Annotated in this window: 30 protein-coding genes and 1 pseudogene; 15 read left to right on the top strand and 16 right to left on the bottom strand. The window is 41.5% G+C overall.

Annotated elements, in window-relative coordinates; translation table 11 throughout:
• Nucleotides 1-124: 124 nt before the first annotated feature.
• The 3 genes and pseudogenes from V7K76_RS17430 to V7K76_RS17420 form a co-directional block, all read right to left on the bottom strand.
• The gene (locus V7K76_RS17430) at nt 125-2,431 is read right to left on the bottom strand and encodes a COG1470 family protein (RefSeq protein ID WP_334775549.1); all 2,307 of its coding nucleotides are present in this window, start codon (nt 2,429-2,431) and stop codon (nt 125-127) included.
• A gap of 12 nt (nt 2,432-2,443) precedes the next feature.
• Complete coding sequence (locus tag V7K76_RS17425) at nt 2,444-4,678, bottom strand: hypothetical protein (RefSeq protein WP_334775548.1); 2,235 nt, start codon at nt 4,676-4,678, stop codon at nt 2,444-2,446.
• A gap of 342 nt (nt 4,679-5,020) precedes the next feature.
• Nucleotides 5,021-5,183, bottom strand: a pseudogene (locus V7K76_RS17420) (BamA/TamA family outer membrane protein); the annotation flags it as partial.
• 297 nt (nt 5,184-5,480) lie between these two features.
• On the opposite strand from V7K76_RS17420, the gene V7K76_RS17415 reads away from it, so the two are divergent.
• Nucleotides 5,481-6,830, top strand: a complete 1,350-nt coding sequence (locus tag V7K76_RS17415) for a lipid-A-disaccharide synthase-related protein (protein WP_334775547.1) — start codon at nt 5,481-5,483, stop codon at nt 6,828-6,830.
• A gap of 163 nt (nt 6,831-6,993) precedes the next feature.
• Here V7K76_RS17415 and V7K76_RS17410 read toward each other — a convergent pair whose 3' ends face one another.
• Nucleotides 6,994-7,716: a response regulator transcription factor gene (locus V7K76_RS17410; RefSeq protein ID WP_179064032.1), complete on the bottom strand. Its 723-nt coding sequence runs from the start codon at nt 7,714-7,716 to the stop codon at nt 6,994-6,996.
• A 1,069-nt stretch (nt 7,717-8,785) separates the two neighbouring features.
• Here V7K76_RS17410 and V7K76_RS17405 point away from each other — a divergent pair.
• Both V7K76_RS17405 and V7K76_RS17400 read left to right on the top strand, forming a co-directional pair.
• Nucleotides 8,786-10,120: an ATP-binding response regulator gene (locus tag V7K76_RS17405; RefSeq protein ID WP_334775546.1), complete on the top strand. Its 1,335-nt coding sequence runs from the start codon at nt 8,786-8,788 to the stop codon at nt 10,118-10,120.
• 25 nt (nt 10,121-10,145) lie between these two features.
• The gene (locus V7K76_RS17400; RefSeq protein WP_334775545.1) at nt 10,146-11,270 is read left to right on the top strand and encodes a hybrid sensor histidine kinase/response regulator; all 1,125 of its coding nucleotides are present in this window, start codon (nt 10,146-10,148) and stop codon (nt 11,268-11,270) included.
• Between the two features lie 839 nt (nt 11,271-12,109).
• Here V7K76_RS17400 and V7K76_RS17395 read toward each other — a convergent pair.
• Nucleotides 12,110-13,549 (bottom strand): RtcB family protein, encoded by a 1,440-nt coding sequence (locus V7K76_RS17395; RefSeq protein WP_334775544.1) that lies wholly within the window; start codon nt 13,547-13,549, stop codon nt 12,110-12,112.
• Nucleotides 13,550-13,968: 419 nt separating this feature from the next.
• Here V7K76_RS17395 and V7K76_RS17390 point away from each other — a divergent pair, with 419 nt between their 5' ends.
• The 3 genes from V7K76_RS17390 to V7K76_RS17380 all read left to right on the top strand — a co-directional run bounded on the left by V7K76_RS17390 (nt 13,969) and on the right by V7K76_RS17380 (nt 16,898).
• On the top strand, nt 13,969-14,163 hold the full coding sequence (locus V7K76_RS17390; protein WP_334775543.1) for a heavy-metal-associated domain-containing protein: 195 nt from the start codon (nt 13,969-13,971) through the stop codon (nt 14,161-14,163).
• 190 nt (nt 14,164-14,353) lie between these two features.
• Nucleotides 14,354-16,651 (top strand): heavy metal translocating P-type ATPase, encoded by a 2,298-nt coding sequence (locus V7K76_RS17385; protein ID WP_334952415.1) that lies wholly within the window; start codon nt 14,354-14,356, stop codon nt 16,649-16,651.
• 19 nt (nt 16,652-16,670) lie between these two features.
• Complete coding sequence (locus V7K76_RS17380; protein WP_334775541.1) at nt 16,671-16,898, top strand: hypothetical protein; 228 nt, start codon at nt 16,671-16,673, stop codon at nt 16,896-16,898.
• A 6-nt stretch (nt 16,899-16,904) separates the two neighbouring features.
• Here V7K76_RS17380 and V7K76_RS17375 read toward each other — a convergent pair whose 3' ends face one another.
• Nucleotides 16,905-17,330, bottom strand: coding sequence for a heavy metal-responsive transcriptional regulator (locus V7K76_RS17375; RefSeq protein ID WP_334775540.1), 426 nt, complete (start codon nt 17,328-17,330; stop codon nt 16,905-16,907).
• Between the two features lie 345 nt (nt 17,331-17,675).
• Here V7K76_RS17375 and V7K76_RS17370 point away from each other — a divergent pair, with 345 nt between their 5' ends.
• Nucleotides 17,676-18,764 carry an aromatic ring-hydroxylating dioxygenase subunit alpha gene (locus V7K76_RS17370; protein WP_334775539.1) on the top strand — a complete coding sequence of 363 codons (1,089 nt, stop codon included), beginning with the start codon at nt 17,676-17,678 and terminating at the stop codon, nt 18,762-18,764.
• A gap of 412 nt (nt 18,765-19,176) precedes the next feature.
• Here V7K76_RS17370 and V7K76_RS17365 read toward each other — a convergent pair whose 3' ends face one another.
• Both V7K76_RS17365 and V7K76_RS17360 read right to left on the bottom strand, forming a co-directional pair.
• Nucleotides 19,177-20,220 (bottom strand): caspase family protein, encoded by a 1,044-nt coding sequence (locus V7K76_RS17365; protein WP_334775538.1) that lies wholly within the window; start codon nt 20,218-20,220, stop codon nt 19,177-19,179.
• A gap of 11 nt (nt 20,221-20,231) precedes the next feature.
• Nucleotides 20,232-20,549, bottom strand: coding sequence for a hypothetical protein (locus V7K76_RS17360; RefSeq protein ID WP_335029901.1), 318 nt, complete (start codon nt 20,547-20,549; stop codon nt 20,232-20,234).
• A gap of 104 nt (nt 20,550-20,653) precedes the next feature.
• Between V7K76_RS17360 and V7K76_RS17355 the strand changes: the two genes are divergently transcribed.
• The gene (locus V7K76_RS17355) at nt 20,654-20,842 is read left to right on the top strand and encodes a hypothetical protein (protein WP_334775536.1); all 189 of its coding nucleotides are present in this window, start codon (nt 20,654-20,656) and stop codon (nt 20,840-20,842) included.
• Between the two features lie 54 nt (nt 20,843-20,896).
• Here V7K76_RS17355 and V7K76_RS17350 read toward each other — a convergent pair whose 3' ends face one another.
• The 6 genes from V7K76_RS17350 to V7K76_RS17325 all read right to left on the bottom strand — a co-directional run bounded on the left by V7K76_RS17350 (nt 20,897) and on the right by V7K76_RS17325 (nt 28,831).
• Nucleotides 20,897-22,429: a glycoside hydrolase family 25 protein gene (locus V7K76_RS17350; protein ID WP_334775535.1), complete on the bottom strand. Its 1,533-nt coding sequence runs from the start codon at nt 22,427-22,429 to the stop codon at nt 20,897-20,899.
• Entirely contained in the window at nt 22,426-23,829 is a 1,404-nt protein-coding gene (locus V7K76_RS17345) for a hypothetical protein (protein WP_334775534.1), read from the bottom strand. Before V7K76_RS17345 ends, V7K76_RS17350 begins: the two co-directional genes overlap by 4 nt.
• Before the next feature lie 4 nt (nt 23,830-23,833).
• Complete coding sequence (locus V7K76_RS17340; protein ID WP_334775533.1) at nt 23,834-24,751, bottom strand: AAA family ATPase; 918 nt, start codon at nt 24,749-24,751, stop codon at nt 23,834-23,836.
• Nucleotides 24,736-25,722, bottom strand: coding sequence for a hypothetical protein (locus V7K76_RS17335; protein ID WP_334775532.1), 987 nt, complete (start codon nt 25,720-25,722; stop codon nt 24,736-24,738). Before V7K76_RS17335 ends, V7K76_RS17340 begins: the two co-directional genes overlap by 16 nt.
• A gap of 229 nt (nt 25,723-25,951) precedes the next feature.
• Nucleotides 25,952-26,626: a hypothetical protein gene (locus V7K76_RS17330; protein ID WP_334775531.1), complete on the bottom strand. Its 675-nt coding sequence runs from the start codon at nt 26,624-26,626 to the stop codon at nt 25,952-25,954.
• 210 nt (nt 26,627-26,836) lie between these two features.
• A complete protein-coding gene (locus V7K76_RS17325) occupies nt 26,837-28,831 on the bottom strand; it encodes a heavy metal translocating P-type ATPase (protein WP_334775530.1) in 1,995 nt (664 codons plus the stop codon).
• A gap of 248 nt (nt 28,832-29,079) precedes the next feature.
• Here V7K76_RS17325 and V7K76_RS17320 point away from each other — a divergent pair, with 248 nt between their 5' ends.
• Nucleotides 29,080-30,417, top strand: a complete 1,338-nt coding sequence (locus tag V7K76_RS17320) for an Nramp family divalent metal transporter (protein WP_334775529.1) — start codon at nt 29,080-29,082, stop codon at nt 30,415-30,417.
• Nucleotides 30,418-30,477: 60 nt separating this feature from the next.
• A complete protein-coding gene (locus tag V7K76_RS17315) occupies nt 30,478-31,170 on the top strand; it encodes a Uma2 family endonuclease (RefSeq protein ID WP_334775528.1) in 693 nt (230 codons plus the stop codon).
• Between the two features lie 33 nt (nt 31,171-31,203).
• On the opposite strand, the gene V7K76_RS17310 is transcribed toward V7K76_RS17315, so the two are convergent.
• Both V7K76_RS17310 and V7K76_RS17305 read right to left on the bottom strand, forming a co-directional pair.
• Nucleotides 31,204-32,220, bottom strand: a complete 1,017-nt coding sequence (locus V7K76_RS17310) for a DUF6745 domain-containing protein (protein ID WP_442936681.1) — start codon at nt 32,218-32,220, stop codon at nt 31,204-31,206.
• Nucleotides 32,207-32,500 carry a hypothetical protein gene (locus tag V7K76_RS17305; RefSeq protein ID WP_334775526.1) on the bottom strand — a complete coding sequence of 98 codons (294 nt, stop codon included), beginning with the start codon at nt 32,498-32,500 and terminating at the stop codon, nt 32,207-32,209. The genes V7K76_RS17310 and V7K76_RS17305 overlap by 14 nt, the downstream gene beginning before the upstream one ends.
• Before the next feature lie 443 nt (nt 32,501-32,943).
• Here V7K76_RS17305 and topA point away from each other — a divergent pair, with 443 nt between their 5' ends.
• From topA to V7K76_RS17280, 5 genes are all read left to right on the top strand, one after another.
• Nucleotides 32,944-35,607 carry a type I DNA topoisomerase gene (topA, locus tag V7K76_RS17300; RefSeq protein WP_334775525.1) on the top strand — a complete coding sequence of 888 codons (2,664 nt, stop codon included), beginning with the start codon at nt 32,944-32,946 and terminating at the stop codon, nt 35,605-35,607.
• 253 nt (nt 35,608-35,860) lie between these two features.
• Nucleotides 35,861-36,001, top strand: a complete 141-nt coding sequence (locus V7K76_RS17295; RefSeq protein ID WP_012410890.1) for a hypothetical protein — start codon at nt 35,861-35,863, stop codon at nt 35,999-36,001.
• A gap of 7 nt (nt 36,002-36,008) precedes the next feature.
• Nucleotides 36,009-36,476 (top strand): type II 3-dehydroquinate dehydratase, encoded by a 468-nt coding sequence (gene aroQ, locus V7K76_RS17290; RefSeq protein WP_442936228.1) that lies wholly within the window; start codon nt 36,009-36,011, stop codon nt 36,474-36,476.
• Between the two features lie 64 nt (nt 36,477-36,540).
• Nucleotides 36,541-37,485 (top strand): ADP-ribosylglycohydrolase family protein, encoded by a 945-nt coding sequence (locus V7K76_RS17285; RefSeq protein WP_334775523.1) that lies wholly within the window; start codon nt 36,541-36,543, stop codon nt 37,483-37,485.
• Nucleotides 37,486-37,710: 225 nt separating this feature from the next.
• Nucleotides 37,711-40,425 carry an HD family phosphohydrolase gene (locus V7K76_RS17280; RefSeq protein ID WP_334952424.1) on the top strand — a complete coding sequence of 905 codons (2,715 nt, stop codon included), beginning with the start codon at nt 37,711-37,713 and terminating at the stop codon, nt 40,423-40,425.
• Nucleotides 40,426-40,746 lie beyond the last annotated feature (321 nt).

The raw sequence follows: 40,746 nt of genomic DNA, 5'->3' as shown, positions 1-40,746 counted from the left end.
CTTTTTACATGAGGGTAGAGAGTGTGAATTCTCTAGGAGAGTCGGCTCTCCGTCCTAAACGACCTTTCAAGTCGCGCTTATCCCGCGCACCTCTCTGTATTTTAAAAATAGCTTTCCATAAGCTTTATCTCAGAGGTAAGGGAGTCTTAAATGGGCTATTGTTGGATGGAAGACTAGGCGCAAGTGGGTTAACGCTAGGTATAGGAGTAGGCTCTACTTTTTTGAGAACTGTAATTGCAAATCCTCTTTGCTGGGGTTGTTGCTTACCAGATATATCATTGACTAGCAGTCCGATTTGAGGGGGGAAGGCTTGATTGACTGGAAGCTTCATGGAGCCAATGGCTGGAACATCATTGCCGTATGGTAGAAGTTTAACCTGAATATTTTCTCCCTCTACTCTCCAACTCAAGGTAGCAGATTCGCCTTCGTTGAGAACTAGATTTGGTTGTTCGCTACCGTTGATTCTAAAAGAGACAATTTTGAATGGTTTCGGTAATATTTCAATTTTTGATTCAGTCTTTTTAAAACTAGTTTTTTGACTTCCATTGTTAGGAAAAGCTTTGATTTCAAACGCATATTTCCCAGCTTTATATGCTAGTAGAGGAATATTTATACATCGCAGTTGTTGATTTTGTTGTGTACATAGCTTTTGGAGTTTCGGATCGGCAAGATTACCTTGATTAAATTTATAAGTAATTGGCTCACTATATAATGTACCATCATCTGCACTGCCAGCAATTTGAATTTGTCCTAATAATAATGGACGGGCAATTGTCCAACTTAAAAGAATATTTTGACCTTTTGTATACAGTGGTTTATCCGTTTGGAAACTAAGTACTTCAGCAATTTGTTTTTCAGCTATTTCTATTTGGGTTGTTTGGCTGGCTACTTGATTCTTGGGAGAAAATAATTGGATACCATTACGATAAAATGCTTGTAACTCAAAAGTGTAATTTCCTTTTGTTTTCACTCCAGTTTTAACGTTGCTACAAATTAGCTGTTGTTTATCTTGCACCTGACAAGGAGGTATTTCATTAGCATTTCCCTTACCCAGTGTTTCCGGAATGCCGTTGCTAAAGTCATAAGTAATAGGCTGAATCGGTTGCGAACCCTTGGCTGTGAGAACTAACTTTTGCAACTGTTGATAATTGTGAATATCCCACTTCAAAGCTACTTCATCGCCTTCAGTGATTTGAGAGTCATTTGCACTAAAATTTTCTAATCTTAAAGGATCGGGGTTTAAAATTCGCCAAATGATGAATCCTATCCCTCCTAGTAAGCCTAAAACTACCAAAATTAACAAAATAAATTGCCATAAAGGACGGGGTTTCCATACCAAAGTTCCTTGAGGCAATGTGTTAGGTAGGGGTAAACTTTGTTGGTCTTTGATGTCGAGTTGAAAGTTGACCACTAGCCCTGCACCAAACCACGGTCTTCGCCACCAAGGTCTGGGTTTGACCGTCAAATTAGCTACGGCACTTCTATTAGGTAATAATCTGACTTCAGTAGGTTCAAATTTATAAGTATATAGTTCTTCTTCGTCTCGACTTTTTAAGTTTAATATCAGTTCGCGGATAATATTGCCCCGATTGGCTAGTGATAATTCGTATTTGCCAAGACTACGGCTAACTTGTGCCAAGATGGTATGAAGTTCTATATCTAGGCGATAATTTGTCGGAATTTGGATATACACCAAATCCAGTAATACTAAGTCTGGAGAGTTTTCTGAATACAAGCGGATTGTCGGAGAATAACTTCCCGCCAGGGTATCCCCAGGTGGGTGAAATTTCAAGAATATTTGAGCTTGAGTACCAGGGTTTAGTTCTAGTGCAGTCACGTCAGATACTAATCCTGGCCCCTCAAATCCAGTTGCAGGATAATTAATTGTGAACCAGTCATCATCTAAATCTGGGCAACTCAAGCGGAACCTATCTACAAGATAAGAGCGATTATCAACTATTACTTCCACTTGCAGAGGTTCACTAGGATTGAAAATTAGTGGTTTGTTGGGGTTGGTGTTAGGTCTTAGGGAAAATGTCGGGTCATTTACGCGAATTGCTGTCTGTTCTTTTAGCAGAACCTTAATTTGGTTTGGGAAGGTTATGGGAGTATCTTGGGGATAATGTAGAGGTGAATCTACGACTAGTGTATAGTCATAGGTTCCGGGGAGAGCATTTGCAGCAATTTCAAACTCAAATTTTACTTCGTCGCTATTTTGCCCTGGAGCTAATGCTAAACTTTCTCTAGGAGAGGTAGACCAGCCAGTTAAATTTTGAAATACTTCGTCAAAAACAAAATATAAGTCAATAACCGCACTTTGATCTCCCTGATTGATTACAACAATATAGAGTTCAATAGTATCTCCTGGCATCCCAAATTGAATTCCAGGTGGGTTGATAATAACTTGTAGTGGATTGAATTTTGCTTGCATATATCGACTTCCTTATTTGATGCGATGTAGTTTGACCTGAAAATCTTCACCACCACTCACAATCATGGTTCCTTGATTAGTTTTCAAGTCGATACTATTGATTTTTTTAGAGCTTTGGTAAATTGTTTTGCCTTCTGCTGCTTTTGTTTTGTCGAGTTTATGTTCGGAGGTTAAGTACCAAACCACGACTCGTCCATCATCGCCACCACTTACTAAGAGACTACCATCGTCACTAAATGCGAGAGTCCGCACAGATGTTTTTGATGCTGACCAACGGTCTAGTGGTGAACAATTAAGTTCATTTATTTTTTCGGAGGGATTCGGATTTTTGATAGTTTGACACTGATTTAAATCCCAAATTGTAATGAAGCCCGCAGAATCAGATGTTGCGAGGATTTTTCTTGTTGAGTTAGGAACAAAAGCCAATCCCCAAATATAGTCTTCACGCCCAACTAATGGGTCTAGTTTTTCTAGATTTTGTACTAATAAACTGGGAGATTGTTTGTCAGATTGATTTGGATTCCACTGCCACAAGATGAAACGTTTGAAGTTTCCAGCAATTACGAGAGTTTTTGCATCTGGGCTGAGATTTAATGCCCGGACTTGGAAACCTGATAGTTTCAATGTACTTTGTACGTCAATAACTTGCGGTTCTGGCAGAAAATCACTGTTAGGCGCTGGTCTTGACCATAGTCTCACTTTACCACTGCCATAACCACTGAATAAGTTAAGTGAGTTTGAGGTGAAAGCTAAATCAAAAACGCGATCGCCTTTTGCTTTAGAATCTTTAAGGTCTTGAAGTTGGCTAATCTTGGCACCTGATGGGACATCTCTGAGTTCAATGACACCATTATCTAAACCAACAGCCGCACGATTATTTTGCAATGGCATGAAGCGTAAGACTTCTACCGCATCATCAGTAATCGCCATCAGACCTTTGGGTTGTTGCGCTTGATCGCAAGCAACGGGCTGCCCAGTGTATTTTACTGTATCATCAGGATCTAAGCTATCAGTACCGATTCTCCAAAGTCTTAAGGTGCAATCATCTGAGCCACTGACCACAGATAAACCAATGCCACTAAAACGCACTGAGTTTACAGAACGGGTATGCATTACATCTCTGGGTTGAAAGATTAATGCTAGGAGTGCGGCTAAAAGTGCGATCGCAACCAATTGTAGCCATAAAGGTATAATTGGCAAAGTCTCCACTTCTAATGTCTGCGTGGCTGGGTCTGTACTCCCTAAACGTTGGTCGGATAATTCCGATTTAGCCTCCAGTAACAAAGTTTTGCCGATTCCTACCCAAGGGCGTTTTGTTTTAACATCAAGAATGACTTTACTTGTCTCTCCTAGATGGAGATTGGCAATTTCGGGAAGCTTTTTGAAACTACATTTTCGCCAATCTCTACCCTGTACCTGGATATTAATTTGCTGATTGAGATTGCTAGCATTTTTAAATAATAATTCAAAGGAAGCTGTATGAGATTTCCAATCAGGCAACCATGCCGATTTACTGGGAATTTTCAGGTGTTTTTCTGTGGTGGTAAAGTCTATAAAACCCACAGGTAAAACTTCAACATTACCTTCAGCATTAGTTGGATAACCATTATTGCTAACAGCTTCAATCGTAAAATGGTAATTTTGACTGGGCGCTTGGACTACAGATGGAGGTTGGCATTGGAATGTAGCTTCTGCTAAACCACCTGGATCTAAGAATAATCGGCGTTCTGCACTGCCAGCTAGCCAAGATGAATCAATGCCTGTAAAACGTAATACGACATCAGTCGGTTGTTGCCCCAAGTTCCGCACCCGTACTGGTATATCTACAGAATTGCGAGGATAAACTTGGAACTCCCGCACAGGCAATTCTACACTTAAATGCGTTGGTCTGTTGTCTCGCTCAATTTTCAGGCGTAGCACAAGTCTGCACTGTTGTGCTAATTGCGGTGAAAAAATATTTACCATCAGGTTGACAGTACCGACAAATCCCGGAATGGGTGTATTGAATACAAAGACTTGGAAGATGGTACTACTACCGGGTGGCTTGGCTGCTGCTACCTCTGGTTCTAGTCGATACCAGCGATAGCCTGTATTCCGGGTTTCTCCGGCGGCGGTAATTTCGATTTGAAAATTGACAAAGCGATCGCTATCATTATTGACAGTTACCTCAAATGATACAGGGGTATCACCTGGACGAAAGGTTAAGTTTTGAGTAGAAAGGCTGGCATTTATAACACTTTTTTCCATACCATTACTTATAATATTTTTTGATATTTTGTGTGATTAGCACTATAAAAAATTAATGTCTACGAAAATGTGACAATAATTTTTACTTTGATTTAGGACTTACGCAAAGGTAAGGACAAACAAACCACAGAGGACGCAGAGTCCACGGAGGAATGAGAGTTTGAGAATGTATATATTATTAAATATTGTGTAATAAATTGGTCAATTTATAATATTCATTTTCAGAAGCGATCGCTAATGTAGAGACGTAGCACTGCTACGTCTCTACAAGGGTTATGGATAATGCATAAATTTTTGGATATAACCCCTGAGGAATACTTGAACTCAAATTAAAATCGCGCACTGGTAAATATTGGCTGTAATTGGCTTTGAGGCGATTGAGGGAAATATTAGCTTCGCCGATGGCTATAGATTGTTGTGTACTCAGACTCAGAACGGAACCTTGAGTTGGATTGAGGGGATTATCTCGTTTGTCTTTGGTGGCGGTGAAGGATACGGTTGTTAGGTGACATTGGCAGCAGCTAAAGTAGCTAAAGTAAAAATTGCAGTAGCAGAAACTCGCATAATATTTAACCTAATTAACTGGGAGTTATACTAATTTTGGATTTTAGATTTTAGATTTTTGATTAAAAGTATTGACCAAAAGGCTGTTCGAGGAATTTCAAACAATTACATTCCTATCCAAAATTGGTATTAGTTGTATGGAAGTAAAGAAATAGGGATAATACTAACTTCCAGCTGCTTCGTCGATTTCCCTATTTATACCTCCTAAACAGACAATTAATTTTGATATTTTGTTTCTATGAGTAATGTATCTCGGTCATCTCTTGCTTCTAACTCCCCTCCTTTGCAGTTACTTGTATTAAGTAATGGTCATGGGGAAGATGTAATTGCAGTTCGGATTTTGCAAGAACTCCAACGAGAATCAAACCCACCAGAAATCTTTGCTTTGCCTCTGGTGGGTGAAGGACATGCTTATCAACAGTTGGATATTCCCCTTATTGGTTCAGTCCGCACGATGCCTTCTGGTGGCTTTATCTATATGGATGGTCGTCAATTAGCGCGGGATGTACGCGGTGGTTTATTGCAACTTACCCTCAGCCAGATTAAAGCTGTCCGCCGTTGGGTAAGTTCCCAAAAAAAATTAGGTAATAAAAGAGCAATTTTAGCAGTGGGAGATATTGTACCGTTGTTGTTTGCAACTTTCAGTGGCGCTAATTATGCTTTTGTCGGTACGGCGAAATCTGAATATTACGTGCGGGATGAAGCTGGATTATTGCCACGGAAATCTAAAAATGCGCGTTGGGAAAACTTTTCCGGTTCAGTTTACCATCCTTGGGAACGTTGGTTAATGAGTCGTCGCCGTTGTAAGGCGGTTTTTCCTAGAGATGGGTTGACGACGGAAACATTAAAACAATGGCCAATTCCAGCTTTAAGTTTGGGTAATCCCATGATGGATGGTCTAGAACCAACGTTTTCACGCCAACAATTTTATAGTCAAGATATCCAACAGCGAGAGATAGTTAGACCTTTTGTAGTCACTCTTCTTCCTGGCTCTCGCCCGCCAGAGGCATATACCAACTGGGAAACAATTATGATTGCCGTATCTGCATTGATGGCAAGTTTCCAGCAGAGAGATTCGATCTTCTATACTTCTAAAACAGTAGTATTTTTAGGTGCGATCGCTCCTGGTTTAGACTCTAATATTTTATCCCAAAGTGTGCAATCTCAAGGCTGGCGCGCTGAATCAGCATCTCCTATCCAAATCTCCGATGCAAATGCCTTGACATTTAAACAAAGAAATGCTTATTTAGTTTTAACACAACAAGCCTATAATGATTGCTTACATTTGGGAGATATAGCGATCGCAATGGCAGGTACAGCCACAGAACAGTTTATCGGTTTAGGGAAACCTGCGATCGCAATTCCCGGTAATGGGCCGCAATATAACCCGGCTTTTGCTGAAGCTCAAAGTCGTCTTCTCGGATCATCCTTGATTTTAATTGATCAGCCAGCAGCAATTGCCAAGGTCGTACAATCCCTCTTCAAAGATCCTGATATTTTGCAAATTATTGCCGAAAATGGTGGGCGACGCATGGGTAAACCAGGAGCCGCACTACGCATTGCAGAATGTTTACAGGAACGATTTTGAATGGGAATTGGGCAATTCAATTTTGGATTTTGGATTGACGATAGCGCAGCGTTAGCGAGTCCGCGTTCGCGCAGCGTCTCGTAGAGAGCGTCTTTTGGATTAAATTTCAATCTAAAATCTAAAATTTAAAATCTAAAATTCTTACTTCCTCATCCCCAATCCCTCATGCTACCAACCCAGAACGCAAGGCCCTCACAGCAGCTTGTGTACGATCGTCAGCACACAGTTTATTTAGAATATTGCGAACATGGGTTTTTACAGTACCAACTGTAATGTAGAGTTTCTCAGCAATTTGCCCATTACTACACCCACCGACAATCAACTCTAGTATTTCCAATTCCCGTTGAGTTAGGGGGTATGTTTCTAAAACTTGCTCATATTCTGATGCAAGTGCCTCAATTTTGACAGTTTTCGGCTTGTCAGAACCTTGAATTTCTCCAGGAATACCTTGGCGCATCTTCCGCAATACCACGTTGGCAATTGCCGGATCAATCCAAGAGTTACCGCCGTGAGTTGCTTGGATCGCCTCAGTTAATTTACTGATGCTGGTTTCTTTCATATAATACGAATCAGCACCAGCTGCAAAGGCTGCTAGTACAGCATCCTCTGTATGATCCATTGTCAAGATGAGAATCTTCGTATTTGATTGCCCAGTTTCCGCCTGATAGCGTCTGAATTTACGAGTAAGTTCGATGCCATCCATATCAGGCAAGCCGATATCTACAACTGCTACGTCTGGCTTTGCCGTTTCTAAAAGTTTTAATCCTTGGGTTGCATTTGCTGCTTCGCCAATTACTTTCAATGCACTGTGAGACTGTAATGCCGCTCGTAGTCCCATTCGTGTTAAGTCATGATCTTCAATTAAAATAATACTAATTTCATTCATCGCTACACTCACTCTTGTGCTGTTTGCATCTTTCAAAGTATTACCTTTTGTCACTACTATCTCTGATTTTCCCAAACTAAAGATAGATGATATTTCAACCAGTCTGCATCCACCGATAGAAATAATAAATACTCGAAATTTTTATATTTAGATAGAGGACAAATCTAGCTGGAGATATATGGATACTTAGACAAAAAGTATGAAATATTGAAACGAATGCCAAATTGCTACTCCTGGCTGATAATCCAGCTTTGAGTTGCTATGTTCCATTTAGTATGATTTTGTGTACAACTTTAAAAAAAGCTTACGAAAATGAAAGAATTACAATGTGTCGAAGTTGTTTTCAGAGAAAGTAAACGATGGTTTCAAGCGGTTTTTAACCATACCTTTGGATTCATTCGATTAATGAAGCCTTTGTCAGGAAGCTTTCTTCGGGGCTAAATATTGGTAATTTTAAGAACAGTGTAATTAAAATATATCTGTAAAAATACTAGCAATTGGTCTAGCGATCGCTAAGAAAATTGTCGAAATTTCAGCAGGTAGAATGACTTCAGATTCACAAATAGGTATAGACAGTATTTTCTTATTTACCTAGTCTAATCAATCTAAAGGGTAAAACTGTTCAAGCTTATGGTACAGGATAATAGTATGCAACTCTCACCAATGACTGACGACGGTCACTTGCTCACTCAATTACAATTGGTCTTAGAGCTTGGTTAAAGTATTCTATTTTACTTTATATCAATTCTGTCTGCTGTCTTCAGATCGCTAGTTTTCAGTTTGTTAATTGCTAATTTTTTGAGAGCTATCGATCATTTACTAAGAGTTTTATTCCCAAACTCTGGTAAGTCAATCAAATTGAAGATACAACAGACTGAATTCAAGCCAAGGCAAAGTCCGAAACATTGAGATTAAGGCAACACTCAACGTTTCAGACATTATACAAAATGTCTTAGTCAATCAAGTTACAGATTTTAGATGTCCGAAAATATTATATTCTTTTAGTTGGATAATCTGAAAATAGAAATGTTATACATCAACCTATGTTTGGCGGCAAAAATAAAAACCGATGGAAGAGACGCTGAAAATTTTGGTTGTAGACGATGACAAAGTAGACCGGATAGCAATTCGTTCTGCCTTGACTAAAGCGGGTGTTCCAATAGAACTGGCTGAAGTAGGCGATGGAAATGAAGCATTTTCTGCCTTAAGCACTACTGTATATCATTGTGTTTTCCTTGACTATCGCTTACCAGACCAAGATGGACTAACCTTGATTCAACAGCTACGTTCTTCAGAAATTAAAGTTCCTTTAGTAGTCCTAACAGATCAAGGAGATGAACAAATTACTCTTCAGCTATTGAAAGCTGGTGCTACAGACTATCTCTCTAAGTCTAGAATATCCCCAGAAACTTTGTCGCAGGTTTTGCGGAGTGCGATTCGCATTTATCAGGCTGAAATGCAGGCAGATTTGGCAAGCCAGCAGCTTAGAGAAACTCATGAAGAACTTATTTCTAAGAACCAAGAACTGGAGAGACAACAGCAACAGATTCAAATGCAAAACTTCAAGTTATTGGAGGCATCACGTCTAAAATCACTCTTTTTAGCAACTATGTCTCACGAACTTAGAACGCCGATGAATGCGATTATTGGTTTTTCGCAAGTCCTATTGCGTCCTAAGTTCGGTCAACTAACGCACCAGCAAAGAGATATGGTTGAGCGGATCTTGAATAATGGAAAGCATTTGCTAATGTTACTCAATGAAGTTCTCGACTTTTCTAAGCTGGAAGGAGGAGGATTAGACTTAAAGGCAGAAATATTTAATATATCAAAGGTAATAAATCTCGCCGTTAGTGAAATACGCTCCCTAGCTGAGGCGAAAAATCTTTCGTTATTAGTAAAAACCGATTTACAAAATCCTTTGGTATTTAACGATCCAGTTCGGATCAAACAGATTTTAATTAACCTACTCTCCAACGCCATTAAATTCACCGAGTTTGGTGAAATTTGGGTTGAAGTTAAAGAATTACCTGCAAATCGAGTGGTAATTATTGTTCAGGATACAGGTGTTGGCATAGCACCGAAAGATTTTAAACATATTTTTGAAGCATTTCGGCAAGTCGATCAAACTATCACTCGCAAATATCCAGGTACAGGTCTGGGTTTGGCAATTATCGATTCACTGGTGCGAATGATGGGTGGCAAAATATTTCTTGAGAGCAAAGTAGGGGTTGGTTCAATGTTTAAAATTGAATTGCCACGTCAAATTACATTACCGACTGTAGAAGCTGATACTCCAACTTCACAGTTAGATGATGACGATTTTTTTTGCCCTGCTAAAAATCCTCCTCACTCATCTTTTCAAAGTAGGAAAACATCAATAGGGTATCCTAAATTTAAACTATAAATTACTTCCAAAAAACTGATAAATCATGTCTGTAGTTGAAAATAATAAAATTTATCGTATCCTCGCAGTTGACGACACTCGAGATAATCTCATTTTGGTTCAAGCAATTTTAGAAAGTGAGGGCTATGAAATTGATTTGGCTTCAGATGGAATAAAGGCTTTGCAGAAAATTGACCAATCTCCACCCGATCTGATTCTGTTAGATGTGATGATGCCGGGGATAGATGGTTATGAAGTCACACGTCGGATTCGGAAGAACCCTGCAATTTCTTATATTCCAATTTTGTTGATTACTGCCTTTCACCAATCCAGTGTTGTCGAAGGTTTAGATGCTGGTGCTGACGATTTTATTCGTAAACCATTTGATACTGATGAATTACTGGCAAGAGTGCGATCGCTATTGCGTCTCAAGCATAGTCTAGACGAACAGCAAAAAATGGCCCGCCAACGGGAAGACTTTGTTTCCCGCCTAACTCATGATTTGCGAACTCCCCTAGTAGCCGCCGATCGCATGTTGAATTTGTTTGAAATGGAAACATTCTGCAAAATTTCGCCGGAAATGAAACAGGCGATCGCAGTGATGATTCGCAGTAACCAAAATTTGATGGAAATGGTGAATACCCTGTTAGAAGTTTATCGCTTCGAGGCAGGTAAAAAAACGTTGAATTGGGAAGAGTGCGATTTACGTGAGATATCTCAAGAAGTAGTCAGTGAACTAAGTCCCTTAACAAATGAAAAAGGCTTGACTCTAGAAATAGATACCAGTAAATTAGATCCACTGAGTCCAAAAGCTGGTATTATTATGGGCGATCGCTTAGAACTACGACGGGTGATCAACAATCTGATCGCAAATGCCATCAAATTTACAGATACAGGAGGCATAACCATCCGCATTTTTGAAACACCACCTCAGCCAGAAAATCCAGATTTGGTAACAATTGAGATAGAAGATACAGGATATGGGATTGCGCCAGAAGATCAGGCAACCATTTTTGAACGATTTCGCCAAGGTAAAAATAAACGCTCAGGTAGTGGCTTAGGACTACATCTATCCCACCGGATTGTTGAAGGACACGCAGGAAGCATCCAGGTCGTTTCGGAAGTAGGCAAAGGTAGCTTATTTACTGTAAAACTACCTAAAAATACTTAAGTCTACTTATTAGCGATCGCGAGATTACCTTGAGGGTATTCTCTCAGAAATTACATTCAATTTGAGTTTATTTCTGACTCTAAAGAAAATATTAATATCAGATTATGGAATATTTTTCTTGACACTAAAGGAATAGAAGATATCATGAAAATCTACAAATTTAGTTTTATAGAACACTATCAAAAATTCACTAATACCATATATAGAGCAATATTTAGATCATTCTATGGATAGTAGAAATAACTATTTTACAAAGTTATTATTCAGCTTAATTAATGCCTTAAAATGTGTATGCGCCCTGGAATAATACCCAGGGTGTTTTTTTATAAAAACTAAATTAATCTGGGATATCTGCTTAAGCACTAAGTATATAGCAATACAGTTCAGTTAAGCTTCTCTTCCTTCTCTTCCTTTGCGTCCTACCCTGCGGGAAGCCACTTCGTGTCTATGCGTCCTTTGCGGTTCGTTAAAAAAAGGATTTTAGCCTTAATTGAGCCGTATTGAAGTATATAGAGGTTTAGCTGAGTGTTAAACCTTTTTTTTTGGATCAAGCAAGGTGTAGGGGCAATTCATGTAGACGCGGAGCGGCTTCCCGCAGAGTATTGCCCCTACGGGTGTATGAGACTAATGCACTATTTTAAGCTTGCCATGCCAGTAGACATCGCTCTCATTCATGAGACTGGGAAATTCCCACGCAACTAGTTAATTGCAAAATAGTCATCTATCTTATGTGTTTATTGCATTACTACGGATTTACTATAGCTTCACAAATGCGATTCTAGATGAGGGAATAAAGATGGATGCCCCTGGATGTGAACCAGGGGTTTTTTATTTAGTAGCTACGCCTTAAACGTCAGCACTGGACTTAATCGTGCTACAACATCCACCATTTCTGCCTCAACTTGCACATCAATCACAGACTGAATCGGTTTGTAGGCAGCAGGTGCTTCCTCAATTCGGCGTTCTTCACGCAGGGTAATGCAGTCTACGCCAGTTAATCCCAGTTCCGACTCACTTTGAGATGCACCTTTGCGACTGAGATCGAAGCGAGAACGAATTCTTCCCGCCCCATGTGATGCCGAATTACAAAATGTTGGATTGCCTCTACCCACCATCAGATAAGAATAAGCACCCATTGAACCAGGGATAATCACTGGTTGCTCTGCATAAGCGGGACAAGCGCCCTTGCGTGTTACCCATCCTTCACCTTCTAGCAAGGTGATGTTATGGGGTAAATCATAAACTAGAGGTGCTTCCACATCTTTGTATACTTCTCGCAAACGCAGACGTAGCAATTCTGCTAACAGCAGGCGATTGACAAAAGCATAGTTAGCAGCAGTGGACTCAGCTTGCAAATAACTGGCAACTAGTTCCGGGTGAGAATAAGTAGAGAGAGGAAAAATCTGAGAATCAGGATACTTTAGACCTTTTTGCCAAGTCGCCTTAGCTTGATCTCGCCACATTCCCCCGATATACTTACCCACATTTCGAGAACCAGAGTGAATCATAAAAGCTAGCTGTCCCTCGCGCACTCCCCAGGCGTGGGCAAGTGAGCGATTTTCGACCTTATCAACTCGCTGCACTTCCACAAAATGATTACCACCGCCAATGGTTGCCAGTCCGCCATCGCGTACTAGTCCACTATCGGGAACCAATTCTTCCGGCGCAAGTTTCCAGTCACCATCCATTGAACCACCTAAGAAAATGCGTTCGCTCTCTTGGGCAAGTTGCTGCAAATCAGATTTGACTACACTCCCCGTAGGCTGATCTAGCATGGCATCTAGCCAACCAGGAACACCGTACTGAAATAGCGATCGCATTGCTTGAGCAGTCATCGTCACATCACGCGTACCGAAGAAGTAATCCCCCTTCATCCGTTCTACGAATTGGTCGCGCTTTGCGAGGAATTCGTCGATTGTCAAATCAACAACATGCAGGCGCATCCCGCAATTGATGTCAGAACCGACAGCACCAGGGATGACCTGACCCACAGTTTCGATGACTGAACCGATGGCAACACCAGCATCACCTGGGTGAAAGTCAGGCGTAGCACAAGCACGACAAACACATCCACCTGATGGGTGGCGGACGCTTGCTAAATTCGCTAACTGCTTTAATGCCTTAGCTTCAACGGGGAAGTCTTCTGGTAGTAGCACTTCTGCTACAGGCGCATCAGGAGAATTAACTAAACGGACTGAATAAGTGCGATTGTTATAAGTTACATCTAAACCTTGCCGCTCTAAGGCACGCAGGAGACGTTTGAGATTTTTTGGCTGCATGAAAACTCCAAATAGAGTCTTAAAAAAGACCCTTGGTTGTGAAGAGATAGGGAGACTTGGGTTCAGCAGCCGCGTCTCAACTGGTGCGGAGTGTTGTTTTCCCAGAACTGTGGGGAAAACAACAGGTTAATTCTGACTAATGTGGTTATATAGCCTTAATAACACACACTTTCATCGGATGACAAGTGTTTTGTAGTACGTTGTATTTTTGATGGCAATGGTTACTCCGTTAAACCAAACTTGTAAAGAAATTTGAAGTTTAGCGAAAAACTTTTAAAAATCTCTAGACTCTCCAGCCGGCTAGAGAGTCTAGGATGAATTCAAGGCGACCCTCTTTCCAGTTATTTCTGATGTGTGAGGGATACGTCTCGGTCATCCAGCTTGGTCTGGCAAGGTTGTTCATTTTATCCCGTAAATCTATGACTCTCCAACTCACAGTTCCCAGCATGTCTTGTTCTGTTTGTGCAAGCAAGATCACCAAAGCACTTCAGGCAGTCGATGCCAATGCTAGCGTTCAGGCTGATCCAACAACCAAGCTGGTCAATGTAGAAACTCAAGCATCAGAAACAGTAATTAAGGAAGCGTTGGCTGCTGCTGGTTATCCAGTTGCTTAAGGGGACTGGGTACTGGGGACTGGGTACTGGGTACTGGGGACTGGGAGAATGACCAATTGCCAATCCCTAACCCCCAATCCCTAATCCCTAACCCCCAATCCCCAATTCCCAATTCCCAATCCCCAATCCCTAATCCCCAATCCCCAATCCCTAATCCCTAATCCCTAATCCCCAATCCCCAATCCCCAAAATGGATACTCTCACGCTCAAACTTCGAGGCATGAGTTGTGCCGCTTGCGCCAATAACATCGAAAAGGCGATTCGCTCTGTTTCTGGGGTAATTGACTGCAACGTTAACTTTGGAGCAGAGCAAGCCACTATCAAGTACGATCGCTCTTTAGCCAATTTAGAAAAAATCCAAGGTGCGATCGCATCTGCGGGATACTCTTCTGACTCACTCCAGAAAGAATTACTCTCCGAAGAAGATGATGCAGAGATTGCGAGTAGGCAAGCATTACAACGCCAACTCTTCCTCAAGGTAGTGGTGGGAGGTGTAATCAGCATTTTCCTACTTTTGGGATCATTGCCCATGATGACTGGGCTAAATTTACCTTTAATTCCAAGTTTCCTGCAAAATCCTTGGGTGCAGTTAGTGCTGACAACACCCGTCGTGTTGTGGTGTGGTGGATCTTTTTACCGCAATGGCTGGAAATCCCTCAAGCGCCATACGGCGACGATGGACACCCTGATTGCTTTGGGTACAAGTGCAGCATATCTATATTCTTTGTTTGTCACTGTTTTTCCAGAATTTTTTATTGCTCAAGGCTTGATTCCTCATATTTATTACGAAGTTGCCGCCTTTGTCATTACCTTAATTTTGCTGGGGCGGTTGTTGGAAAATCGCGCTAGGGGACAAACTTCTGAAGCTATCCGCAAACTCATTGGATTGCAAGCTAGAGATGCCAGAGTCATCCGTGATGGAATAGAAATTGATCTTCCCATCGCCGAAGTCAGGATCAATGATGTGATTTTAGTGCGTCCTGGTGAAAAGATTCCGGTAGATGGCGAAGTGATTACAGGCGCTTCGACGATAGATGAAGCGATGGTAACTGGTGAAAGTTTACCAGTCAAAAAGCAGCCAGGAGATGAGGTGATTGGGGCGACGATTAACGGTGCGGGTGCATTTCAGTTTCGGGTGACACGAGTCGGAAATGATACATTTTTGGCTCAAATTGTCAAACTAGTGCAGCAAGCGCAAGGTTCTAAAGCACCAATTCAGCGCTTGGCAGATCAAGTGACAGGATGGTTTGTACCAGCTGTGATTGCCGTTGCGATCGCCACTTTTGTCATTTGGTTTAATTTCACGGGCAACCTCACCCTAGCCACAATGACAACAGTGGGTGTACTAATTATCGCTTGTCCTTGTGCTTTGGGTTTAGCTACCCCCACATCTGTAATGGTGGGGACAGGCAAAGGTGCAGAAAATGGGATTTTGATTAAGGGTGCGGACAGCTTAGAACTAGCACACAAAATTAAAATCATCGTTCTAGATAAAACCGGCACTTTAACTCAAGGGAAACCAACGGTTACAGACTTTGTAACTGTCAACGGCACAGCTAATGGTAATGAACTCCAGCTTTTACGATTAGCAGCAACCGTGGAACGTAATTCAGAGCATCCTTTAGCGGAAGCGGTTGTAAAATATGCCCAGTCTCAAGAGGTGAGTTTAATAGATGCAAAGAACTTCGTAGCTAATGCAGGTAGTGGTGTGCAAGCAGTTGTTGCAAATCAGCTTGTGCAAATTGGTACACAACGCTGGTTAACAGAACTTGGAATTAATACCATAAATCTCCAGCAGTATAAAGATGCCTGGGAAGCCGCAGGTAAAACAGTCATTTTGATTGCTGTAGAAGGCGAATTACAAGGAATAATGGGTATTGCCGATGCCCTCAAACCTTCATCAACAGCAGTGGTAAAAGCTTTACAGAAGTTAGGTTTAGAAGTAGTAATGCTTACTGGAGACAATCGTAAAACTGCTGATGCGATCGCTCTACAAGTTGGCATCCAGCAAATCTTTGCTGAAGTGCGTCCAGATCAAAAGGTGGCGATTATCCAATCTTTGCAAGGCGAGATAGAGAGATTTACCAAATCCAAAATCCAAAATCCAAAATCTAAAATTGTCGCAATGGTAGGTGATGGCATCAATGATGCACCAGCCTTAGCACAGGCTGATGTGGGAATTGCCATTGGGACGGGAACAGATGTAGCGATCGCAGCTAGCGATATCACCTTAATTTCTGGAGATTTGCAAGGAATTGTCACAGCAATTCAACTCAGCCGCGCCACCATTAACAATATTAAGCAAAATCTCTTCTTTGCCTTTATTTACAACGTCATTGGTATTCCCATTGCGGCAGGAATTCTGTTTCCCATCTTTGGTTGGTTACTCAATCCAATTATTGCCGGTGCTGCAATGGCTCTTTCTTCGCTCTCTGTTGTTAGCAACGCGCTCAGATTGCGTAACTTTCAACCAAAAATTAGCTCATAATTGCAGGGTAATTTAGCAAATGTTCAGTCAAAAAACGCTTTGGGGAAGCCTTACAGCTTTAGTGCTTCTCACAGGCACATCAAGTGTAGCATTCGCAGAAATGCCAGCCCATTCATCAGAGCAAACCAGCCAATTTCAACGTATCGAGCAACCTTTGGGCTTGAAAGTTGGTGTTGCGATCGCAGGTTTAGGCTTAATTGGACTAGAGTTGTGGTGGTTTCTTCTCTATAAAAGTGCTGATTCCTGATTGGTGTCAGTCCTGAGAGGTGTTTTGAATAATCGGACAAATTGTATCCTCATGATGATCGCTGATATTCTTCCAGCCTGAAAGTAATCCCTTGATTTCAGAGCGTAAAGTTAATAACTGATCTATTTGGCCATCAATCTGCAAGACCTTCTCTTCAAGTTTTTCTTTGATTTCACCACAGGGAGTCTGCCCTTGATCGTAAACCTGAAGAATATTTCCAATCTCCTCTAGGCTAAGACCAAGATTTTGTGCCCTTTTAATGAATGCTAGACGAGTTAGTACATCCAATGAAAACTGGCGAAAGCCTCCCTCTGTTCGTCTCAATGAATTGATTAAGCCTAAACTCTCGTAATAACGAATTGTCCTGATGGGTATTCCAGTTAAATCTGTTACCTGACCAATTAAAAGCAGTTTTTTATCTTGAGTTAGCACGGTAGACTTCCCCAACTATTGTAATTATTATTACATATTTTCTAGACGTTAAGTTGTTTGAGAGTTAAGCAAAATATTATCATCAGTATTGCAACTTTTTATCTAATTAGAGATTTTACTAAGTTTTAAATGTTCAAATATTTAGTCTAAATGTATTTTTGGAATTTAGCTGATATTGAAATAGCATAATTTTGACATTTTTAATCATATTTTTTCAAGATTTTACCTGATGATTTTTATTCATTTCTTGGGTAGCTGTTGCTCATGGTACTGAAAGTAACTGTTTTTTTAAAGTCCCCATGTTACTTCTAGATCAACTGCTTCACTTCAAGTGAAACCATAAAAATGAATCTCAACTCGCAGACTTTTAGCTCAATCCGTAAACCTAAAATTTTCAATAATCCAGAGCGTTTTATTGAGGGATGGTATTGGGTAATACCCTCTCAAAATCTGCGGGTGGGTGAAGTAAAACCTGTCACGATTTTGGGTAAAGAATTAGTAATTTACCGTGGTAAAGACAAAAGGATAGTTACTTTTAATGCCTACTGTCCACACATGGGCGCTCACCTTGCTGAGGGTAAAGTTGAAGGTAATGCACTACGTTGTTTTTTCCACCACTGGAAGTTTGATGCTGAGGGGATGTGTATTAATATCCCATGTTTAGATACACCACCTTCTCTACAATTACAAACTTGGCCCACTGCTGAGAAGTACGGGATGATTTGGGTTTGGACTGGAGAAATACCACAACAACCCTTACCTTTTGTTCCAGAGTTGGAACAAAAAGAGTGTGATGTCGCCATCCATTCTCACTTTGTGATGAACTGTCACCCCAACGTGGTGATGATTAATGCTATTGATGCTCAACACCTCAATACAGTTCACAAACTGCCAGTAGAAATTATTTTTGAAAGACAGGAACTTAACGAAAATGCTATTATCTTCAGTAATACTACACCCATCAAAGACAATTCCTTTTTCATTAAGCTCATCCGTCTTTTCTACAAAAATGTCATAACTTACAGTATTTGCTATTGGTACGGTAGCATTGGCATTGTGACACTTGGCCCAGATTTCTTCCATGTCCACATGATGGTTGCAGTTCGCCTCCATCAAGGGGGAAAAACTGAAGGTCAAGTTCTGCTGATGACTAAAAAACGTAAAGGAATTTTTGGTTTGTTATGCAATCGAGTTGTGCTATGGCTGACTAAGATTGTAGCTAAGTACTTTCTCATGGGTGACATTAAGATTCTCCAAACAATTCAGTTTGATTTGAAAACTCCCATCAAAGCAGATCACTCAATTATGCAGTTTATTAACCATGTTGAAAAACAGCAATGCCTAATGTGGGGGACTTGGAAAGAAGCGCGATCGCACGATATTGAGAGCAAGCCCAAGCGTGAGAGATGGCAAGATACAATGAGTAATGACTAACATCATGTTTATATGACCAGAATTCCGTCTGGCTAATTAAACACACACGCTCTCATCCTATTGTCAACAATCTTTGCAACAATTAATCGTTGTAGGGGTGTACAGATGTATGCCCTTACCAATGGATATTTAGCAGGTATTTTGTAAAATAATATAACAATAAAGTTTAAAGGCTCAATAAAGTGGCTTTTAACTTTTAATTGATTTTTTACTGGGCTACCAAATAAATAAAAAGAAGTGGCAAAGCCACTTCCTAATTCCCAGGTAGAACCTAAGTTATGAGTATAACGACTACAAAAACTTTAAATAGTATAAACCAACACCAATTAACTGAATATCTCTATTTTTCTTGTTTTCTGGGTGGGGAAACCCTAATTTCCATGCGCCAAATAACTGTATATTTACATAAGTCTTATGATTGTAATACAGACTCAAGTTTATCCAGTTCATCGTTAAGATATGCCAATTTTGCCTCTTCATCAAGAAGTTGCTGTTCTAATTGAAACTTAACTGCCGTACCAGCCTCAATAGCTACAGCTTTCTTCATCTGCTTAAACTTCTCGCTGCGGATGTCAAATTCTGCCTGAAGTGCGTCTAGTTTTTGTTGCGATCGCCGTCGTTGTCCAGGAGTTAAGCTAGTAGAAACTGGACTAGTTTCCATAGTTGCTACTTCACCAGATAAAAATTTACTTCCGCCTGCGTAATAACAAAGGGGAAAATTATCGCCTAAATCTAGCACTTTATTTACAAATGGGTGTTGCGGCCCTGATGCTCTTTTGGGTACTTGGTCAAACAAATAAACTAAAATATCAAGAATACGTGCATAGCCATCTTTATTCACCGCCGCTTTACCTTGAAAAGCTTCCAACAAGCAATCTGTAAAAGCACTGTAGGGTTGACCCGTGTAAGAATATTCGTCTTCTCGCGAAGAAGCAACCACAACTCGACCGCTTCCTGTTCCCAGCACATTTAACAGCTGCGGCGGTAAGGGGGATTTTACAAATGTTTCCCCTGGTTCCTTCAAAGCTGGAACGCCACCAGCATGACAGCAATCTAATAAAACTACAAGTTTACGCGCTGTAATTGCTTCAATTTTTTGGGTAAATTCTACACCTGAGATGGCTGTGTTTGCGCGTTGACTGGGGTCATAGCCGAACGGTACAAGGAAGTATTCATTGGTGCGCTGGATGCGTCCACCGTGACCAGAGTAGTAAATGATCACAGTTGCATCAGGATTTTGATTGACTTGGGCGATGATTTGGTCAAAAGCTGCGAGGATATTTTGCCGAGTTGCAGAGGTTTCGGTAAGGAGTGTGACTTGTTCTGGTGGATAGGCGGCGCGATCGCTATCAATCAGTATATCTTGTAAAGCCGTTGCATCTTTGACTGTGACTGGTAAATCAGCACCTACGCCAATGAGTAATGCATAACCGTTGGTAAAAGTTTGGTTTGTCATGCTTTATGCCATCATTCGCGGTTTTCTTCTCTACCAAATAAATGTTCTAAGATGCGCTGACTTTCAGTTCTCAAACCTCTAATTTCAGACATAATTACTTCAAAATTGCGCTGAGATACTTCAAAGTTCTGCTGATGCACTTCAACTATTTGCACTAGTGAGTTGACTGTTGAGCTAAGTTCCCCAACACTTGAGCTAAGTTCCCCAACACTTGAGCTAAGTTCCCCAACACTTGAGCGCAGTGAAGCATTTTCAGCTGCATTAGCTTGTGCTAAGGCTGTGGTTTGAGCTAGAATTTCCTCAATTCTATCTAACCTATCTATAGTCATATTTAAGAGATTTTCTGGTTTATTTCTCAATTTTACCGTAGCAGCAGGAGCGATGCGTGTCGGGGTCTTGCATTTGATGAAGCTAAACTTCAAAGCTTCATGGGGTGATTTATATTTGGTGGATGGTGGGGCGATCGCTATCAATCAGTATATCTTGTATAGCCGTTGCATCTTTGACTGTGACTGTTAAATCAGCACCTATAACCGTTGGTAAAAGTTTGGTTTGTCATGCGGTGGGTGATAAATGCGTAGCTGCTAGCTTGTCGTTAGACATCGCCTTTTATACTGTATAACTTGTGACTGGTGTGTAAACCTGAAACAAAAATATTAGTATTGACTAGTTTTAGCTATTTTACTTGTGTGGAAGTTGGGCTAACAAAAGGTGTGGAAGTTGGACTAACAATAGGCTCTGTAGTTTTTGTAATTTTTTGTCCAGATATAAAATTACGTAATTGGGATGTCACTTGGAAGAGGGATGGCGACTTTGCAAAACATTTAAGGTCTTGTACTGAGCCGTTGAAGTAGTTCAAATCAGCTTTACCGCTAACGCCAGCTACACCAGATACATCACCTTCAAATTCATGGAATAGATATTTCCCCTGCCAAGGGCTAGGAATTGATGGTTGCTGAGTTCCGTAGTGGGCAATGAATAAAGGGTAACTAGCAAAATCAGATGGATTACCAAGCTCTGACCAGAAACCAGGGTAAGTATAAATAATTGGTTTGATTGTCCTTCCAGTCTGTTGTTTTAGCTCTTTTTCTATCTCTGCTAACCATTGCTTGGCTGCATTGATGACAGTTTGCTTATCTACGTTATCTGTTACTTCTATATCTAAAACTGGTGGTAAATCTCCAGGTTCAAATTTACCAACAGTTTTTAAGAATTCCTTCGCTTGCTCAACCGGGTCAGATGTATTTGGGTGAAAGAAATGATAAGCACCCCGAATCATACCATCAGCTTTCAGAGTTCGCCAGTGATTAGGAAAAGCAGAGTCTTTAATGGCAACACCTTCTGTAGCTTTTACAAAAGCGAAAGTCTTACCAGAGTTTTTCACAGCTGTCCAATCTACTCTACCGTCTTGATCAGCAACACCAATACCATGTGCTTTGTTATTGCTTTGTGGCTCAATTAAAGACTGCATACACATTGAAATTGCTTGTGCTGGCTCGTAAAGATACCAAAAACTGATATTAACCAGTGCTAAAGCCAATCCAGAAAAAATTAAAGACTTAGGAAATTTATTTTTTGCCAATGGAGGCTCTACAGCCTCTTGATTGCTAGAGGCAAAGCTCCTCATTTTACGAGCATCAATCAGTAGTGGCTCAAATTCTGCTAGTGGCTCTGCTAAAGTTTCTACCAATGATGCTAATCGAATTAAATCCGCTCTATCGGTGTGATAGGCTTTTTTGAGAGTAGCTGTTAGTTCACTAGCTGCCTGACTGGGTTTAGTATATGCGATCGCTGTCCAATATTGGGCTTGAGCAAAGTCGCGCAAATCGGGATCATCACTCTGAAGTTGCTGTTGTATATAATTAAGTAAAAAGTCCGACAGTTCATTAATTCGCTGTTGACCAAACTTTTCATCTTCCTGTAATCGCTTTAACAGCACATTTCGGATGGACAAATCCATTTCGTAGAGTTCATGTCCAACTTCATCACAAAGGCTAGAAAGCAACACATCCGCTACCGCTATCCAGGGGACATCTAGCACTTGGGCGTGAATATCTCGCTGGAAGTTAGCCCATATACGATATAAAAGATTTGGTGTGAGCGCTAAGGGAAAAGCAGCATGATATGCCAAATATAGGTGCGCTTTCCCAAATCGTTTATTAAAAGATTCTATACGTCGGTTAGCAACTTGAGGACTAATTTTGCTCATTTTCTCTGCCCCTCAGAATTCGTAGCCCTTCCGCGCAGCACATCTACAGCATCTTGTAAACCCCGACGATTGACTTCAAACATTGGGACAAGGCGGGCAATTTCTCCAGATGTTGTCCCAAGCCAGCGCTTTTTTGGCATCGGATTCAGCCAAGCAATGTAACGCACCTTTTGTTTCAACTGGGCAAGAAATTTTTTGGTTAATTCGTAACGTTCCTCGCTATAGCCACCACGGGCAGCCCCAGCATCACTATAAATTAATACAGCAGTGCGATTGGAGCAACTATGAGTGATGATATCACTGACTAACTCTGCTTCTTGATAATTGCGATCGCGGTAGAGATGTTCAATAGGGCAATTGTGAAAATAGTAAATCCCAGATTTGCCCAAACGACCGCCACGACAGGAAGTTGTTGCTAAACGATATGATATCTCGTGAAAAGGTACCATCGAGCCATCCTGGTCAATTAGTAACAGTAGTTCCGCTCGGTTCACTCGACGCGGTAGCAAAACAGGTTCGAGTAGTAAACCTTGATGTCCAATCTGCTTAACCGTTGTTTCTACATCCAACTCTGTGCGTGGCCCCTCACGTACCGGGCGGCGCAAGTAGCGCCAAATCTGCTTCATTTGCCGTTCGGTTACGGGAAGATACTCAGTGGTCAGGATGAAACGATTGTAGAGAATTTCTTCACTTCTACTGGTAGCTTGCAGGACAACTTGAGCTACTTGTACCTCATCTTCTATTGTTTGTGTCAATTTTGTAGGAACAGGGGAAGCAACCGAACTGGGAGTTGATTTGGGAAGTGAGGTACTTTGATCAATGCGTTGTTCAACCCTCCGCTTAAATATCCACTTGAAAAATATATATCCAGATCCAGCACTCAAGTTTATAGCTGATAGCAAACTCCAAAAAATTAAATCTGGCTGGTTCGTGTCTTTTGGTGTTGCGGTTGGTGTTGCGGTTGACTTTTCGGTTGGCTTTTCGGTTGGCTTTTCGGTTGGCTGTGCTGTTGATGTTGTGGTTGGCTGTGCTGTCTGAGTTCGCTGTTTTAAAGTTAATCCAACACCCAAGACAATTCCTACTCCGACAAACCCCAGAATCAAGTAGCGAGTAATTAGAGATAATTGATGCTGCCGAGAATGTCTAACAACTTTTTCTGACGTTGGCAATAAAACATTAATACTTATCAATTGTTCAAAGTGATATTCAAATAATCGCAACTCCTCAGCCGATTTAATCCACAAAGTCTGACACAGACGTTTTAAAGCAGCTTGGTCATTAATCCCAAACCCAGCTTGCATAGCTTGCAATACTAACTGATATTCCTCTATGCCGAGTGGTAAGCCAGCTTCACGCAGTTTAGTAAAAAGTTCCAGTAGAGGCAAATCATTCACTTCCACGGCTCTATCTCAAATAGCGTATATGGTCATCCCAACTTTTCAGCAACACCCCAGCATAAGGTATTTTGCCATCCAGTTTTGCCAGAGCCTCATCTTGAGGATAACGACGCAGGACGCGAAACCAGTCAATTAATTCGCTCGTGCTAATTTTCTTGCCAGCCTCCCCTTTATCTTTTCGCATTTCCTCCCGCAGCAGTAGGAAGCGAACTATGGCTTTATCCACCAAAGCTTGGGGTGAAGTGGGAAACAGAGCGTTAACAATTTGTATCAACCGCTCACGACTAGGAAATTCAACATAGTGAAACAAGCATCGACGCAAAAAAGCATCTGGCAAATCTTTCTCATCATTGCTGGTGATTAAAACAATTGGTGCTACCTTTGCTTCAATTTGCTGACCCGTTTCCTCAACAATAAACCGCCGCTCATCTAATTCCAGCAGCAGATCGTTGGGAAAGTCAATGTCAGCTTTATCAATTTCATCAATCAGTACGACAGTGCGGTTTTCTTGCTGAAATGCCCGTCCCAGAGTCCCCCAGCGTATATATGTAGTTGGGTCATCAATTCGCTGGATTTGTTCTGCTGTCAGGCGACTAGAAGCAGCTAGCTGGGCATCCCGCAACCGTCCTACAGCATCGTAGTTATACAACCCATCCCTTGCCCGACTAGTGGATTTGACATACCAAGCTTCCAAGTTCAAACCTAGCTCGTAGGCAACTGCACTTGCAAGTTGAGTCTTACCGCATCCCGGTTCACCTTTCAGCAGTAAAGGACGTTCCAAGTAAATTGCTAAGTTGACTGCTTCTATCAGTTCAGGATTAGGCAAATAGGGATATAACATCTGTCCGTTCGCCCCTCTTTCTCCTAACTTGGGCTGCACTTTACCTGTATATTCCAAGAGTTTTCCACCTACAGCCTTAACCATTTTTCCTCTTCGTCATACCAATTACAGCCAGACAGTTGACAAATTTCGCCCAATGCGAGTTCTGGAATGCCGTTATCACTATTTTTCAGTATTGTTTGTACTGTTTCATCTAGCTGATCTATCAGTTTAGTCGGCAATTCGTCCTCTGAATACTCTAGCCAGTTAGTCAGTTCATCGTCAGAAAATTGATTAATCTCAGGTAGTTTGACAGGGTTATCTGGCTTCCAAGTAGGGTCGAGCCGTTCTACAAAAGGAAGATTCCAACTACCTACGCAGCCATCATAATCTACTAGGAACATTAATAATTTGAATTGACTCGCTTGGGGGCTAGCCGTCTTAACTTTAGTCGCTAATAGTAACCAGAAATCTCGGATTAACTCGTGCAAAAGAGTTTCCGAAAGACAATCGACATCGTATAAAATTAACAGGACATTCTGAGTTAGCCACCATTGATAAACTCGTTCGGCAATTTCAGGAATTGAGCTTTGTCTACCCAGACCAACTCTACCACCAAGTTCACGCCACAATGCAGCACTGTCACTTCTCCGAGCAATGCGACTGAGTTCAATTCGCACAACCTTTCCCGTCATGATATTGGAGACATTTTGCCGCACTAACCTATTCAATAACCAGCGTTGACCATAGTAAAGTGAACCGTGGATTAGAAAGGCTGCTACTGAATGAGTCTCAATAAATCTCCGAAATGTTCGCGTCTGCTCTCGATAGCCCAATTTCAACAAAGCATGATACACTTTTTCACTAGATGAAGCTCGTTCCAGATCATCAAGCTGCTGATCCAATTTCCTTTTTTCAGCTTCAGTTTGTTCAATTTGCTTTTCTAATTGGAAGCGAATGAGAGTATCTGCTGCGATCGCATAATCACGACGCAACACTTTTAACTTATCAGCTAGTACTTCAGACTGTCCTTGTAATCCATCGATTTCATATTGTAGATGCTGCTGGGAAGACATGCAGGTACTTTTTGAGTTAATAATCTTTACTCAATACGATTAGCCAGATTATCGATTTAGCAATCTGGTTTACTGTGTTTGGTTTCAATAGCTGAAACATAATTGCGACACGAGATGTCACTTATGTAATTTATTATCTCAGTAATTTACAAGTTCCAGACTTAGTATAAGAACGTCGTCTCCATAGTCCCTCTACGCCCTAGCAAGCAAACTGATGTTTAGCATACCACTACTGACTCGGATTCAGTACAACAATTATTTCTGTAAGCCTAATTCCCAGAGGTTTCCAGTGGGGATTGGTGGAGGAAAAAGTACTATCTCCTGACACTGATTGGTAGTCATTGGGGAACTTTTCAGAAGCATTAGGAGCAGCATCTACTCGTAAAATGAGTTTGCCTTGATAACGGGATAATTTGCTACTATCCAGCAAAATAGTGCCGCCGTAATCCCAACCCAATCCATAGACTTTAAAGTTACCTAGTTTTTTGCGTAACTCACTTAACGGTGTTCCTACTCCAATACCTTCGCGGGTTTTCCAAGCTGAACCCAGGTTACGCACATCTAGAGGTTTGGTACGAGTATTATCACTCCAGACTATTAACAGAGATCGCCCCTGATTTAGGTTTACCTGAGTAGCTGCAAAACTACCTATTCCTTCAGCACCGGAAATGGTTTTATCAACGAGATGGGATGCACCAAATAGCTTTACTAAATCTTGCTTAGTGGTTGTGCGTGTTATCGGCCCCACTCGTTCGCCAGGAACAATCAAGATATCTTTTGACGCTTGCGTAGCAACAGTACTTGGATGATTGATTTTTTGGGGTAGTGCAAAGGCTGGGTTTGCTGAATAGTTAATCAGTAAAGCTAAAGTAGCTGTAGCAATGCCTTTGATTGATGAATTCATAGGTTCTATTTTGGGTAGCGGCTTATGAGTGAGAAGCATTCATAGTTTAATTACTACAATTTCTCAATTACATATTCCCGATTTCCCAAAAATTTTATAAGAAGAATTAAGAACTCAGGAGTCAGAATTCAGTATGAATTCTGTACGAGTGGATGATAGCGTTATGGTTAGAGTATTCTGAATTCTGTATTCTGTATTCTGACTCCTGTTTTATTTCATCGCTCTAGTTGCGTTTAAAATTGCCAGTAAAGCTACTCCAACGTCAGCAAAGACAGCTTCCCACATTGTCGCTATACCAAAAATACCCAATCCAATAAATACAGCTTTAACTGCTAAAGCAAAGCCAATATTTTGCCAAACAATTTGCCTTGTTTTTCTGGCAATTTTTATTGCTTCTACCACTTTTAACGGTGCATCTGTCATAATCACAATATCGGCAGTTTCGATCGCGGCATCTGAGCCTAACCCACCCATTGCCATACCAACATCCGCTCTAGCAATCACAGGTGCATCATTAATACCATCGCCAACAAAGGCAACTTTACCATGCTTGCCAGCAGTGCTGAGTAATTTCTCAATGGCATTAACTTTTTCTTCTGGTAATAACTCTGCTTGATATGTATCTATGCCAAGCTGTTCAGCAATCCGAGAAGCGATCGCTTGATTATCTCCTGTCAACATTACTGTTCTCTCTACACCCATCCGTTTGAGTGCTTGAATAGCAAGTCTAGCATCTTCTTTAAGTTCATCAGCAATGACAATATATCCAGCGTAAATATCATCCACTGCAAGATGAATAACTGTTCCCTCTAACTGGCAATTATCGTGAACAATATTCTCTCTGTGGAGTAGGCGATCGCTTCCCGCTATCACTACCCTATTTTCAATCTTGGCTCGAATTCCATAACCTGCAATCTCTTCATAATCTCTCACCTCAAATTCATCAATTTTTTCACCATAAGCTTTACGGATAGATTGAGCTATGGGATGATTTGAGTGCGATTCTACTTTGGCAGCTAATTGCAGTAATTCTTGTTCATTCCAGCCATTTAATGGTACTATTTTGGCTACTTTGAATACCCCTTTTGTTAACGTTCCCGTTTTATCAAAAACAACTGTATTAACTGCATTTAAAGTATCTAGAAAAGTAGAGCCTTTAACTAAAATACCACGTCTGGCTGCACCTCCCACACCTCCAAAGTAACCTAATGGAATACTGATAACGAGTCCACAAGGACAGGAAATAACTAGTAAAATTAGGGCACGATAAACCCATTCGGAATAAGTTGCACCCGAAATGAATAAAGGAGGTAATATTGCAACTGCTAGAGATGTAAAAACTACAATTGGTGTATAGTATCTAGCAAATTTAGTAATAAACTTTTCTGTTTCTGCTTTTTTACTTTTGGCATTTTGCACCAAGTCTAAAATCTTGGCAATGGAAGATTCATCAAAGAGTTTTGTAACTTTAATGCTGAGAACACCTATTTTATTGATCATTCCAGCCAAAACTGTTTCACCTAACCTCACCGTTCGTGGTACAGATTCTCCAGTTAATGCGGATGTATCAACTTGCGAATTACCATCGATAATTTCGCCATCTAAGGGAATCTTTTCTCCAGGTTTAACAACGATAATATCCCCAATATTTACTTTTTCTGGTGATACTTTCTTGAGTTCTCCCTCTATTTGGATATTGGCATAATCTGGGCGGACTTCCAATAATGCTTTGATCGAATTACGGGAACGACTGACAGCAATATCTTGGAACAATTCTCCAATTTTATAAAATAACATTACTCCGACAGCTTCGGGTAATTTATGAATTGCGATCGCACCTAGTGTCGCTACTGTCATCAAAAATGTTTCATCAAATACTCTGCCTCTGAGGATATTACGCCCAGCAGTTTTTAAAACACTCCATCCACTTAATAAATAGGCAGGGATAAAAAGCAGATATTCACCGATTGAATAAAGCGTATTGTGTAATTGAGTTTCAAAAATTACACCAGGCGCATATAAACTTAAAATCACAACTAAAGGCAATACCTCATTTTTTAGATTGAATTCTCCACCGTGGTCGTGATTATGGTCATGGTTATGATTCTCATCATGATTGTGATTATGAACATGGTTATGATTCTCGTGATGATCGTGTTCACCGTTGCAACAATCTGAAGATTCTGAATGTACTTTCTGCTTCATTTTTTCTATGGAGGCTAGTAACTTATTGGATATATTAGCCTTTATTCAAATTTAATTAAAAAAAGAAGTTTTTACAAGTTGATAATTTAAGAACGAGAATCTATATCAATATAATATTTAGGTTTCTTGTTAAATCTTTCTATTAATATTTAGTGGATATTAAAATTTATAGTCTTGCGACGGTAGTTATTCTTGTCAGTGTTTCCTATAATTATGAGAAAATTATGAAAATTTGAGAGTACAAACAAATGCCCTTCCCAGAAAAACCAGCCAGAAAGCCCAGCCTACCTGAAGTTCATCGCAGCATTAAAATTCCTAACACCAAAAGCTTCTGGCGCAAGATGTTGGCTTATGGAGGGCCAGGATATTTGGTATCTGTAGGGTATATTGACCCTGGTAACTGGGCAACTGACTTAGCAGGCGGGGCTAAATTTGGTTATGCGTTGCTAACGGTGATTATGCTTTCCAACTTGATGGCGATTTTAATGCAATCTCTGTGTGTGCGGTTGGGAGTAGCAACGGGGCGAGATTTAGCGCAGGCTTGTCGAGAAAACTTCGGTCCGCGTGTTAACTTCGGGCTATGGGTACTTTGTGAGATAGCGATCGCAGCCTGTGACTTAGCGGAAGTTTTGGGAAGTGCGATCGCGCTGCAACTACTTTTTGGCATTCCCCTGAGTTGGGGCGTGTGTATCACAGCACTAGATGTAATTGTATTATTACTGCTACAAAACAAAGGCTTTCGCTATACAGAAGCTTTGGTAATCTTGTTAGTAGCAACTGTAGGCATCTGTTTCACAGCAGAAATCATTTTTTCGCGTCCTGATTTGGGCGGAGTCTTATTAGGATATGTTCCCAAAATAGAAATTGTACAAAATCCAGAAATGCTCTACATTGCTATTGGCATTTTGGGGGCAACAGTAATGCCACACAACTTGTATCTACACTCATCAATCGTGCAGACGCGAGATTGGGAATCAACATCCGAAAAGAAATGGGAAGCGATTAAGTTTGGCACAATCGATTCTACAGTTGCTTTATGTTTCGCCTTATTTATCAACTCAGCAATTTTGATTATTGCGGCGGCAACTTTTCATTTTTCTGGTAATCAGGATGTTGCAGAAATTCAAGATGCTTATAAATTGCTCTCTCCCTTATTAGGTGTAAATGCCGCCAGCGCCATTTTTGGCTTGGCATTACTTGCTTCTGGACAAAGTTCAACCCTGACTGCCACCTTAGCAGGGCAAATCGTCATGGAAGGATTTTTAAATCTGCGTCTAAAACCTTGGCTACGTAGATTATTAACTAGATTAATTGCCATTATCCCAGCATTAATTTCAATTATACTTTTGGGAGAAAAGAGTACAGGTAGCTTACTAATTTTCAGTCAAGTGATTTTGAGTTTACAGCTATCGTTTGCGGTAGTGCCTTTGGTGATGTTTACGAGTAATCGTCACTTAATGGGCGAATTTGTCAACCCTTGGTGGCTAAAAACTTTATCATGGTTAGTAGCAATTGTGATTGGTAGCTTAAATGCTTGGCTATTATTGCAAACTATTTCAATCTGGCTATTTACAAGTACTAGCTAGAATATTTATAGCGGTTCGCAGCGCTAGGATGTACACAAGCTCATTTTCAGTACAACAATTATGGTGAAAACACCCTCCCAGCCTTTGACAATTCCTCTTTTGGAAAATGGCGACAAACTCACCCGCTACGAATTTGAGCGTCGCTATAATGCCACCCCTAACCTGAAAAAAGCTGAATTAATTGAAGGGATTGTCTATATTATGCCTGCTGCTCTGCGTTTCCAAAGTCACGGTCAACCGCATGGTTGGATTATTGGTTGGTTAGTTGCTTACGAAGCTGCAACTCCTGGTGTAGCTTTGGGAGTTGAACCTACCGTCCGCTTAGACTTAGATAACGAACCTCAACCCGATGTTGTTCTGTTGATTCTACCGGAAGCAGGGGGTCAAACGCGGCTGAGTGAAGATGATTATATTGAAGGTGCGCCAGAGTTAGTTGTGGAAATTGCTGCTAGTAGTGCGGCTATCGATCTTCATGGCAAAAAACAGGCTTATCGTCGTAACGGTGTCAAAGAATATATTGTTTGGCAAGTTTTAGACCAAAAATTGACTTGGTTTTCTCTGGAACAGGGTGAATATTTGGAATTAGTACCTGATAATGAAGGCGTTTTGCAAAGTCGGGTATTTCCAGGGTTGTGGTTAGCGGCGACAGAGTTATTAGCAGGTAATATGCAGGGTGTGTTGAAGGTTTTACAAGCAGGTTTGCAGTCTGCTGAACATGGGGATTTTATCAAGAAATTAGGTAGCGATCGTTGAACAATTTCTAAATGGGGAAAGTATCTTAAGCAATTATGTTTGCACACCAAATTCTTCTGAATCTACACCCCAATTTATCCAGCGAATTGCTTCACGCGCTGAGTTCATATTCGGCGAAACTCGCAAGGCATGAATAAAGCTTGTACTAGGACAAGTCATTTTTAATAAATAAATTGGTTCTTCATCAACATCAGCATCAATTTTTAATAACGTGTATTCTTGCCAAGTATCTAATTCAATAGCTTGTAGTTCTTGGCAGATTCTAGCGTAACCAATACCCTGAATTAATACTCTCCGTAATTCGGCATTTTCTTCTGTTAAAAGCCAAGTAGCTTGCCATTGCTGAGGGGGGATTTTAGCGTACTTTTCAGGTAAGATTACGCCGTGGTAGGAGTAGAGGCTATATCCATCAGTAAATTCAATGGCGGGTTCGCCTTCAGCGTGGAGGCGATTTTCATTGTCGAAGCGCAGGTGAAGGGGGCGATCGCATACTATACAAAATTTTTCAAATGGAGAAATCCAACCACAAAACCTTGATAAAGACTGTAAAGTTTCCCATCTTTTTTTGCTGTAAGAATAATTTAATACAGAAACGTAAAAATCCACATTACAACAACGATTAGCCAAATTTTGTAAATTTAACCAGAGACGATCTCCTAAATTTATATTGATTTTAGGCTGATTTTGGAATTTATCTTCTAATACATATTCTCGTGGATTAAAATTTGGTTTAACATCAACAATACTTAATTGTCTAAGAATCTCCGTATTTTTTTGATATGAAAATTCTCTATCTTTATTAGTTAAATCTGCAATAATATAGTCGCAAACATTATTATTGAGACTTAGAATATTTATATTATTAAAATTTAAATTAGGTAGCTTTTTAAAAATTATTTTTAAACCAGCATAAGGACTTTCACAAAAAATAATTTCTGGCTGTTGTTTACCGATAGCTGTATATGTAGCTTTAACAACTTCCACCGCTTTCTCTCGATAAACTGGAATCAAAGCCTCTTGCTCAGGCGTTAACTTTTCAATCAGCGACATAACGCCAACCTTCAGGCTCGTATTCTCGCTGAATTTTCACCATCCAGTCACCTTGGGGAATAGAAATAGCTTTATGCTCCTCATGAGCTAGCAATGCCGAATCTGAAAAAACACGTAAATAGAGTGTGCCATCTTTTTCAGATAATTCTGCCTTGCCCTCAGTAATCCGATGCTTATGACCCGTAACTTCGCCTTCTGCCAAAGTTAAATGAGGTATTTTTTGTCCTTCAACCTGCTGCACAGGTAGTAAGATCACATCACCCTGACGAATTGGTTGCATAGTTCTGCTTTCCTGACATGGGTACAAATCCCACTTCGCTTTTGCTCTCAAGTTTGATTTAATTTTGGCACAAGCTTTATTAAAGTGAGGCATTGGGCATTGCTTATTCTCCTTCATCTCCCCCATTCCCCACTCCCCACTCCCCAATCCCCAGTCCCCAATCCCCAGTCCCCAATCCCCAATCCCCAAATTTAAAAACTGTAGTCGCCAATTATGCGTTAGATAAGTTAAAGATTAAAATAGCTGGAAATTCAGACCCAGCGTACCCTCATGTATCCTCTGGGACAGACTGGGCATTAAGTTCAGCGAATTTTCTCCCAAACAGGCAGTTTATGTGAGGATTAAATCACCGCCCTAAGCGTGACCTTTGATCTTGACAATTTGCAAAAATTACCTCAACTTGACTGTTTAGCTTAGTAGCTCTTCTTTTTATTGAAATTTCCATGTCAACTCTCGTCATCGTCGAATCTCCAACCAAAGCTCGTACCATTCGCAACTACCTGCCAGCAGGCTATCGGGTGGAGGCGTCTATGGGTCATGTGCGTGACCTACCCCAGTCGGCTAGTGAAATTCCTGCTGCCGTCAAGGGGGAATCATGGGCGCAGCTAGGGGTAAATGTGGACGCCGACTTTGAACCGGTGTATGTTGTCCCGAAAGACAAAAAGAAAATTGTTACCCAGCTCAAAGATGCCCTCAAGGATGTAGATGAACTGATTCTGGCAACGGACGAAGACCGGGAAGGTGAAAGCATTAGTTGGCATTTATACCAACTGCTGAAGCCGAAAGTTCCCACTAAGCGGATGGTGTTTCACGAAATTACCCAAGAGGCGATCAAAAAAGCTCTGAAAAACTGCCGTAATATTGATGAGCAGTTGGTTCGCGCCCAAGAAACCCGGCGGATTTTAGATCGACTTGTCGGCTATACTCTGTCTCCCCTCTTATGGAAAAAAATCGCCTGGGGATTATCTGCTGGGCGAGTGCAATCTGTAGCTGTAAGACTTTTAGTTACTAGGGAACGCCAACGCCGCGCTTTCCATGAGGGTACATACTGGGATTTGAAAGCCAGTTTGTCAAAGGAAAAAACCCCCTTTGGTGCCCAGTTGGTAACGTTGGGAGGAACTAAAATCGCTAATGGTAGCGATTTTGACGCAACGACCGGAGAAATTACCGCAGGACGTAATGTCTTGTTGCTCAACGAAGAACAAGCGGTAGCCCTCAAGGAACGCCTAACTGGGAAAACCTGGAATGTTAACGACATTGAGGAACGCCCAGTGACGCGCAAACCGTCGCCACCGTTCACAACTTCGACGTTGCAACAAGAATCTAACCGAAAACTGCGCCTCTCAGCCCGTGACACCATGCGGGTTGCCCAGAATTTGTACGAGCAAGGGTATATTACCTATATGCGGACAGATTCGGTGCATTTGTCAGATCAAGCGATCGCAGCTGCTCGCAGTTGTGTAGAAAAGCTCTACGGTCAACAATACCTTAGTCCCCAACCCCGGCAATACACCACCAAATCCAAAGGCGCACAAGAAGCGCACGAAGCAATTCGTCCAGCAGGTAGCACCTTCCGTACCCCCCAAGAAACTGCTTTGGGTGGTCGGGAACTTGCCATTTACGATTTGATTTGGAAGCGGACTGTTGCCTGTCAAATGGCTGATTCTCGGCAAACTCAAATTACCGTACAATTGCAAGTCGAGGATGCTGGATTTCGTTCTTCTGGCAAACGGATTGAATTTCCAGGATACCTACGTGCCTACGTCGAAGGCTCGGACGACCCAGAAGCAGCACTGGAAGACCAGGAAGTAATTTTGCCGAATCTGAAAGTAGGGGATCATCCGAATTGTACAGAGCTAGAAGCCGTTGGGCACGAAACTCAACCGCCAGCTAGATACACCGAAGCTTCTTTGGTGAAAACATTAGAAAGCGAAGGTATCGGTCGTCCCAGTACTTACGCCAGCATCATTGGCACAATCATCGATAAGGGTTATGCCCATTTGGTGACTAACGCCCTCATTCCCACCTTTACCGCTTTCGCCGTCACTGACTTGCTGGAAAAACATTTTCCAGACATCGTTGATCCCAGTTTTACCTCAAAGATGGAGCAAACCCTTGATGACATTGCCACAGGTGAAGCGAAATGGCTGCCCTACTTGCAGCAATTCTATCTAGGAGAGAAAGGGCTAGAAACCCTAGTTAGAGAACGGGAAAGTCAAATTGATGCCACCAAAGCTAGGACTGTAGAACTAGAGAATCTAGATGCCAAAGTCCGCATTGGAAAATATGGCCCCTACATCGAAGTCGTCAATGGTGAGGGGGTGATTACCGCCTCAATTCCCAAAGACTTGACACCAGCTGACCTCGACCCCAAACAGGTAGAAGTACTGCTGCGGCAAAAAATCACTGGCCCTGACCAGGTAGGTCGGCATCCCGAAACTGGCGAACCGATTTATGTGAAAATTGGTGCTTACGGGCCCTACGTCCAATTGGGTGATAAAACCGACGAAAACCCCAAACCGAAACAAGCCTCCTTACTTAAAGGTGTCACCCCAGAAACCGTTACCCTGGAAATGGCTGTTGGTCTGTTGGCACTACCCCGAACACTAGGAGTTCATCCCGTCACTGGCGGCAAAATCCAAGCAAGTTTGGGACGCTTTGGCCCTTATGTGGTTCATGACCAAGGTAAAGAAGGGAAAGATTACCGCTCCCTAAAAGCTGCTGATAATGTATTGGCAATTAGCCTAGAACGTGCATTGGAATTGTTATCCGAACCCAAAAAGGGACGCAGTTCCACCAACAGCAAGTCCAAGGCAGCCTTACGCGAATTGGGTACGCATCCAGAAGATGGGGAAACAATCAATATCTACGATGGACCTTATGGCCCTTACATCAAGCATGGCAAAACTAATGTAAGTATCCCAGAAGGTCAAACGGTAGAAGATATAACTTTGGCTGAGGCACTGAACTTGTTGTCAGCTAAGGCATCGACAGCGAAATCGACTCGCAAAACGACTAAATCAACGAGTTCCAAATCTAAGTCAACTACTAAGTCAACTGCTAAGTCATCAACGACGGCTGCGAAAAAAAAGAGCGCAGAAAGTTAATTGCAAGTCAAGAGTCTCAAGTCCAATCCTGAACTCTTGACCCTTGATATCCATCCTTGATAGGATACAGTTCGATAGGTTGCAAGTGTGATAGTCTAAAAGGTAAGGGAAAACACAACGCCAAATTTTAGAAGTGGCTTATGTCCCAAATGCGGGATTGTGTATCAGCCCGATTGGAAGCCAGAGGTGCGAAAATATGCTATTTTCACCTGTTAATCAAAAATTGAGGTAGTATCTCAGGAGCGGTCTGTTCATGGACTATATAGAAAAGGTGCTGGAAAAGCTTAAGGAATTAGCTCGTAGGCTAATTGAGAGCCTGTTAGGGCCAGAGGCTGAACCGGAACCGGAACTGATTCCGATTCCTGTGAACGATCGCTCACGGCGTCGCCACTAATCCCAAAGTGCTGAACTCGACTTTGCAATCCTTAAGCATTCTAGTACTGCATGGGCCAAACTTAAATTTGCTAGGACAGCGAGAGCCAGGAATTTATGGTTCTTTAACGCTAGCTGAAATTAACCGCCTGTTAGAAGAAGAAGCATTCAAGTTACAGGCGAAAGTTTTTTTTGTGCAGTCAAATCATGAAGGAATTCTGGTAGATGCAATTCATGGCGCATTAGGAGAGCATCAGGGAATTCTGATTAATGCAGGCGCATATACCCACACAAGTGTCGCCTTGCGAGATGCGATCGCTGCTGTTAACTTACCCACAGTAGAAGTGCATCTGAGTAACATTTACCGCCGGGAAGATTTTCGCCATCATTCGTACATCGCCCCAGTTGCGATCGGACAAATAAGTGGTTTTGGCGTTCAAAGTTACCTGTTGGGCTTACAAGCTTTGGTAAATCATTTGAGAAAGGATGAAAGATGAATCAGTTATAGACTTTAGACTTTAGATGAAGTTCTAAAATCTAAAATCTAAAATCCAAAATTGTATGCGTTACTCTCCTATTAGTCGGTTTAAAGGTACTTTACTCGGAGCGTTTCTAGGGGAAAGTTTAACTTGTGGTGGTGGAATCCAATTTCAGAGTTGCCTAGATTTGGGCAAAATGGCGGTTATTGGTACTCAGAGTTTAATTACATTGGGTAGATTAGATTTAGATGATTGGATAAGGCGTCAGCAAGAAGAATCGCTTCATTTAGCTGCAACTGATGAGATATCGGTAAAAATAATTATTGCCACACTACCAGTAGCACTCTTTTTTCACGAAAATCCAATTAAACTGCGTCAAAACTTGCTACGTGTACTAAACATCTGGGAAGATGACCCAGTAGTAAGAGATGGAACACTCGCAGTTGCTTATGCGATCGCTCTTGCCCTAACGGAAAAACTCGACCCCCTAACCCTTATTCCACAAATAATTGCTTTTATCGGAGAAACACCGACATCAATACCAAAAAAATTATTAAGAGTCCAGAATTTATTAGAACAAGGGGTGGGATTGTCAAGGGTACAAGCTGAGTTTGCGAGGGAAGAAAAACTCAGTAATACTATTGCAATGGCATTTTACTGCTTTTTGAGTACCTTGGAAGACTTTCGCCTTGCAGTTTTGCAGGCAACTTACAATGATAATTCTCAAGTGCAAGATGCTACGCTTATAAGCTCAAAGGCTACAGGTGCAATTACTGGTGCTTTATCAGGAGCATATAATGGTATCGGTGGAATTCCTGTAAATTGGCAAGTCTTGCTCTTGCAGAGTAACTCTCCAGTATGGGGACTAACTAGTTTTTCCCAAATGTTAAAATTGACTGATGCATTTGTGGCGGTGTGGTCGGGAGTGTATGATCTTACCTTAAATCCAAGGGAGTTAGCAGAGGAGGGATGTGAGGCGGCTCTGCTTTCTGTTTACGCAGCTCCTCGCGTTATTCGGTTGCGTTAATCTCAATTAAATCCCTTTTTAAAAGTAGGCAAACTGATGCCACAGTGTATTAGTCTCATATACTAGGATTTTTCCGCAAACCTCGGACTGATTCTGTAGCTAGCTATTGTGGCAAATCGGCAGTAAAAAAGCCCCGCCACCGTAGTTACAGTAGCCGCAGAGTAAACTTTCCTGATGATTGTCTTTTTTTGAGCCATCAAAGTCGGCAATTGCAGGCAGAGATTAATGAAAATGCAGCAATTTTTGCAGTTCTTGAACCAGCAATTGATTCACTGGCGGCGACAGTATACAGCACTACGCCGTAAGGGAAAGTTAATGAGAAGTCCCAAAGCTAAAACCCATAGAAGGGAACTTCTCAGGACTATGCTCAAGAATATACTCCTGTTTTTATCAAAAACCAATCACAAAAGCGTAGGCGTAGCCCGCCGTAGGCATCGCAGAAAACAAGAACGATCGCTAAAACCAAAGGCAAAATCGGTCAAAACTCAGAGCAGTATTTATGCAGTCGGTTTAGATTGGGCATATCAACAGCGTTACTCGGTAATTTTGGCGATCGCGATCGTATCTCTAACAGGCGTTATTGGAAATAAATTATACAATCAGACGCAACTCCAAGTTGGAAATCCCGCGCCCCAGACAATTACAGCCCCTTACACAGCTAATATCGAAAATCAGAAAAAAACAGAAGCCAAGCGCAAAGCCGTTAGTGAAAGCTCCTTACAGATGTTGATGCTTGATGCGCGAGTGAATGAAGAAATTAATAAAAATTTGCAACAACTCCTAGATGATGGCAACGAAATTCGCGCCGTTGCTGGAGCTTTTCCTTTTCTTAATTCCGTAATTTTATCCATTTCTACCCAGCGTTATCTCCGCTCTTGTCCTGAATCGGAATGGCAAGCACTATTATTGACTGTAGAAAATAGTAAAAATCCGCAGAAGAAACCAAAAGGACAAACTACCGCCTCATCTAATCAGGAACGCCAGCCGCGCACAACACCCAAATCTGATTCACAGAGTCCAAAAAAGACAGAACCAACTGATTTTTCTCAAAATACTGACTTTACTCAAGCCGTAGCAGAACTAGAATCTTACCGTCTCATAACTTCTGAGAAAAACTTATCCTTACTAATTGCCTTAATTTCCCAAGCACGCCAAAGATACACCCAAGCCACTGCCAAACTTTTACAGTTAGAGAGTGTTAAGCCAGAAGCAGTATACGAAGAATCCCTGCTTTTAGATTTGTTAGATGTGGAGTGGAAAAAAACCCAAACGGGAATTCATCAAATTACAGAGCGGATTCTTGCCCAAGGCATCCCACAAGGACTACCAAAAAATATCTTACAAGATGCGGTGAGTTTACAATTGCAGACCTTTGTACCAGAAGACGCCGAAACTTTGGCAAAGAACGTGTTGTTAGCTGTACTCAAGCCGAATCTACAAAATGATGAAGAACAAACAAGAGAAAACGCTCAAAAGGCTGCTGCTGGTGTGCCCCCGGTGATGGAGAAGGTACACTCTGGTGAGGTAATTGTCAAAAAAGGAGCGCAGATTACTGCATGGAACTTTGAGGTGCTGGAGCATTATCACCTGATTCGTCGGGAGATAAAATGGCAAGAATTGCTGAAGTTAGGAAGCGTGATTGCGATCGCCATTAGCATTTTTGTCTGGGTAGAACGGCATATCGATTACGAATTGCGACAACGCGATCGCTTGTTAGTGTTACTGCTAACTCTGAGTGTACCAGGAGCGATCGCGATCGGATTGCCCTATACTACCTGGAGTGCCCTTGGTTTGTTGTTGGGAAGCTTCTACGGCTCTACTTTGGCGCTGACAGTTGTCGGACTGTTGTTGCCGATCTTAGGCATGAGCTTGGAGATGAGCAAGGCTGCCCTTTTAGCTGGTGTTGGGGGAGGAATATTAGGTAGTTACATCGCTCAACGATTGCGATCGCGTGAAGAATTGGCCTTATTAGGTGTGGCGATCGCTTTAACTCAAGGCGGTATTTATCTGGTTGTTAAAATCTTAATTGGTCAAGCATTTGGTTCAACCTGGTATATCGTCCTCCAAGAAGCCGGATTGTTTGCTTTATCCGGTTTAGGCTGGAGTATTGTCGCCTTGGGCTTGAGTCCTTATCTAGAAAAAGTTTTTGATTTAGTTACCCCAATCCGCCTAGCAGAGTTGGCGAATCCTAACCGCCCTTTATTAAAACGACTTGCTACCGAAACTCCGGGAACTTTTCAACATACCCTGCTTGTGGCTACCCTTGCGGAAGCTGCTGCCAAAGAACTAGGATGCAATGTTGAATTGGTCAGGGCCGGAACATTATATCACGATATTGGTAAAATGCACGACCCCCTTGGCTTTATTGAAAATCAAATGGGCGGGCCGAATAAACATGATACTGAGATTAAAGACCCTTGGAAGAGTGCAGAAATTATTAAAAAGCACGTAACCGAAGGGTTGGTGATGGCACGTAAACACCTTTTACCGACAGCGATTCAAGCTTTTATTCCAGAGCATCAGGGAACGATGCTGATTGCCTATTTTCATCACCAAGCCCAGCAAATGGCTCAGGAAAATCCGAGTTTAATAGTAGACGACGCAGATTTTCGCTATGATGGGCCGATTCCGCAATCACGGGAAACAGGAATTGTTATGTTAGCAGATTCTTGTGAAGCCGCGCTGCGATCGCTGCAAGTATCGGCTAAATCTCCGGGAAAGAAGCCATTGCTTAAAGATGTCTCTACCGAACAAGCTTTAACAATGTTAAATAACATCTTGCGTGCCAAATGGCAAGACAATCAACTCGTAGATTCGGGACTAACACGGGAAGAAATGTCACAAATTGCTGAAATATTTGTGGAAGTTTGGCAGCAATTTCATCACAAACGCATTGCTTATCCCAAGTTTAAGGCTAGTGGTGCTGCGCTTAATTCTTAATGCGGATAAGTAGATAAACAAAATTAATTACACAATGGCATTGTGTAATTAATTCTGCACACTTACTTAACGTGAGTTCGACGAACCTCTCCCTGCCTTGAACTGAAGTTCAAGTCTGTCCCTCTCCGACTCGGAGAGGGACGGTTTTGCGTAGTAAACCTTCTTAGAGGTTTTTTGATTGAGCAAATTGGGTAGATATTATATGAGCAATCGAATTCACGTTTACTTAGGGGCAATACGCTTGGGTTAAGGCTAGCACTCTTTGTCAATTTTAACGAACCACAGAGGCGCAGAGGACACAGAGAGAGGAAAGAGAAGGAA

Origin of the sequence: Nostoc sp. (assembly GCF_036917975.1) — a bacterium.
In the GTDB taxonomy this organism is placed as follows: Bacteria; Cyanobacteriota; Cyanobacteriia; order Cyanobacteriales; family Nostocaceae; genus Nostoc.
This window is presented reverse-complemented; position numbering and strand designations above follow the sequence as displayed.

Bases quoted from the DNA above. Each gene is read 5' to 3' on its own strand.
- V7K76_RS17310 (WP_442936681.1), bottom strand. From the start codon at position 32,220: ATGTCGCTGATTGAAAAGTTAACGCCTGAGCAAGAGGCTTTGATTCCA.
- V7K76_RS17390 (WP_334775543.1), top strand. From the start codon at position 13,969: ATGACTCTCCAACTCACAGTTCCCAGCATGTCTTGTTCTGTTTGTGCA.
- topA (WP_334775525.1), top strand. From the start codon at position 32,944: ATGTCAACTCTCGTCATCGTCGAATCTCCAACCAAAGCTCGTACCATT.
- V7K76_RS17280 (WP_334952424.1), top strand. From the start codon at position 37,711: ATGAAAATGCAGCAATTTTTGCAGTTCTTGAACCAGCAATTGATTCAC.
- V7K76_RS17415 (WP_334775547.1), top strand. From the start codon at position 5,481: ATGAGTAATGTATCTCGGTCATCTCTTGCTTCTAACTCCCCTCCTTTG.
- V7K76_RS17320 (WP_334775529.1), top strand. From the start codon at position 29,080: ATGCCCTTCCCAGAAAAACCAGCCAGAAAGCCCAGCCTACCTGAAGTT.
- V7K76_RS17380 (WP_334775541.1), top strand. From the start codon at position 16,671: ATGTTCAGTCAAAAAACGCTTTGGGGAAGCCTTACAGCTTTAGTGCTT.
- V7K76_RS17400 (WP_334775545.1), top strand. From the start codon at position 10,146: ATGTCTGTAGTTGAAAATAATAAAATTTATCGTATCCTCGCAGTTGAC.
- V7K76_RS17335 (WP_334775532.1), bottom strand. From the start codon at position 25,722: ATGTCTTCCCAGCAGCATCTACAATATGAAATCGATGGATTACAAGGA.
- V7K76_RS17365 (WP_334775538.1), bottom strand. From the start codon at position 20,220: ATGACAAACCAAACTTTTACCAACGGTTATGCATTACTCATTGGCGTA.
- V7K76_RS17430 (WP_334775549.1), bottom strand. From the start codon at position 2,431: ATGCAAGCAAAATTCAATCCACTACAAGTTATTATCAACCCACCTGGA.
- V7K76_RS17410 (WP_179064032.1), bottom strand. From the start codon at position 7,716: ATGAATGAAATTAGTATTATTTTAATTGAAGATCATGACTTAACACGA.
- V7K76_RS17370 (WP_334775539.1), top strand. From the start codon at position 17,676: ATGAATCTCAACTCGCAGACTTTTAGCTCAATCCGTAAACCTAAAATT.
- V7K76_RS17295 (WP_012410890.1), top strand. From the start codon at position 35,861: ATGGACTATATAGAAAAGGTGCTGGAAAAGCTTAAGGAATTAGCTCGT.
- V7K76_RS17425 (WP_334775548.1), bottom strand. From the start codon at position 4,678: ATGGAAAAAAGTGTTATAAATGCCAGCCTTTCTACTCAAAACTTAACC.
- V7K76_RS17350 (WP_334775535.1), bottom strand. From the start codon at position 22,429: ATGAGCAAAATTAGTCCTCAAGTTGCTAACCGACGTATAGAATCTTTT.
- V7K76_RS17315 (WP_334775528.1), top strand. From the start codon at position 30,478: ATGGTGAAAACACCCTCCCAGCCTTTGACAATTCCTCTTTTGGAAAAT.
- V7K76_RS17340 (WP_334775533.1), bottom strand. From the start codon at position 24,751: ATGGTTAAGGCTGTAGGTGGAAAACTCTTGGAATATACAGGTAAAGTG.
- V7K76_RS17330 (WP_334775531.1), bottom strand. From the start codon at position 26,626: ATGAATTCATCAATCAAAGGCATTGCTACAGCTACTTTAGCTTTACTG.
- V7K76_RS17325 (WP_334775530.1), bottom strand. From the start codon at position 28,831: ATGAAGCAGAAAGTACATTCAGAATCTTCAGATTGTTGCAACGGTGAA.
- V7K76_RS17360 (WP_335029901.1), bottom strand. From the start codon at position 20,549: ATGACTATAGATAGGTTAGATAGAATTGAGGAAATTCTAGCTCAAACC.
- V7K76_RS17405 (WP_334775546.1), top strand. From the start codon at position 8,786: ATGGAAGAGACGCTGAAAATTTTGGTTGTAGACGATGACAAAGTAGAC.
- V7K76_RS17285 (WP_334775523.1), top strand. From the start codon at position 36,541: ATGCGTTACTCTCCTATTAGTCGGTTTAAAGGTACTTTACTCGGAGCG.
- V7K76_RS17395 (WP_334775544.1), bottom strand. From the start codon at position 13,549: ATGCAGCCAAAAAATCTCAAACGTCTCCTGCGTGCCTTAGAGCGGCAA.
- V7K76_RS17305 (WP_334775526.1), bottom strand. From the start codon at position 32,500: ATGCAACCAATTCGTCAGGGTGATGTGATCTTACTACCTGTGCAGCAG.
- V7K76_RS17385 (WP_334952415.1), top strand. From the start codon at position 14,354: ATGGATACTCTCACGCTCAAACTTCGAGGCATGAGTTGTGCCGCTTGC.